Source organism: Ruegeria sp. B10, assembly GCF_056539825.1.
In genome coordinates this window covers 1-56806 of the sequence record NZ_JBQFVP010000005.1, presented here as the reverse complement: position 1 = coordinate 56806, position 56806 = coordinate 1, and the positions used below count along the sequence as shown (strand labels likewise).

The 56806-nt window shown below is 59.2% G+C and carries 52 protein-coding genes (1 of these 52 cut by a window edge); 27 read left to right on the top strand and 25 right to left on the bottom strand.

Annotated features, from left to right (window positions below; all coding sequences use genetic code 11):
• From ACR0J4_RS08230 to ACR0J4_RS08215, 4 genes are all read right to left on the bottom strand, one after another.
• Nucleotides 1-1175, bottom strand: partial view of a pyruvate dehydrogenase complex E1 component subunit beta gene (locus ACR0J4_RS08230; RefSeq protein WP_170640758.1) — the 5' portion only. 199 nt of this gene lie to the left of the window's left edge; 1175 of the gene's 1374 nt are visible here — the first part of the coding sequence; it begins with the start codon at nt 1173-1175; its stop codon lies beyond the left edge, outside the window.
• Nucleotides 1176-1190: 15 nt separating this feature from the next.
• Nucleotides 1191-2180 carry a pyruvate dehydrogenase (acetyl-transferring) E1 component subunit alpha gene (pdhA, locus tag ACR0J4_RS08225; protein WP_170640756.1) on the bottom strand — a complete coding sequence of 330 codons (990 nt, stop codon included), beginning with the start codon at nt 2178-2180 and terminating at the stop codon, nt 1191-1193.
• A gap of 129 nt (nt 2181-2309) precedes the next feature.
• Nucleotides 2310-2609 carry a septum formation initiator family protein gene (locus tag ACR0J4_RS08220; RefSeq protein WP_170640755.1) on the bottom strand — a complete coding sequence of 100 codons (300 nt, stop codon included), beginning with the start codon at nt 2607-2609 and terminating at the stop codon, nt 2310-2312.
• A gap of 159 nt (nt 2610-2768) precedes the next feature.
• Entirely contained in the window at nt 2769-3959 is a 1191-nt protein-coding gene (locus ACR0J4_RS08215; protein ID WP_170640754.1) for a phosphoglycerate kinase, read from the bottom strand.
• 132 nt (nt 3960-4091) lie between these two features.
• Here ACR0J4_RS08215 and ACR0J4_RS08210 point away from each other — a divergent pair, with 132 nt between their 5' ends.
• Both ACR0J4_RS08210 and ACR0J4_RS08205 read left to right on the top strand, forming a co-directional pair.
• Entirely contained in the window at nt 4092-4598 is a 507-nt protein-coding gene (locus tag ACR0J4_RS08210; protein ID WP_170374004.1) for a peptidylprolyl isomerase, read from the top strand.
• Nucleotides 4591-5145, top strand: a complete 555-nt coding sequence (locus ACR0J4_RS08205) for a peptidylprolyl isomerase (RefSeq protein ID WP_170553153.1) — start codon at nt 4591-4593, stop codon at nt 5143-5145. The genes ACR0J4_RS08210 and ACR0J4_RS08205 overlap by 8 nt, the downstream gene beginning before the upstream one ends.
• Before the next feature lie 57 nt (nt 5146-5202).
• Here the strand turns inward: ACR0J4_RS08205 and aqpZ are convergent, their stop codons facing one another.
• The 6 genes from aqpZ to ACR0J4_RS08175 form a co-directional block, all read right to left on the bottom strand.
• The gene (aqpZ, locus tag ACR0J4_RS08200) at nt 5203-5889 is read right to left on the bottom strand and encodes an aquaporin Z (RefSeq protein ID WP_170458789.1); all 687 of its coding nucleotides are present in this window, start codon (nt 5887-5889) and stop codon (nt 5203-5205) included.
• Between the two features lie 92 nt (nt 5890-5981).
• Complete coding sequence (locus tag ACR0J4_RS08195) at nt 5982-6797, bottom strand: M90 family metallopeptidase (RefSeq protein ID WP_480668361.1); 816 nt, start codon at nt 6795-6797, stop codon at nt 5982-5984.
• Nucleotides 6798-6922: 125 nt separating this feature from the next.
• Nucleotides 6923-7423: a bactofilin family protein gene (locus tag ACR0J4_RS08190; RefSeq protein ID WP_170374000.1), complete on the bottom strand. Its 501-nt coding sequence runs from the start codon at nt 7421-7423 to the stop codon at nt 6923-6925.
• Nucleotides 7413-8744, bottom strand: a complete 1332-nt coding sequence (locus ACR0J4_RS08185) for a DUF5930 domain-containing protein (RefSeq protein WP_170640752.1) — start codon at nt 8742-8744, stop codon at nt 7413-7415. The genes ACR0J4_RS08190 and ACR0J4_RS08185 overlap by 11 nt, the downstream gene beginning before the upstream one ends.
• Nucleotides 8745-8918: 174 nt before the next feature.
• Complete coding sequence (locus ACR0J4_RS08180; RefSeq protein ID WP_170641365.1) at nt 8919-9737, bottom strand: ferritin-like domain-containing protein; 819 nt, start codon at nt 9735-9737, stop codon at nt 8919-8921.
• Nucleotides 9738-9822: 85 nt separating this feature from the next.
• Nucleotides 9823-10284 carry a peroxiredoxin gene (locus ACR0J4_RS08175; RefSeq protein WP_170373998.1) on the bottom strand — a complete coding sequence of 154 codons (462 nt, stop codon included), beginning with the start codon at nt 10282-10284 and terminating at the stop codon, nt 9823-9825.
• 68 nt (nt 10285-10352) lie between these two features.
• Here ACR0J4_RS08175 and ACR0J4_RS08170 point away from each other — a divergent pair, with 68 nt between their 5' ends.
• From ACR0J4_RS08170 to ACR0J4_RS08155, 4 genes are all read left to right on the top strand, one after another.
• Nucleotides 10353-13736 carry a YhdP family protein gene (locus ACR0J4_RS08170; protein WP_480668360.1) on the top strand — a complete coding sequence of 1128 codons (3384 nt, stop codon included), beginning with the start codon at nt 10353-10355 and terminating at the stop codon, nt 13734-13736.
• A 41-nt stretch (nt 13737-13777) separates the two neighbouring features.
• Nucleotides 13778-14824 (top strand): tRNA preQ1(34) S-adenosylmethionine ribosyltransferase-isomerase QueA, encoded by a 1047-nt coding sequence (gene queA / locus ACR0J4_RS08165; RefSeq protein WP_170641363.1) that lies wholly within the window; start codon nt 13778-13780, stop codon nt 14822-14824.
• A 112-nt stretch (nt 14825-14936) separates the two neighbouring features.
• A complete protein-coding gene (locus ACR0J4_RS08160) occupies nt 14937-16217 on the top strand; it encodes an MFS transporter (protein ID WP_170466251.1) in 1281 nt (426 codons plus the stop codon).
• A 100-nt stretch (nt 16218-16317) separates the two neighbouring features.
• Nucleotides 16318-16896 (top strand): DUF924 family protein, encoded by a 579-nt coding sequence (locus tag ACR0J4_RS08155; protein ID WP_170373995.1) that lies wholly within the window; start codon nt 16318-16320, stop codon nt 16894-16896.
• Here ACR0J4_RS08155 and ACR0J4_RS08150 read toward each other — a convergent pair.
• On the bottom strand, nt 16893-17327 hold the full coding sequence (locus ACR0J4_RS08150; RefSeq protein WP_170640748.1) for a hypothetical protein: 435 nt from the start codon (nt 17325-17327) through the stop codon (nt 16893-16895). The two genes, ACR0J4_RS08155 and ACR0J4_RS08150, sit on opposite strands and share 4 nt — an antisense overlap.
• A 216-nt stretch (nt 17328-17543) precedes the next feature.
• On the opposite strand from ACR0J4_RS08150, the gene lpdA reads away from it, so the two are divergent.
• Nucleotides 17544-18938, top strand: coding sequence for a dihydrolipoyl dehydrogenase (lpdA, locus tag ACR0J4_RS08145; protein ID WP_170640746.1), 1395 nt, complete (start codon nt 17544-17546; stop codon nt 18936-18938).
• A 134-nt stretch (nt 18939-19072) separates the two neighbouring features.
• Here lpdA and ACR0J4_RS08140 read toward each other — a convergent pair whose 3' ends face one another.
• A complete protein-coding gene (locus tag ACR0J4_RS08140; RefSeq protein ID WP_170640744.1) occupies nt 19073-20458 on the bottom strand; it encodes a dipeptidase in 1386 nt (461 codons plus the stop codon).
• Nucleotides 20459-20786: 328 nt separating this feature from the next.
• On the opposite strand from ACR0J4_RS08140, the gene hemA reads away from it, so the two are divergent.
• The 4 genes from hemA to ACR0J4_RS08120 all read left to right on the top strand — a co-directional run bounded on the left by hemA (nt 20787) and on the right by ACR0J4_RS08120 (nt 25188).
• Nucleotides 20787-22010, top strand: a complete 1224-nt coding sequence (gene hemA / locus ACR0J4_RS08135; RefSeq protein ID WP_170747371.1) for a 5-aminolevulinate synthase — start codon at nt 20787-20789, stop codon at nt 22008-22010.
• Nucleotides 22011-22139: 129 nt separating this feature from the next.
• Nucleotides 22140-23336 (top strand): helix-turn-helix domain-containing protein, encoded by a 1197-nt coding sequence (locus ACR0J4_RS08130; protein WP_170640741.1) that lies wholly within the window; start codon nt 22140-22142, stop codon nt 23334-23336.
• Nucleotides 23337-23406: 70 nt separating this feature from the next.
• A complete protein-coding gene (gene ispG, locus ACR0J4_RS08125; RefSeq protein WP_170640739.1) occupies nt 23407-24528 on the top strand; it encodes a flavodoxin-dependent (E)-4-hydroxy-3-methylbut-2-enyl-diphosphate synthase in 1122 nt (373 codons plus the stop codon).
• 282 nt (nt 24529-24810) lie between these two features.
• Nucleotides 24811-25188: a hypothetical protein gene (locus ACR0J4_RS08120; protein ID WP_170640737.1), complete on the top strand. Its 378-nt coding sequence runs from the start codon at nt 24811-24813 to the stop codon at nt 25186-25188.
• A gap of 36 nt (nt 25189-25224) precedes the next feature.
• Here the strand turns inward: ACR0J4_RS08120 and ACR0J4_RS08115 are convergent, their stop codons facing one another.
• Together ACR0J4_RS08115 and ACR0J4_RS08110 are read right to left on the bottom strand one after the other, a co-directional pair.
• Complete coding sequence (locus tag ACR0J4_RS08115; RefSeq protein WP_170373987.1) at nt 25225-25983, bottom strand: DsbA family protein; 759 nt, start codon at nt 25981-25983, stop codon at nt 25225-25227.
• Nucleotides 25980-27362: a M48 family metalloprotease gene (locus ACR0J4_RS08110; RefSeq protein ID WP_170553192.1), complete on the bottom strand. Its 1383-nt coding sequence runs from the start codon at nt 27360-27362 to the stop codon at nt 25980-25982. Before ACR0J4_RS08110 ends, ACR0J4_RS08115 begins: the two co-directional genes overlap by 4 nt.
• Between ACR0J4_RS08110 and ACR0J4_RS08105 the strand changes: the two genes are divergently transcribed.
• The 6 genes from ACR0J4_RS08105 (at nt 27361) to ACR0J4_RS08080 (ending at nt 36017) form a co-directional block, all read left to right on the top strand.
• On the top strand, nt 27361-28521 hold the full coding sequence (locus ACR0J4_RS08105; protein WP_170553195.1) for an aminotransferase class I/II-fold pyridoxal phosphate-dependent enzyme: 1161 nt from the start codon (nt 27361-27363) through the stop codon (nt 28519-28521). The genes ACR0J4_RS08110 and ACR0J4_RS08105 overlap by 2 nt on opposite strands.
• Before the next feature lie 66 nt (nt 28522-28587).
• Nucleotides 28588-29808 (top strand): N-acetylmuramoyl-L-alanine amidase, encoded by a 1221-nt coding sequence (locus ACR0J4_RS08100; RefSeq protein WP_170640735.1) that lies wholly within the window; start codon nt 28588-28590, stop codon nt 29806-29808.
• 94 nt (nt 29809-29902) lie between these two features.
• The gene (locus ACR0J4_RS08095; protein WP_170640733.1) at nt 29903-32392 is read left to right on the top strand and encodes a PBP1A family penicillin-binding protein; all 2490 of its coding nucleotides are present in this window, start codon (nt 29903-29905) and stop codon (nt 32390-32392) included.
• Between the two features lie 112 nt (nt 32393-32504).
• Entirely contained in the window at nt 32505-33629 is a 1125-nt protein-coding gene (gene prfB / locus ACR0J4_RS08090) for a peptide chain release factor 2 (RefSeq protein ID WP_170640731.1), read from the top strand.
• A 190-nt stretch (nt 33630-33819) separates the two neighbouring features.
• Nucleotides 33820-35220 carry an amidase gene (locus ACR0J4_RS08085; protein ID WP_170640729.1) on the top strand — a complete coding sequence of 467 codons (1401 nt, stop codon included), beginning with the start codon at nt 33820-33822 and terminating at the stop codon, nt 35218-35220.
• Between the two features lie 23 nt (nt 35221-35243).
• Entirely contained in the window at nt 35244-36017 is a 774-nt protein-coding gene (locus ACR0J4_RS08080) for a DUF2189 domain-containing protein (RefSeq protein ID WP_170640727.1), read from the top strand.
• Here ACR0J4_RS08080 and ACR0J4_RS08075 read toward each other — a convergent pair.
• The 3 genes from ACR0J4_RS08075 to ACR0J4_RS08065 form a co-directional block, all read right to left on the bottom strand.
• Complete coding sequence (locus ACR0J4_RS08075) at nt 36014-36715, bottom strand: helix-turn-helix domain-containing protein (RefSeq protein ID WP_170640725.1); 702 nt, start codon at nt 36713-36715, stop codon at nt 36014-36016. The genes ACR0J4_RS08080 and ACR0J4_RS08075 overlap by 4 nt on opposite strands.
• Before the next feature lie 284 nt (nt 36716-36999).
• Nucleotides 37000-37560: an acetolactate synthase small subunit gene (gene ilvN / locus ACR0J4_RS08070; RefSeq protein ID WP_170373979.1), complete on the bottom strand. Its 561-nt coding sequence runs from the start codon at nt 37558-37560 to the stop codon at nt 37000-37002.
• Nucleotides 37561-37626: 66 nt separating this feature from the next.
• On the bottom strand, nt 37627-39378 hold the full coding sequence (locus ACR0J4_RS08065; RefSeq protein WP_170640723.1) for an acetolactate synthase 3 large subunit: 1752 nt from the start codon (nt 39376-39378) through the stop codon (nt 37627-37629).
• Between the two features lie 425 nt (nt 39379-39803).
• Here ACR0J4_RS08065 and ACR0J4_RS08060 point away from each other — a divergent pair, with 425 nt between their 5' ends.
• Nucleotides 39804-40649 carry a HalD/BesD family halogenase gene (locus ACR0J4_RS08060; protein WP_170640721.1) on the top strand — a complete coding sequence of 282 codons (846 nt, stop codon included), beginning with the start codon at nt 39804-39806 and terminating at the stop codon, nt 40647-40649.
• Between the two features lie 46 nt (nt 40650-40695).
• Nucleotides 40696-41079, top strand: a complete 384-nt coding sequence (locus tag ACR0J4_RS08055) for a bleomycin resistance protein (protein ID WP_170640719.1) — start codon at nt 40696-40698, stop codon at nt 41077-41079.
• Nucleotides 41080-41158: 79 nt separating this feature from the next.
• On the opposite strand, the gene ACR0J4_RS08050 is transcribed toward ACR0J4_RS08055, so the two are convergent.
• Both ACR0J4_RS08050 and ACR0J4_RS08045 read right to left on the bottom strand, forming a co-directional pair.
• The gene (locus ACR0J4_RS08050; RefSeq protein WP_170640717.1) at nt 41159-41797 is read right to left on the bottom strand and encodes a response regulator transcription factor; all 639 of its coding nucleotides are present in this window, start codon (nt 41795-41797) and stop codon (nt 41159-41161) included.
• Complete coding sequence (locus ACR0J4_RS08045; protein WP_170553236.1) at nt 41794-43227, bottom strand: cache domain-containing protein; 1434 nt, start codon at nt 43225-43227, stop codon at nt 41794-41796. Before ACR0J4_RS08045 ends, ACR0J4_RS08050 begins: the two co-directional genes overlap by 4 nt.
• A 248-nt stretch (nt 43228-43475) precedes the next feature.
• On the opposite strand from ACR0J4_RS08045, the gene ACR0J4_RS08040 reads away from it, so the two are divergent.
• From ACR0J4_RS08040 to ACR0J4_RS08030, 3 genes are all read left to right on the top strand, one after another.
• Nucleotides 43476-44558 carry a TRAP transporter substrate-binding protein gene (locus ACR0J4_RS08040; RefSeq protein ID WP_170373973.1) on the top strand — a complete coding sequence of 361 codons (1083 nt, stop codon included), beginning with the start codon at nt 43476-43478 and terminating at the stop codon, nt 44556-44558.
• Between the two features lie 120 nt (nt 44559-44678).
• Nucleotides 44679-45605, top strand: coding sequence for a TRAP transporter small permease subunit (locus tag ACR0J4_RS08035; protein ID WP_170466343.1), 927 nt, complete (start codon nt 44679-44681; stop codon nt 45603-45605).
• Between the two features lie 17 nt (nt 45606-45622).
• Nucleotides 45623-47977: a TRAP transporter large permease gene (locus ACR0J4_RS08030; protein WP_170640715.1), complete on the top strand. Its 2355-nt coding sequence runs from the start codon at nt 45623-45625 to the stop codon at nt 47975-47977.
• Nucleotides 47978-48101: 124 nt separating this feature from the next.
• Here ACR0J4_RS08030 and ACR0J4_RS08025 read toward each other — a convergent pair whose 3' ends face one another.
• The 4 genes from ACR0J4_RS08025 to ACR0J4_RS08010 form a co-directional block, all read right to left on the bottom strand.
• Nucleotides 48102-48491: a VOC family protein gene (locus ACR0J4_RS08025; RefSeq protein ID WP_170640713.1), complete on the bottom strand. Its 390-nt coding sequence runs from the start codon at nt 48489-48491 to the stop codon at nt 48102-48104.
• 7 nt (nt 48492-48498) lie between these two features.
• A complete protein-coding gene (locus tag ACR0J4_RS08020; RefSeq protein ID WP_170373969.1) occupies nt 48499-49323 on the bottom strand; it encodes an arginyltransferase in 825 nt (274 codons plus the stop codon).
• Nucleotides 49324-49398: 75 nt separating this feature from the next.
• A complete protein-coding gene (locus ACR0J4_RS08015; protein ID WP_170482976.1) occupies nt 49399-49830 on the bottom strand; it encodes an RDD family protein in 432 nt (143 codons plus the stop codon).
• Between the two features lie 66 nt (nt 49831-49896).
• On the bottom strand, nt 49897-50319 hold the full coding sequence (locus ACR0J4_RS08010; RefSeq protein WP_170373967.1) for a DUF2852 domain-containing protein: 423 nt from the start codon (nt 50317-50319) through the stop codon (nt 49897-49899).
• Between the two features lie 143 nt (nt 50320-50462).
• Here ACR0J4_RS08010 and ACR0J4_RS08005 point away from each other — a divergent pair, with 143 nt between their 5' ends.
• From ACR0J4_RS08005 to ACR0J4_RS07985, 5 genes are read left to right on the top strand one after another with little or no spacing between them, the layout of a single operon-like run.
• Complete coding sequence (locus ACR0J4_RS08005) at nt 50463-50849, top strand: nuclear transport factor 2 family protein (protein ID WP_170553246.1); 387 nt, start codon at nt 50463-50465, stop codon at nt 50847-50849.
• A 49-nt stretch (nt 50850-50898) separates the two neighbouring features.
• Nucleotides 50899-53694 (top strand): [protein-PII] uridylyltransferase family protein, encoded by a 2796-nt coding sequence (locus ACR0J4_RS08000; protein WP_170640711.1) that lies wholly within the window; start codon nt 50899-50901, stop codon nt 53692-53694.
• Nucleotides 53678-53950: a hypothetical protein gene (locus ACR0J4_RS07995; RefSeq protein ID WP_170553251.1), complete on the top strand. Its 273-nt coding sequence runs from the start codon at nt 53678-53680 to the stop codon at nt 53948-53950. Before ACR0J4_RS08000 ends, ACR0J4_RS07995 begins: the two co-directional genes overlap by 17 nt.
• 39 nt (nt 53951-53989) lie before the next feature.
• Entirely contained in the window at nt 53990-55192 is a 1203-nt protein-coding gene (locus tag ACR0J4_RS07990) for an RSP_2647 family RNA methyltransferase (protein ID WP_170640709.1), read from the top strand.
• The gene (locus ACR0J4_RS07985) at nt 55189-55731 is read left to right on the top strand and encodes an RSP_2648 family PIN domain-containing protein (protein WP_170640707.1); all 543 of its coding nucleotides are present in this window, start codon (nt 55189-55191) and stop codon (nt 55729-55731) included. Before ACR0J4_RS07990 ends, ACR0J4_RS07985 begins: the two co-directional genes overlap by 4 nt.
• Nucleotides 55732-55801: 70 nt before the next feature.
• Here the strand turns inward: ACR0J4_RS07985 and ACR0J4_RS07980 are convergent, their stop codons facing one another.
• The gene (locus ACR0J4_RS07980; protein WP_170482987.1) at nt 55802-56488 is read right to left on the bottom strand and encodes a M48 family metallopeptidase; all 687 of its coding nucleotides are present in this window, start codon (nt 56486-56488) and stop codon (nt 55802-55804) included.
• A gap of 85 nt (nt 56489-56573) precedes the next feature.
• The coding region (locus tag ACR0J4_RS07975) for a hypothetical protein (protein ID WP_480668359.1) at nt 56574-56806 on the bottom strand (233 nt) is incomplete at its 5' end.

Here is a 56806-nt window from a genome sequence, read left to right as displayed (position 1 = left end):
TCGACTGTCACGAGACGGTTGGTCTTCATCACCGAGTTGATGATCGCGCCAGTGTCCATCGGACGGATGGTGCGCAGGTCGATGACCTCGGCGCTGATGCCCTCTTCGGCAAGTTTGTCGGCGGCTTCTAGGGCATATTGCATGCCGATGCCGAAGCTGACGATGGTAACGTCCGAGCCTTCGCGCCAGATGCGGGCCTTGCCCAGAGGAATGGACAGGTCATCCACTTGCGGCACGTCGAATGTGCGTCCGTAGAGGATTTCGTTTTCCAAGAAGATCACCGGGTTGGGGTCGCGGATCGCCGATTTCAGCAGGCCTTTGGCATCAGCGGCCGAGTATGGCATCACGACTTTCAAACCAGGGATCTGCATGTACCATGCGGCGTAGTCCTGAGAGTGCTGCGCGGCCACGCGGGCGGCGGCACCGTTGGGGCCACGGAACACGATGGGGCAGCCCATCTGACCGCCGGACATATAGAGCGTTTTGGCGGCGGAGTTGATGATCTGGTCGATCGCCTGCATGGCGAAATTGAAGGTCATGAATTCGACGATGGGCTTCAGGCCACCGAAGGCTGAACCAACCGCGATACCTGCAAAGCCATGCTCGGTGATCGGGGTATCGATCACGCGTTTGGGGCCGAATTCGTCCAGCAGACCTTGGCTGATTTTATAGGCGCCCTGATATTCGGCGACTTCTTCGCCCATTAGATAGACATCTTCGTCGCCGCGCATTTCTTCGGCCATCGCGTCGCGAAGCGCTTCACGGACGGTCTCGGTTTTCATTTCCGCGTCGGCTGGCCAATCGGGCGACAGGTCCACAACCGGAGCGGCCGGGGCGGCAGCTGCAGGAGCGGGGGCCTCAACCGCCGCTGGGGCGGCCTCGGTCACCGCTGCGGCTGCGGGGGCAGCCGCGGGCAGGGCGGAGGCGTCTTCGCCTTCTTCCACAAGGATCGCGATGGGGGTGTTGACCTTGACCCCTTCGGTGCCCTCGCTGATCAGGATTTTGCCGACGATACCTTCGTCAACGGCCTCGAACTCCATCGTGGCCTTGTCGGTTTCGATCTCGGCCATGATGTCGCCGGAAGATACGGTGTCGCCTTCCTTGACCAGCCATTTGGCCAGCGTGCCCTCTTCCATTGTGGGCGAAAGGGCGGGCATGAGAATTTCGGTTGCCATGTCTTATTCGTCCTCTCAGGCGTAGATATCTGTCCAGAGCTCTTCGACGGAGGGCTCGGGGCTTTCTTTCGAGAATTCGGCGGCCTGGTTGACGACCTCTTTGATCTCTTTGTCGATCGCCTTCAGGTCATCCTCGGTCGCGTGTTTGCCGGTCAGCAGCAGCTCGCGCACATGTTCGATCGGGTCGCTTTGCTCGCGGACCTTCTGAACCTCTTCGCGGGTACGGTACTTGGCCGGGTCGGACATCGAGTGGCCACGGTAGCGGTAGGTTTTGACCTCGAGGATGTAAGGCCCTCTACCTGCGCGGCAGTGGGCGACGGCCTTTTCGCCGGCGGCTTTGACAGCCAGCACATCCATGCCGTTGACCATTTCGCCTGGGATACCGAAGGCCTGACCACGGTGATAGATATCCGCCGAAGAGGTCGAGCGCGCCTGGGCGGTGCCCATAGCGTATTGGTTGTTCTCGATCACGAAAACCACTGGCAGTTCCCAAAGGGCGGCCATGTTGAATGTCTCGTAGACCTGACCCTGGTTGGCCGCGCCGTCACCGAAATAGGTGAAGGTCACGCCACCGTTTTCCTTGTATTTATCAGCGAAGGCCAGACCCGCGCCCAGCGGGACCTGAGCGCCAACGATACCGTGGCCGCCGTAGAAATGCTTCTCTTTCGAGAACATATGCATCGAGCCGCCTTTGCCCTTAGACAGGCCGCCCTCACGCCCGGTCAGTTCGGCCATGACGCCGCCCGGATCCATGCCGCAGGCCAGCATGTGACCGTGGTCGCGATAGGATGTGATGCGTTTGTCGCCTTCTTTTGCTGCAGCCTCAAGGCCGACAACAACCGCTTCCTGTCCGATGTAGAGGTGGCAGAAACCACCAATCAGACCCATACCGTAGAGTTGCCCCGCCTTTTCTTCGAATCGACGGATCAACAGCATTTCGCGGTAGTAGGTTTTCAGCTCTTCCGCAGAAACGTTTGGTTTCTTTGTGGTTTTTCGCGCAGCCATTGTGGCGATCTCCCCCTTTCGGACAGATAGTTTAGCGTTAAACTATCTTTTAGAGCATTTCTTGCGATCTGGCGAGCGTAAATATGACGCAGCGTAGCTTTGCCCAATTCATGCAGGGGGAGAAGGGGGTTAGCGGATGACGATTTCATCCGCGCGGATCATGCCCAGTACGGATCGGGCCTGTTGATCCAGCAGGTCGAGATCAAGGTAATTGTCCGAGAGGCGACGGGTGAGGTTTTCCATCTCGGAAATCTCAGATTTGAGCGCCGCGAGGTCGCGTGACAGGGCGTCCCGTTCCGCCGAAATCTCGACCCGTCGGAACAGGCCATAGTCTCCCTGGACGGCGGCGAAGGTGAAATATACACCCAGCATAAAAGCCACCGAGAAGAAAAAAACTGCGCCCAAACCGGGCCGATGGGAACGGGACACTCTGTTGACCGCCGTATGAAGTCTGCCTCAATAGCGGGCCCTTTGTGGGCCTCTGATTGCACTATGTCACAGGTGATTCGGGATGTGAATCCCCTGATTCGCAAAAATTGCGCGGTTGAGTCAGATTGTCTCGCGGCCCGGATTTGAGCGCCGCGATGATCATTGCTCCAACGCTGCGACGCCGGGTAGGGTCTTGCCCTCCATCCATTCCAGGAAAGCTCCGCCTGCGGTCGAGATATACGAAAAGTCCTTGGCCGCGCCCGAAGCATTCAGGGCGGCAACGGTATCCCCTCCACCAGCAACCGAGATCAACTGACCGGCTCGTGTCAGCGCAGCGGCTTTCAGGGCGGCGGCGTTGGTGGCGGCGTCAAACGGCTCCAACTCGAACGCGCCGAGCGGGCCGTTCCAGATCAGGGTCTGGCTTTTGCCGAAGATCTCGGTAATGACGGCGACGCTTTCAGGGCCTGCGTCTAGGATCATGCTGTCTGCGGGGCATTGATCGGCGGGCAACACCTGATGCGGCGCGTTTGCTTCGAATTTCTCGGCGACCACCACATCAACGGGCAGCACGATGCTGCAGCCGGATGTTTCGGCCTTGGCCAGAATCTCTGCGGCAGTGTCTTTCATCGCGGTTTCGGCCAGCGATTTTCCGACATCAACGCCCTTGGCGACAAGGAACGTGTTCGCCATACCGCCGCCGATGACCAGATAGTCGACCTTGTCGATCAGGTTGCCCAGCAGCTCCAGCTTGGTGGATACTTTCGCACCGCCGACAACAGCAGTCACCGGACGCTTGGGCGCGCCCAGAGCGCCCTCCAGCGCTTCAAGCTCGGCCTGCATCAGGCGGCCGGCGCAGGCGGGTAGCAAACGGGCCAGCGCCTCGGTCGAGCTATGGGCGCGGTGCGCCGCCGAGAACGCGTCATTGCAGTAGATATCGCCCAGACGGGCCATGCCAGCGGCCAGATCGGGATCGTTCTTGGTTTCAGTCGCGTGAAAGCGGGTGTTTTCCAGCAGCAGAACCTCACCGGGCTGCAATGCGTCGGCGGCCAGTTCAGCCTCAGTGCCCACGCAATCGGCGGCGAACAGGACCTTCGCTCCGAAAGCAGACTCCAAGGTCGGGACAAGTTGGTTCAGCGACAGGCTTTCACGTCGCTCACCGCCGGGACGCCCGAAATGGGCCAGCAGGATGGGTTTGCCGCCATATACCAGGATGTGCTGCACCGTGGGAACAATACGTTGAATACGGGTGGCGTCAGTCACGACACCGTCAACGACCGGCACGTTGATATCCACACGCACCAGCACGCGTTTGCCGTTCAGGTCCATATCGTCCAGTGTTTTCCAGCCCATCGCGCAATCCTCGTGCTTTGATACCCTTTGGGCGGTTCTTTTCCTGCATTTTGCCCTCAGGTCAATGCGTCACTTGGCATTCAGGCGCTTGGCGCATAGGTATTTGCGCAAGACAAACGACAGGAGAGCCAGATGGCCGAGATCAAGGATCCCGAAAACACAATCATCATTGAGCTGAAAGACGGCAATGTCGTCATTGAGCTGCTGCCCGACGTGGCACCTCTGCACAGCGCCCGGATGAAGGAACTGGCCCGTGGGGGCGAGTATGACAACGTGGCCTTCCACCGTGTTATTGACGGCTTCATGGCCCAGACCGGCGACGTTCAGCACGGCGACATGGAAGACGGATTCAACATCCGCATGGCGGGCACAGGCGGGTCGTCTCTGCCGAACGTTCCGGCGGAATTCTCGAAACTGCCGCATGACCGTGGAACTCTGGGCGCTGCGCGCTCGCAGAACCCGGATTCGGCAAACTCGCAGTTTTTCATCAACTTCAAAGATAACCACTTCCTGAACGGTCAGTACACGGTCTATGGCCGCGTGATCGACGGGATGGAGCATGTAGACGCTATTGTACGGGGCGAGCCGCCTGCGAGCCCGGACCGCATGATCAGCGTCAAGGTAGCGGCAGATGCATAAGCTTGCCGCCGCTTTTGTCCTTTTGGCCAGCCCCGCGCTGGCCACTGGGCTGCAGATCGAGGTTGAGGGTGAGGCCAATGGCACTATCACCGTCGACCTATTTGAAGATGTCGCACCCAAGCACGTGGAACAGATCACCGCGCTCGCCAACGCAGGTAAGTATGACGGGGTCGTCTTCCACCGCGTGATCGAGGGGTTCATGGCCCAGACCGGAGACGTTCAGTTCGGCAACCAGACCAAGGACAGCTTCAATGCTGCCAACGCAGGTCGTGGTGGCTCGGACCGTCCTGATCTGCCGGCCGAGTTCTCGGATATCACCTTTGATCGCGGTGTGGTTGGCATGGCGCGGTCTCAGAACCCCAACAGCGCGAACTCGCAATTCTTCATCATGTTCGAGCCGGGACCGTTTCTGGACGGCCAATACACCGTTGTCGGTAAGGTCACGGACGGGATGGACGTGGTCGACGCGATCAAGCGCGGTGCGGGTCAGAACGGCGCTGTTGTCGGCCAGCCTGACGCGATGAAAAAGGTCACAGTGACCGAGTGACGAAAAACCCCGGCGCAAGTCATGCGCCGGGGTTTTCTTTTGGGCTAGGGACCTGGATCAGTCGTCGCCCATTGCTTTCCAGATCAACGCACCAATTGCACCCCCGATCAGAGGGGCGACCCAGAACAGCCACAGCTGTGCAAGGGCAGGGCCATCAGCAAACAGGGCCACGCCCGTGGACCGTGCCGGATTGACCGACGTGTTGGTGACAGGGATTGAGATCAGGTGGATCAAGGTCAACGCCAGGCCGATGGCAATCGGGGCAAAGCCCGCAGGCGCTCCGCTTGAGGTCGCGCCCAGAATGATGACGATGAAGAACGCAGTCAGTACGATCTCGATCACCAGCGCGGACATCATGGAATACCCTTCGGGTGACGCTTCGCCATATCCGTTTGAGGCGAACCCGCCCACGCCTTCAAAACCAGGCGCGCCACTAACGATCACATACAGCACCACCGCTGCCGCAATTGCACCCAGCACCTGAGCGACCCAATAAGGCAATAGGTCTTTGGCGGGAAAGCGCCCTCCGATCATCAGGCCGAGGCTCACCGCGGGGTTGAAATGCCCGCCCGAGATATGGCCCACGGTATAAGCCATTGTCAAAACGGTCAGGCCGAAGGCGAAGGATACACCAAGCCATCCTATGCCGACATCAGCGACCCCTGCCGCCAGAACTGCGCTGCCGCAGCCGCCCAGAACCAGCCAGAACGTGCCGAAGAATTCGGCCATGAGTTTTGATGACATGAATAGTCCTCCATTAATCAATGAGAACCAGAGTAATTCAAAAACTGTGATTTGTGAAACTTGCGTTTGGGGGAATTTTCACGGCCAGCGCGTCAGTTAGGCCTTTCGCCCCATGTCGCGGGATCGAGATTGAACAGCGCGGCAAGCTGTTTGTAGACCTCAGGCACTGCCTTTTGCAGGGCGTGAGGGCGCTCAAAAAACACCTCGACCGAGACGGCAAAAAACTCCTCATGGCCTTCGGCACCGTAGGGGTCGATGACGGTGCGATGCCCGGCCTCTACTGCTGCGACATGGTCGGAATAGGCCGTCAAGAAGACACGTTCCCACTCGGCATAGCTCTGTCCTTTTGCAAGAACCGGAACTCCGTTGGTGCCACCTGACAGGTCGTCGATCTGATGCGCAAACTCGTGGAACACCACGTTGTGCCCGTCATGGTCATTCATCGCGCCCTGTTTGCTATGCGCCCATGACAGGATCACCGGCCCACGGTCCCAGCTTTCGCCGGTTCGGATGATCTCTTTCTCAGTCACGACATAGCCGCTGCGCCTCTGCTGCCGAGACTTGAAGGCGTTGGGGTAGATCAGAACGGTCGTCAGATTGTCGTACCAGGTGTCGGTGTTCACCACGAGCAGGCAGGCTTGCGCCGCTATGGACAATTGCATCTCATCGGTGACTTCCAGCCCGTCGCAGCCATAAAAGCTCACTTGCTCGAGAAACAAGTTGATCTTGCCATCCAATTTCTCACGTAGGTCGGATGGGACGCGTTGGAGGATGGGGACTTGTGCTGCGATGATGCGCCGGTCGTCTTCGCTCAATGCCTCAGCCAGAAGCGCAGCGCGCGCTTTTTTCTTGGACCAGGACCAGTACAGAAACGCGCCTGCGACGGCTGCGACAAGAGCAAAAAACATCCACATGGGCAGAGTTTAGCCGTATCAGTTCAAGCTTGGAACTGGATTCAGAGGAACGCCTGGAGTTGAATCGAAAACGCCGCAGGATGGCCTGCGGCGTTTCAAAAATCCGGGTTGGATTTGCTTTACTGTTTGACTTCCGCAGCCGGGTTGGCACCCGGTTTGGCGCCGCGGCCAGGGTTAAGGGGGTCGTCCTGACGCTGAACCGAGCCTTCGAAATGCGCGCCGCTTTCGATAGCGATTGTCTTGTGGATGATGTCGCCTTCAACCCGTGCTGTCGACGTTAGGCGGACTTTCAGGCCACGCACGCGACCCACGATGCGGCCGTTGACCACGACGTCGTCTGCAGTGACTTCGCCTTTGATGGTCGCGGTTTCGCCGATGGTCAGCAGATGCGCGCGGATGTCGCCTTCGACCGTGCCTTCAACCTGAATGTCACCGGTTGTCTTGATGTTGCCGGTGATGTGCAGGTCCGAAGACAGGACCGATGCGGGTGGCTTCGGCTTAGGCGCCGTGCTGGCCTTGGGTTCGGAAGGTGCAGGGGCCGCCGGAGTCGCCGGAGCAGCAGGTTTTGCCGCCTCAGAATCCTTGGATGCGGGTTCGTTGATTTTGCTCTTAGAAAACATTTCTCGCAGCCTTGATGTAAGTCATTGGGTTTACAGGTTTTCCGTTCACGCGCACCTCATAGTGCAAATGCGTGCCGGTGGACCGTCCGGTGCTACCCATATCAGCAATATGATCCCCGCGCGAGACCCTTTGGCCGACCTTCACACGGATCTTGGTGTTATGAGCGTAAAGTGTCTCAATCCCGAAGGCGTGTTTGATCCTCACAAGTCGTCCAAAACCGGACTGCCAGCCGGCATGTGTGACCACGCCATCTGCGGTTGCAAAGATATCGGTGCCTTGGGGACCCGCGAAATCGACACCGTTATGCATCCGGCGTCCGCCCGTTTTGGGGTCGCGGCGAGAGCCGTAGCCGCTGGTAAACCGCACAGCGGAATGAACCGGGTTCGCAAAGGGAGCTTTTTCGGCCGCCAGACGATACAGGTTCAACTGATCCATTTGTTGTAGAAGCTGGTTTGCGCGCACCTCGTCGGCGGAGATGTCACTCTCCTCGCCGCGGGTGCTCAGGGATAAAGGGGTCAGCGGACCGCCCATACCGCTATATCCGCGCCGCACCTCTTCGATGATGCGGTCCGTGGGCATACCCGCCTGGCGGAACATCTTGTCCAGAGGCTCGACCGAGATCACCATCGCCTCTTCCAACTGGCGGAAAATCTCGTCACTGCGTTCCTGCATCAGCCGGATTTCCAGCTCCAGATCATCGCGCTGGTCCAGCGCATCACGCGCGTCGGCTGCGATCTGATCCCGTTCTTCCGCAGTGCGGGTCAAAGCGTCGGTCATGAATTCCATCTGCGCCGGGGCCGATGCGGCCACGACATAGGCGTCCGTTGTATCCGCATCCTGTTGCAGCTTCGCCAGTTCGCCACGGGCCTCTTCTCGTTGCTTCATCGTTGCGCGCAGCGTGGTCTGGATCACCTCAATCCCGGTCTCCAACTCGCGCCGACGGTTTTCCGAGGCCAAAAGCTCGGACTGCATCGCCGAGACTTGCGCCAGTGCAGCGTTGAACCGGTCCTGCGCGGCCAAGGCTTCCTGCGCGCGGGCGTCACGCTCGGCGGACAGGATGTTGAGACGTTCTTGATAGGTGGCCTGATCGCGTTTGGCTTGCTCGCGGAAGTTGCCAGATCCGATGCTGTCCATCAGCAGAATCGCAGTGGCGACGGCGGTCCAGCCAACCATGACTGCAACACCGGCCACCGCAGCGATCTGCGTTTCTGAGCTGAGTCGGATGTACCGTGTGTCTTTGTCAGATTTCAGAAAAACCCGGCGTTCCGGGAAGTGCCGTTCGAGCAGCGAGTGAAATCTAATTGCCAGACGTGTTCTCACGCGTCTTACCTCTCATCCCCAAGATCGGGACCGGTCGTGGTGCAATAGCCGTCCCTTGGACGGGATGCTTAATAGGGTCTCAGCATTCGGGCAAGTTTGTTGACCAATTTGTCTTCGAAGCTGCAGATTTCCCCCTACGGATCGGCGAAAACCTGCCGAAATTAACCTTTAACCTCAGTCTGAGACCTGACCCGGCGCGGGCATGTCCTCAGCTAGCGGCCAGTAGAAGTCCGGCGGCAATCCTGCCTCGGCGCGCTTTTCTTCGTTAAAGGGCGGTTTCAAGGCACCGTGGAAATAGCGCCGAACCAATTGGTGGAAGAAGTCCTTGGGGTCGGCGTTTTCGCGCCCACAAAGAAAATGGAACCACTTGGAACCATAGGCGACGTGGCCGACCTCTTCCGCATAGATCACCTCGAGTGCAGCGATGGTCTGTTCCGCCTTTGCCTTGCGAAAGATATCGATCATGCCGGGTGTGACGTCCAGCCCGCGTGCCTCTAGCACCATGGGAACCACAGCAAGGCGGCCCATCAAATCCTCAGCGGTGTCTTCGGCGGCGCGCCACATGCCCGCATGGGCGGGCAGGGCTCCGTAAAAGCTGCCCATCTGTTCAAGACAATCACAGACCATCTCGAAATGGCGCGATTCTTCTTCGGCGCATTTGACCCAGTCATCGTAAAAACCGATCGGCATGGGCACGTGACCGAAGCGGGCAATGATGTCCCAATGCAAATCCACCGCGTTCAGCTCGATATGCGCAACGGCGTGCAAAAGCGCGATGCGTCCGGCCTCGGACCCCGGTTTGCGTTTTGGCACTTCGCGGGGTGAGAGCAGCTCGGGCTTTTGAGGGCGTGCAGGGTTCAAAGGCGGGGTGGCGGTGCCGATTTGAATCGCGTCACCTTCGCCCTTACGCGATGCGAACCAAGCGGCGGCATGGCGTTTGGACAGGGCGGTTTTCTCCCGCCCGTCTGCTGTTGTCAGAACCTCGGTTGCCATCTGGGTCAGTGTTCTGGGCACTGGTACGCTCCGCCTTGTCGTGTTGAGGCCGGGATAGACCGGATGGCGCGCGGCGTCGAGGGGGCTACATCGCCTTTACGGCCTCAAGCACCGCATCCACGTGGCCCGGCACTTTGACCTTGCGCCAGACCTGCGCGATGCGGCCCTCGGCGTCTATCAGGAAGGTCGATCGCTCGATGCCCATGGATTTGCGGCCGTACATGTTTTTTTCGACCCAGACGCCGTAATCCTCGCAGACGGTCGAGTTTTCATCCGACAGCAAAGGCGTGGTCAGGTCGTGTTTGGCGACGAACTTGTCATGTTTGGCGACGCTGTCGCGCGAGATGCCGAAGACCTGAGCGCCCGCATCGGCAAAGGCCTGAAGCTGTTCCGAAAAACCGATGGATTCCTTGGTGCAGCCCGGCGTATCATCGCGGGGATAAAAGAATAAAACGACGGCACTGCCGCGCAGATCCGCGAGGGATACCTCACCACCGCCGTCTCGGGGAAGGGTGAAATCAGGGGCCATGTCTGAAACGTCGGGCATTGGAAACTCCGCTAAAGGTTTTTAAACGCTGTCCGATATCATAGGGCAACGCGGACGGGTTGAAAGGCGTGGAACGCAAATTGGTGCAGCAGGATCAGGACAATAGCGAAGAGGCGGGTCAACCGAAACGCCGCCGCTCGCGCCGTCGGACGGCGGGCATCTGGACGTTGCGCGGCGTTGTTTTGCTGGTCGTTCTGGCTGTGGTCACGGGTTTCATGGTTCTGGGCCAGCGTATGCACGCCCCGGCCTGGCTACGCAGTCACGTTGAGGCGCGGTTGGAGGAGAATCTGGGTGGCCTCCAGATCCGCTTTGGCGATGTCAGCTTTATCATTCACGAAGGCTGGCGGCCCCGTTTACGTCTGACGGATGTGTCCATCAGCGATCAGGCCGGACAACAGATCGCCCAAGTGTCGGATATGCGGGCCAGTCTGGCGATGCGGCCCTTGCTGCGCGGTCATGTGCGGCCCAAGCGGATCATACTCAGCGGGGCGCAGATCGCCCTGACCCGAGGTGAGGACGGTGCGCTGACGCTGACAGTGGGCACTGGCAGCGCGCCCGTGCAAAGCGCGTCGAACCTGGCCGAATTGATCGAGGCCGGGGATGAGGTGTTCCTGTCTCCGGCCCTGTCTGCGCTGACCTCAGTGCAGTTGGATGCGATCACGCTGGACTATCGCGATCTGCGGTTGGGGCGGTCCTGGATACTAGACGGCGGCCATATTCAGCTGACCCGCAATGACGATGACATGCGGCTGGCGACCGGATTCTCGGTCCTGTCCGGGCGCGATTTCGCCAGCCGGATTGAGGCGAATTACACCAGTATTCTAGGTACGCCCGAAGCACGTTTTGGCGTGACGATCACCGATCTTCCAGCCGAGGATATATACGGCCAAAGCCCGGCATTGGCGTGGTTGCAGGTTCTGAAAACGCCGATCTCAGGCGCGGTGCGGGGCAGTGTCGATGGCTCAGGAGCTTTCGGCCCTGTTTTCGCGACGCTCAATCTAGGCGCCGGGGCGGTGCAGCCGAATCCAGAGACACGCGCCATCCCGTTCGACTCCGCGCGCACCTACTTCACCTATGATCCCAACCGGCAGGAGTTGGACTTCAACGAGGTCTCGATCGATTCCGCCTGGGGATCGGTGCAGGCCGCGGGCAAAGCCTATCTGCAAGGGGTGGAAAACGGGACGCTCGACAGTCTGGATGGGCAGTGGAGCCTGACGGGGATCAACGTCAACCCGGCCAACCTGTTCCCCGAGCCGCTGAACCTGAAAAGGGCGGATCTGGACGTTCAGATGAAATTTGCCCCGTTCCGGCTGCGCGTTGGTCAGATGACAATTGAGGATGGTGGCCACCGCGTGCGGGCCTCGGGTCTGCTAGTCGGTCTGGCGGACGGCTGGTCGGCCGATCTGGACGCGCATCTGAACCATATGGACTCTGAAGAAGTCCTAAATTATTGGCCCGAGCGTTTGGCGCCGAAGCCGCGGGAATGGGTGACCAAAAACCTTTCCAAGGGCGCCTTGTCGGATATGGATTTCGCGCTGCGTCTGCGGCCCGACAACAAACCCGATATCTATCTGGATTTCGGGTTCGAGGATGCCACCATCCGTTTTGCCAAGACCCTGCCTCCGGTCGAAGGCGCGCAGGGGCAGGCCAGTCTGATTGTCGACCGCTTTACCGCAACCGCGCAGCAGGGTGTGGTGATGGCCGATCAGGGCGGGGCCGTGGATGCATCGGGAACGTCCTTCATCATTCCCGATACCGAAATCAAAAAAAATACGCCGGGTATTGCACGGATAAGTGCGACGGGGGGTGTCACTGCCGCGCTATCCCTACTGGATCGCCCGCCCCTCAGCCTGCTCAGCAAGGCAGGACTGCCGGTCGATATGGCCGAGGGAAATGTGGCAATTACGGGCACGTTGTCCTTGCCGCTGATCAAGGGCCTAAAGTTTCAGGACACGCAATTTCACTTTGCGGGCAAGCTGGGAGACCTGAGCAGCGACCGTCTGGTACCGGGATTTTCCGTCAGTGCACCGATGCTGGAGTTGTCCGGAGACCAGACTGGAGTGCAAATCGAAGGGCAGGGCCTGTTCGGCGATGTGCCCGCGCAGGCCAAATGGCAACAGCCGATTGATGGCGAAACGGCGCAGCGCAGCACTGTGACGGGGCAGATTGAGCTGTCTCAGCGTCTGATGTCCGAATTGAAGGCCGGGTTGCCACAAAGCTTCCTCAGCGGGTCTGGCACGGCTGATTTTACGCTCGGTATCGGTGCAGGCGCACCGCCGCAACTGTCGGCCTCATCCGATCTGGTTGGCGTCACGCTGGCTATCCCCGAGCTGGGATGGCGCAAGCCCGCGTCGACCAGCGGCACGCTGACTGCTGATGCAACACTGGGCGATGGGTTGAAGGTTGATGCCCTGAACCTACAGGCGGCGGGGTTGCGGACCGCAGCGTCTATCACCTTTCGGGACGGCGATTTTGACCGAGTTTCCTTCAGTTCCTTCGATCTGGGCAACTGGCTGGCTGTTCCGGCCGAACTGATCGGACGGGGCAACGCCGCACCCGACATTCGCGTTCTCGGCGGGGTGCTGAACCTGGGCCGCGCCACATTCGGCGGGTCCGAGGGTGGCGGCAGCGGGTCGGGCGCTGGCCCGAATCTCGACGTAACGCTTGACCGCCTCCAAGTCACTGAGGGCGTGGCGCTGACCGGCTTCAAGGGCACGTTTCAAACGACCGGAGGGGTCAACGGCACCTTCAACGCCCGTGTCAACGGAGGGGCTGCCATGCAAGGCCGCCTAACCCCGCGGGGCGCGCGGAGCGCGGTAGAGCTGACCTCGAACGATGCCGGCGCCGTCTTGCGCTCGGCGGGTTTGCTGACGCAAGCAAGGGGCGGAACGTTGGACGTACAGTTGGAACCGGTAGCGGCGGCTGGTAGCTATGACGTGATCCTGAGTATCGTCAGCACCCGTATTCAGGATGCGCCTGCGATGGCTGCGCTGCTGAACGCAATCAGTCTGGTCGGGTTGCTGGATGAGATGGCTGGCCAGGGCATTTTCTTCTCGTCCATCGACAGCCGGATGCGGATCACCCCGACAGAGGTCAAGATCCTCAGTGGAAGTGCTGTTGGCCCGTCCATGGGCCTGTCTTTTGATGGAACAGTGAATACGGTGGCCGGGACGCTGAACCTGCGGGGCGCCATTTCCCCGATCTACCTGCTAAATGCGGTCGGCAGCGTCTTTACCAAAAAGGGCGAGGGGGTCATCGGGTTCAATTATTCCCTTACGGGGCCTTTGGCAGACCCGAAGGTCTCGGTGAACCCTCTATCGGGCCTTGCGCCGTTGTTCCTGCGCAACCTTCTGCGTCCTCCCGCCCCGACGGTTTCAGATGGGCCGAATGCCCAACCGCGCAAACCTGACGAACCCAAGCGTACTTACGGAGCCCCAAAAAGCGACCGTTAGGGGATATGGCCGAATCTCTCGTGGCCTTGTATGGCGCGGCCATGAAACTCAGCGATTTTGATTTCCACCTGCCCGAAGACCTAATTGCGACCCGGCCCGCCAACCCGCGCTCGTCAGCGCGCTTGCTGGTGGCTGAATGCGAGGCGATCTCGGACAGCCATGTGTTCGATCTCCCCAACTGGCTTCGCCCCGGAGACCGGCTTGTGTTGAACGATACGCGCGTGATCCCGGCAAGGCTCAGCGGGCGGCGGCATCGCGAAAGCGCGCAGGGGCCGGTTTCCGCCGCGATCGAAGCGACGTTGCTGGAGCCTCAGGCGGATGGGTCCTGGAGCGCGCTGATCAAGCCGTTGAAAAAGGTCAAACCGGGCGAAGAGATCGTGTTCTCCGACGATCTCAGTGCGACTCTGGACCGGGTCGAGGACGGGCAAGCCTATCTCCAGTTTAACCTCAGGGGTGAGGATTTCGACGCCGCCCTTGAACAGGCCGGTGCTATGCCTTTGCCACCGTACATCGCCGCCAAACGTCCAGCGGATGAGCAGGACAAGACGGATTACCAAACCATCTGGGCGCGCAACTCGGGCGCGGTGGCCGCACCAACCGCGTCGCTGCATTTTGACGATGCGCTGATGGCGGCACTGGCCGAGCGCGGGGTGGAGTTCAGCCACGTGACCCTGCATGTGGGCGCGGGCACGTTTCTGCCGGTGAAGGTCGAGGATGTGACAACCCACAAGATGCATGCCGAATGGGGCCGGGTCAGCCAGCAGGCCGCTGATGAGATCCGCGCCACCAAGACGGCAGGCGGCCGGGTGGTCCCGGTCGGCACCACAGCGCTGCGCCTGATCGAAAGCGCCGCGCGCAGTGGGCGGATTGCACCTTGGGAAGGGGAAACCGACATCTTCATTTATCCGGGCTTTCAGTTCCACGTGTCGGACGCACTGATGACCAACTTCCACCTGCCCAAATCGACCCTGCTGATGCTGGTTTCGGCCCTGATGGGGCAAGAGCGTATGCGTTCCGTCTATGCCCATGCGATTGAACAGAAATATCGCTTCTTCTCGTATGGGGATTCATCCCTTCTGGTCCCCTAAAACCCTCAGCCGCGACACTGTCAGACAGGGAATGTCGTAGACAGGCGCGATCTGCATTTGTTTTGATCACATAACGACTCGCAATTCAACTTGGCACATCCCGGAGGCCCAAATGATTCAGGTTCTGTCCACCGCTTGGGCGCTTCTTCTCGGTATGGGATTGCTGATGGTCGGCAACGGCCTGCAAGGTACGATTCTGGGTGTTCGCGGTGAAATCGAAGGTTTCTCGACCCTCGAAATGTCTTTTGTGATGTCGGCCTATTTCATGGGATTTCTGGGCGGATCGCGCCTCGCGCCTGAGATGATCCGCAGGGTTGGCCATGTGCGTGTCTTCGCAGCCCTGGCCTCGTTCATTTCCGCGGTCATGATCATGTATCCGATGCTGACCGACCCGATCGCGTGGTTCCTGGGGCGTGCCGTGATCGGCTTCTGTTTCTCGGGCGTGTACGTGACCGCTGAAAGCTGGCTCAACAACGCGGCCAGTAATGAGAACCGGGGGCAGGCGCTGTCGCTCTATATGATTGTGCAGATGCTGGGGATCATTTCGGCTCAGGGGTTGGTTCTGCTGGGCGATCCCGCAGGGTATGAAACGTTTGTGATCGCGTCGATCCTCGTTTCTGTCTCGTTCGCGCCGATCCTTTTATCGATTTCTCCAACCCCTGCATTCGACACCACCAAACCCATGACCCTGCGCGAGTTGATGGGCAAATCCCCCTTGGGCTGTGTCGGTATGTTCCTGTTGGGTGGCGTGTTTTCGGCACAGTTCGGTATGGCGGCGGTCTATGGCGCGCGCGCCGGGCTGAGCCTGATCGAGATTTCGACCTTCGTGGCCGCCTTCTACATCGGCGCTATCGTGCTGCAATACCCGCTGGGATGGTTCTCGGACCGGATGGATCGGCGTTTCCTGATCCTACTGGCGGCAGCCATAGGCGGTGCCAGTGCCGTAGCTGGCATGCTATTCGGGGTGAATTTCCCGATCCTTCTGGTTACCGCTTTCTTTATTGGTGGTATGTCAAACCCGCTCTATTCCCTGCTGATCGCCCATACGAACGATTTTCTGGATCGTGAGGACATGGCCGCTGCATCTGGTGGTTTGCTTTTCATCAACGGTTTGGGCGCGATTGCTGGCCCGCTGATTACAGGGTGGTTGATGGGGGACGGGATCTTTGGACCTCCGGGCTTTTTCCTGTTCATCGCGGCGTTGCTGTTCGCGATGGCCGGCTACGCAATGTATCGCATGACGCAGCGCGCGGCGATCCCAGTCGACGAAACCGGCACCATGTCGCCTCTGTACCCGTCCGCATCCCCCGTTGCGCTTGAGGTGGCCCAGGAAGTGGCCATCGAAGCCGCCGAGGCCGAGGAAGACGCACAAGATGTTTCCGCTAACGCCTAAATATGTCCGAAATGTAGTAATATTTTACTGTTACAAATCTGTAAAACAGCCTTAAATGACCTTACGTCCCTGGGGAGGGCAACACACGGAGTTAAGGGCAATGGTTGGTCCTGAAGACGTATTGAGTTTTTGGTTGGATGAGGTCGGCCCCAAGGGGTGGTACATGCAGGACGACGCGCTGGATCAGCAGATCCGCGACCGTTTCCTGACCACTTGGGAAGCCGCGGCAGAGGGCAAGTTTTCGCTCTGGCTGACATATCCCAGCGGGTCGCTGGCCTATATCATCCTAACAGACCAATTCCCGCGCAACATGTTCCGCGGCGAGGCACGGGCTTTTTCGTCGGATCGGGCGGCTCTGGCCGCAGCGAAATGTGCGGTGGACAAGGGCTGGGATATGAAAATCGACGAACCCGCGCGGCAGTTCTTTTATCTGCCGATGATGCATTCCGAGAACCTGTGTGATCAGGAACGCTGTGTGCGTCTGATTTGCCAGAACCTCAGCAGCGAAGATTCCAGCAACCTGCTGCACGCGCGCGCGCATCGTGAGGTAATCCGAAAATTCGGACGCTTCCCCTATCGGAATGAGGCCCTGTCACGTACCCCAACCGTGCATGAGACCGCCTATGTCGACATGGGCGGCTATGGCGCCACTGTGCGCGAGTTGCAAGCAGCCGGTTAACTTTCGGGCCCGCATCCGCGGATAGCAATGATCCGGTCGGCTACCACGTCGGCCGAGGTCTCAATTGCATGGTCAATTAATTGGTCAGGTGATTCCGCCAACTCTGCAAACCGGGTCTGAACGGTATGCAGCTTGGTTTCTATCGTTTCCAGCTTGTCCAGCGTATTGGACATTCGCAGAGAAACGACGGTGTTGCTCACCAGACCGTCCTCTTGAATGCGGGCCAAATCACTGCGCAGTCCGGAAAGCTGCTCGCGAATACCCTGCGCCTCGTCCCGCAACGGGGTGACAACTTGCAGTTTTTCCGACAGGCCCGAGGTGACATCCTCGACGGTCGAGGCCAGTTTCCACCCTAAAAACAGGCAAAGCGCGACAAGGATCAGCGTTGCATTCAGAAGTGCAAGGAGAAGGTCTTTGAGGGTCTTGGCCATGATAAGTCTTTCGAATGCTTTGTGAATATAAGACGGGCGGAGGCCCTGGCTGTTCTTTTCTAGCCTTTGAAAAAGCTTGGGTATAGGCTGAAAACTGCACGTATCGACCATTACATACCGACGTCGCTTTTGTCGCGGTATGTCTATATTGATGCGCTGTGAAAAATAGTTTAATGCTAAACTAAATTTCAAACCGACCTGGGCCGAGAGGGACACATGGCTGAAAAATCTTTTGATCTGATCGTAATCGGTGCTGGTCCGGGCGGCTATGTGGCCGCAATCCGCGCGGCACAACTGGGCCTCAAGACCGTCGTGGTCGAGCGAGAGCATCTGGGCGGCATCTGCCTGAATTGGGGCTGCATTCCCACCAAGGCTATGCTGCGGTCTTCGGAGGTCTTCCACCTGATGGAGCGCGCAAAGGACTTTGGTCTGACGGCGGACAAGTTCGGTTACGATCTGGACGCGGTGGTCAAACGCTCACGTAGCGTTGCCGGCCAGTTGTCGGGTGGGATCGGCCACTTGCTCAAGAAGAACAAAGTCAGTGTCGTGATGGGCGAGGCGACGATTACCGCAAAAGGCAAAGTCTCAGTCAAAACCGAGAAGGGCACCGAAGAGCTGACCGCCAAGAACATCGTCCTCGCCACCGGCGCACGTGCGCGTGAGCTTCCAGGGTTGGAAGCAGATGGCGATCTGGTCTGGACCTACAAACACGCACTGCAGCCGCCGCGGATGCCGAAGAAACTGCTTGTCATCGGCTCGGGCGCCATCGGGATCGAATTCGCCAGCTTCTACAACACGCTGGGCGCGGATACGACCGTGGTTGAGGTGATGGACCGCGTGCTTCCGGTTGAAGACGCCGAAATCAGCGCCTTCGCGAAGAAAGCCTTCACCAAGCAAGGCATGACCATCATGGAAAAAGCGATGGTCAAGCAGCTTGATCGCGGCAAGGGTAAGGTTACCGCGCATATCGAGGTCAAAGGTAAGGTCGAGAAGCACGAGTTCGATACGGTAATCTCGGCCGTTGGCATTGTCGGCAATGTCGAGAATCTGGGACTGGAAGCACTCGGCGTGAAAATCGACCGTACTCATGTTGTGACGGATGAGTTCTGCCGCACCGGCGTTGATGGTCTCTATGCGATTGGCGATATCGCCGGCGCGCCTTGGTTGGCTCATAAAGCCAGCCACGAAGGCGTCATGGTAGCAGACCTGATCGCAGGCAAACACGCGCATCCGGTCAAACCCGAGAGCATCGCAGGTTGCACCTATTGTCACCCACAAGTGGCCTCGGTCGGCTATACCGAAGCCAAAGCTAAAGAGCTTGGCTACGACATCAAGGTCGGCCGCTTCCCCTTCATCGGGAACGGTAAGGCGATTGCGCTAGGAGAACCTGAGGGCATGATCAAAACGATCTTCGACGCCAAGACTGGTGAGCTGTTGGGTGCGCATATGATCGGCGCGGAAGTGACCGAGATGATTCAGGGCTATGTTGTCGGTCGCCAGTTGGAGACGACGGAAGAAGACCTGATGAACACCGTCTTCCCGCATCCTACACTGTCAGAAATGATGCATGAAAGCGTTCTGGATGCGTATGATCGCGTGATCCATATGTAAGGGGTCGGAGGCGCAGCCCCCGCCGCGGCAAGCCGCGTCCCCCCGGGATGTTTATAGCCAGATGAAGCATGGGATCCGCCCTTCATCTGGCCGAAAATACCTCGGAGCGCGAGGCAGAGCCTCGCAAAAGACTTCTACGAGTTCAAAGCATCGAGAATGCGGGCCCATGAGCGAATGCCCTTGTGGAAGCTTTTGACATCGTATTTCTCGTTCGGAGAGTGGATGGCATCGTCGTCATTGGCGTAACCCACCAGCATCGAATCCAAGCCCAGAACGGTGTCGAAGTAACCAACGACCGGGATTGAGCCGCCCATTCCGGTGAACACAGCCTCGCGGCCCCATTCGTCAGATAGCGCAGCGCGGGCTGCTTCGAATTCAGGGCGATCGAGATTCATGACAGAGGCTGGGGACCCTTCGAGGTCATTGTCCCAGACAACTTTGGCATCCGGGGACAGGCGCTCCTCTACATGTTTACGGATTTTGTTGCGCAAGGCGTCAGGGTCCATGTCACCGACTAGGCGGCAGGTGATTTTGCAATGGGCCTCTGACGGGATCACCGTTTTTGATCCGGCACCGTTATAGCCTCCCCAAAGACCGTTGACCTCAAGCGTGGGGCGTGCCCATTGCTGTTCCAGCGTGGAATAGCCTTTTTCGCCATGCGGTTGGCTATATCCCACCGAGTTCAGGTATTCGGCTTCGTCGAAGCCGCAGTTTTCCCACTGGCGCAGCTGATCTGCCGGGACCTCGTGAACGCCCTCGTAGAAACCTCCAACAGCGACCCGTCCGGTCTCATCGTCATAGAAAGAGGCTACGATCTTGGACAATTCGCGCAGCGGGTTCAGGCCGGGGCCACCGTAGTGGCCGGAATGCAGGTCGATGCGGGGGCCTACGATAGTGAACTCATCCTTCAGCATTCCGCGCAGTTGCGACGCGATGGAAGGCACTCCGCGTGACACCATTGAGGTGTCGCAAACAAGGGCCAGATCGGCCTGCAATTCGTCTTTATTCGCTTCGAGGAACGGAACCAGCGAGGGCGAGCCTGATTCCTCTTCACCTTCGAAGAAAAAGGTGATGCGGCAGGGCAGGGTGCCGTGGACTGCTTTCCAGGCGCGGCAGGCTTCGACAAAGGTCATCAGCTGGCCCTTGTCGTCGGACGATCCACGGCCGCGGATGACGGGTCCGTTTTCGGTCTCCTCGATGGCGGGGTCGAACGGATCGCGGTTCCACAGGTTCAGCGGATCGACGGGTTGCACATCATAGTGCCCATAGAACAGCACATGTGGGCCTTCGCTGCCCTCACCCACATGACCCACGACCATAGGGTGACCGGGTGTTTCGCGCTTTTCTGCTGCAATACCAATGCTCTGCAAGTCCGAGACCAGCCAGTCGGCAGCCTTGTCGACATCCGCCTTGTAAGCGGGATCGGTTGAGATCGACTGGATGCGCAACAGCTCCATCAGGCGGTCGATCGAGGTTTGCAGATCAGAGTCGATCCGGCTCAGCACGGCGTCTAGCGACATAACAGGGCTCCTGCTTGGGAATGATTTGCGCGAACCCTATCAGTGTTGGCGCTGCCGTCCAGAGCAGAGTGCGCAGCACGAGCCCCGTAGTGAGTGGCCGAAGTTAAGCTTCTTTACCTGCGTCGTTTCCCCGCGTCTTTTAGACGTAAGTTTACTTGCTGCGCGGCTATGAAGCTTATATTTGATGCAAATCAAAGTTGGGTTCTGACGAACGGCTTTAGACTGGCCGAACGTGCGAACACAAAGCTGCTTTAGGGGCGATGTCCTGTAATGTAGCGGAATACTGCTTTGGGTGAGGGGTTTGCCCGAGGCGATCAAGGAGGGTCCGTTGGACTATACTGCTCAGCTCGATTCAGCGATTGCCAGGCTGCATGACGAAGGACGTTACCGGACCTTCATCGATATCGAACGCCGCAACGGGCACTTCCCGCATGCCGTTCGGACCCGTCCCGATGGAACGCAACAGAACATTACCGTGTGGTGCGGCAATGACTATCTTGGCATGGGCCAGCACCCGGTTGTCCTGAACGCAATGCACGAAGCCGTCGATGCGGCCGGTGCCGGTTCGGGCGGGACGCGCAACATCTCGGGCACGACTGTATATCACAAGCGTCTTGAGGCTGAGCTGGCCGATTTGCATGGCAAAGAATCCGCTCTGCTGTTCACCAGCGCCTATATCGCCAATGACGCGACGCTTTCGACCTTGCCGAAACTGTTCCCGGGTCTAATCATCTATTCAGATGAGCTGAACCATGCCTCGATGATCGAAGGCGTGCGGCGCAATGGCGGCGCCAAGCGCATCTTCCGCCACAATGACGTCGCCCACCTGCGCGAACTGCTTGAGGCAGACGACCCCAAAGCCCCCAAGCTGATCGCTTTCGAGTCGGTCTACTCCATGGACGGTGACTTTGGTCCGATCGAAGAGATTTGCGATCTGGCTGATGAATTCGGTGCCTTGACGTATATTGACGAAGTCCATGCGGTTGGCATGTACGGCCCGCGCGGTGGTGGTGTGACGGAACGTGATCGTCTGGCGCATCGCATCGACATCATCAATGGCACTCTGGCGAAAGCCTATGGCGTGATGGGGGGCTATATCGCCGCCAGCGAAAAGATGTGTGACGCCGTGCGTTCCTACGCGCCGGGGTTCATCTTTACCACCTCTCTGCCGCCTGCTGTTGCGGCTGGTGCGGCGGCCTCGGTCGCGCATCTGAAAGTGACGCCGGAACTGCGTGAGCAACATCAGACTCAGGCCAAAATCCTGAAACTGCGCCTGAAAGGCTTGGGCCTGCCGTTGTTCGACCATGGCAGCCACATCGTGCCTGTTATCGTCGGTAACCCAGTCCATACCAAAATCCTGAGCGACCGCTTGCTGGACGATCACGGTATCTATGTGCAACCGATCAACTTCCCCACGGTTCCGCGTGGTACAGAACGCCTGCGCTTCACCCCATCTCCGGTCCATGGACCCGGTGAGATGAAGCGTCTGGTTCAGGCGATGGACGAACTTTGGTCACATTGTGCGCTAAATCGCGCCGAACTTGCCGGTTAACCTCACGCTAAAGTGTGCAACGTGTTTGCCGCGTGTTAAGCTTACGCTAACAAAATAAGTGGACGAATCGTTATGGGGATGATTCGCCATGAGCGTGAAACACGCGACAGGCAAAATGGGGCGGCAGGAATGATTGGGCGCAGATCACAGCGCGATTCCGAAGAAGGTTTAGAAGTCAGACCAAAGGGTTTTGACGACTACGAAGTACGGCTTGGTGATCAGATGCGCGGCGAACGCGCCACCATGGGCAAATCCCTTCTGGATGTTCAGCGCGAACTGCGGATCAAAGCCAACTACATCGCTGCAATAGAAAACGCCGATCCTGATGCGTTCGATACACCCGGCTTCATCGCCGGGTATGTGCGTTCTTACGCCCGGTATCTGGGCATGAACCCGGATGAGACCTTTGCCGCCTTCTGCAAGGAGAGCGGATTTGAGGTCGCGCATGGCATGTCCGCCGAGGCATCGGTCGTGCGCAAACCGACCGGAGATCTTCCGGCCCGCGGCCCGATGGGGCGAGATCCGTTTGTGTCTCCGAACACGCCTTATATTCCAGGCAAAGAGTCGTTCGTCAGTCAGGTTGAACCGCGCGCGATTGGCTCGTCCCTGGTCTTGCTGGCCGTTATCGGCGGTATTGGCTATGGCGGCTGGGCCGTGCTGAACAAGATCCAGCAGGTGCAGGTCAGCCCGGTTGAGCAAGCCCCCGTGGTTCTGTCGGATCTCGACCCCCTTGATGCGGCGCGTAGCACTGAGATCGTCGAGACCGCCTCGACCGAAGCACTGGATCGCCTCTATCGTCCGCAAGCCTTGGATGTTCCGGTGATGGTCGCGCGGGATGCTCCGATTTCCACGCTTGACCCACGGACCGTCGGCACATTCCGTCCGCCGGAACTGCCCGAGGTTCAGGTCGCCGAATTGCACACGGTTGAACGCCCGGCTTTGCCGCAGGTGGTCGAGCAGTTGGATACGACTTTGAAAATTGTCGCCGTGAACCCTGCTTGGATGCGCGTCACCGCCGCCGATGGCAGCGTGATCTTCGAAGGTACGCTCGGCACGGTAGAACAGGGCAGCGTGTTCGAAGTGCCCCTGACCGAAGAACCTCCTCTGTTGCGGGCCGGCGCATCGGGTTCGGTGTTCTTTTCGATGAATGGTGAACATTTCGGACCGGTCGGTGCGCCGGGTACCGTGGCGAAAGGCGTCGTCCTGTCCAAGGACGCAGTGGCTGAGACCTATGCCGTCGCCGATCTTGAGGCTGAACAGAACAGTGCCCTCAAGCAACTGGTTGCCGAGCTTCAGACGCAAGCAGCGGACGAGCCTGCCGAATAGTCTTGCCATTGCTCAACTGCGGTTGCCGAACTATCTATGAGGCAACCTAGGCAGATGCGGACCTCTCTTCATGTCGCTCAACCACGTACGTCCCTGGCGCGATATCTACCGCCGCAAATCCCGTCAGATCATGGTCGGCAACGTGCCGGTCGGAGGCGATGCTCCCATTGCTGTTCAGACCATGACCAACACCCTGACCACTGATGTGGCAGCAACGGTCGCGCAGGTTCAGGCGGCGGCTGAGGCCGGGGCCGATATCGTGCGGGTTTCCGTTCCGGATGAGGACTCGGCCAAGGCGCTGAGGGAGGTCGTGCGTGAAAGCCCGGTTCCCATCGTGGCCGACATTCACTTTCATTATCGCCGTGGCATCGAAGCGGCAGAGGCCGGCGCGGCCTGTCTGCGGATCAATCCGGGCAATATCGGCAACGAACACCGCGTGAAAGAGGTCATCAAGGCCGCAAGGGACCACAACTGCTCGATCCGGATCGGAGTGAATGCAGGCTCGTTAGAGCGGCACCTGCTTGAGAAATATGGCGAACCCTGTCCCGAAGCGATGGTCGAGAGCGGGTTGGAACATATCCGCATTCTGCAGGACAATGATTTCCACGAATTCAAGATCAGCGTGAAGGCCAGCGATGTTTTCCTGTCGGCTGCAGCCTATCAGGGCATTGCTGAGGCCACGGATGCCCCCATACACCTTGGCATCACCGAGGCCGGAGGGTTGGTCAGCGGCACCATCAAATCCGCCATCGGGCTAGGTAACCTGCTGTGGATGGGGATCGGAGATACGATCCGCGTCAGCCTGTCCGCCGACCCGGTCGAAGAGGTCAAGGTTGGCTTTGAAATCCTGAAATCCCTGGGCCTGCGCCATCGCGGCGTCAACATCATCTCATGCCCCTCCTGCGCGCGACAGGGATTCGACGTTATCAAAACCGTCGAGGCGCTGGAGCACCGCCTGGAACACATCAAAACGCCGATGTCCCTGTCGATCATCGGTTGCGTGGTCAACGGCCCGGGCGAGGCGCTGATGACCGACGTCGGCTTTACCGGCGGCGGAGCAGGGTCGGGCATGGTCTATCTCGCAGGTAAGGCTAGCCACAAGATGTCGAACGACCAGATGATCGATCACATCGTGAAAGAGGTGGAGAAGAAGGCAGCCGAATTAGATGCAACGGCTGAGGCCGCCGAGTAGTTATCTGAGATTCATAGCATCATGCCATGTTCTGGCCTGATTTGCCGTTACTAGTAGCAGCAAAGGAATGAATTTCAGGAGCAGTGAGTATTGAAACTCAAAGCGATTTGCGCGGGGCTTTTGGCCACCGCTTTGACTGCATGTAGCAGCCCTTCAAGCGACTATAACAAGCGGCCGGGCGCCTTTCATGTCCCGGTTCCGCCAACGCAGGGAACTCAGCTCGGGTACTTGTCCGTCAACGTATCAGGGTTCAATGAGAATGGAACCACGACGCGCGCCGACGTGCGTATCAGCCCAGGCGGGAGGGGCAAACCAAAGGACAGCCTCACGCCGGTCATTACAGTTGATCCGCAGCTGACGTCTCGGGTTGCTTTGTCGTTGCGCGATGGTCGCGATGCCAAAGCGGCGTTTACGTTTGCGCAACAGATTGCTTGGGGCACCTATTGCCCGTCTGGGCCGATCACTGAAAATATCGGAATCCGCAAATACACCGATCCGCAGGACTTGCAGGCAATCCTGACAGAAAGCCAAAGGCAGGGACGTGATGTTATTCCCGCCGGTATTAAGGGTGAAGCAGTTCCGGCGACTGATTTCAGGTCGAACGGCACGCCGACATGGATCGTGTCCATGAAATGCGACGCGCCATTTCCCTTCGATTAGAATAGAGAAAGGGGCGGTATGACCGCCCCGTGCAAGTTACCCTTGTTCAGCCCGCACTCCGTCTGCGATCTGTTGCATCTGATCCGCTGGTAGGAAGCCGCGCAGCATTTCGGTGCCTAGAACAAAGGACGGCGTGCCGGTGATCTGCATCCGTTGTGCCAGCTCTCGGGTGCGAGTGATCTCTTCGGTGACCTGGTTGCTGTCCATCGCGGCGATGATGGCGTCGCTGTCTAGCCCAAGCCCGTCCGAGATGCGGCGCAGGGTCACTTCGCTGGGTTCTCCGCTGAATTCCATAAGGGCGTCGTGGACCTGTTTATAGGCGTCATCCCCGGCGACATGTTTAGTCGCCACGGCAAAACGCGAGGACAGAACCGAGGCATCGCCAAGAATCGGGAACTCTTTGATCACAAGACGGATATTGCCGTCTTCGGCCAACAGGCTGGCCACCTCGGGCACGGCGCGGCGGCAATAGCCGCAACGGTAGTCCATGAACTCGACCAGGGTGATGTCGCCATCCGGATTGCCGCCCACCCAGCTATAGCCGTCATTGAACAGCTCATCCGCGTTCGAAGCGACCAGATCGCGGTCGGCTTGTTCCTGGGTCGCTGCGTTGCGCTCCTCCAGAATGGTGATCGCCTCGATGATCACTTCGGGGTTCTCCAGCAGATACTCGCGCACCTGTGCTCCGAACTCGGCCTTTTCGGCATCGCTGAGCGCATTGAGGTCCAGCGCCTGCGCCGAAGTCGATATCAGGGAAAGTCCCAAAAGGGCGGGGGCTGCATGTTTCAGGATCATTTGCGTTTCCTTTTCGCTTTCTCTGCGCGTTTCGAGGCAATCAACACATCTTGTGCCCTTTGCCAACCCGGTGAGCCTTCGGGAAGTTGCCCGATGGCCCGTCTTGCGTGAATGCCTGCATCGGCCAACCGGCCCTGCAAGGCGTATCGTTCTGCGGTGACGGTCGAAGCCATCCCGTTATTGCCAACCTTGGAATAGGCAACTCCCAGATCACGCATAAGCCGCGCGTTGCGGTAGTCGCGGGCGCGGGCTTTCTCAAGCGCTTCCAACGCCGTGTCGGTCTGGCCTTGTAGCAGCAGCGCCCGTCCGTATCCGGCAAGGATCAGCGCGTCGTGCGGCGCCATTTCAACCGCTTGGGCATATGCATTAACAGCCTCCGATAATTGCCTGTTTTCCAGAAGGATTTGGCCTTTCAGTTCGTAGTAAAAGGGATCCTCGGGCCGAATTTTCAAGGCTTCATCTATCGCCGCGCGCGCACGGGCCAGATCGCGATTCTGGTGATGGGCCGACGCCTCGCGCATCATTCTGATGTCGTACGCCGTTTCCTCTTTCGCGCGGCGCATTGTCCAGCTCGGGGAGCGCAGGAAGGCCGAGAGCTTACCTTTGACCCGTGCAAACCAATAGTCGGCGGTTTCATTGGGTTGGGCCTGATCGCCGAACTCGTCCAGAAACGCCTCAGCCGCGCGCAGGCGATCCCGGCTGGTGGGGTGCGAGCGCATATAGGGGTCCTGATTGGCCGTGCTCAGCAATTCTTGCCCTGCGAATTTGCGGTGGATCGCGACCATCCCCTTGGGTGAGATTCCAGCCCACCGAAGATAGCTGGCCGCGCTGCGATCGGCTGAGGCTTCCTCGGCCCGTGTGTGCCCCAAAAAGCCGCGAATGGCCGCGCCTTGCGTCCCGGCTGCAATCCCGGCGGCGGCTTCCCCTCCGCCCGCCGCGGCTGCGATCAGAGCAAGCGCCGTGCCTAGGCTTGCCTTGCGCTGTGCGTCTTGTAGGTTTTGGTGACGGCGGGCCAGATGACCGTTGGCGATATGGGCGGCCTCGTGGGCGATGACGGCTTGCAGCATTTCGGGGCTGTCGACCGACAGGATCAGGCCGTAGTTCAGGTAGATCGCGTTGTAGTCGATCACGAAGGCGTTGAAGGTGTTGTCGTTGACTACAAGAATACGCACCTGATTGGTGCTTAGCCCGGCGGCACGCAGCACCGGAAAGGCCAGTTCGCGCAGGCCGAATTCGATATCGGGGTCGCGGATCAGGCTTTGGGCGTGGCTCTGCGCTGCCGCCGTCAGCCAGAGGACAGCCGCTAGTATCAGGGCTGGGATTGACGCCAGCCGGGATACGCGTTCAAAAGCCATGGCTGCAACATGGGAGATGGGCATGAGAAACTCAACCCGGTCCGGGGTCGATCCGTTTATTGTGATGGACGTGATGGAGGCCGCGCGCAAAGCCGAAGAGGCCGGACGCCAAATCATTCATATGGAGGTCGGCCAGCCCGGAACCGGCGCCCCGAAAGGTGCGACCGAAGCCCTCGCCAAGGCAATGGAGCAAGGCCCGTTGGGCTATACCGTCGCGCTTGGGCTGCCCGCCTTGCGCCAGCGGATCGCGCAGATGTATGGCGAGTGGTACAATGTCGATCTGAACCCCGAACGGGTCGTAGTAACGCCGGGGTCTTCCGGCGGGTTCTTGCTGGCCTTTACCGCGTTGTTCGACAGCGGGGATCGCGTGGGGATCGGTGCGCCGGGCTATCCGTCCTACCGTCAGATCCTCAAAGCGCTTGGGTTGGTGCCCGTCGACCTGCCGACCTTGCCCGAGAATCGGCTGCAACCGGCGCCTTCAGATTTCGCCGGGCTTGATCTTCAGGGCCTGATGGTTGCGTCCCCAGCCAACCCGACCGGCACCATGTTGGATCATGCCTCGATGGGCGCGTTGATCGATGCCGCGCAGGGGCAAGGTGCCTCGTTCATCAGTGACGAAATCTACCACGGGCTGGAATATGAGGCCAAAGCCGTCACCGCGCTGGAGCTGACGGATGAGTGCTATGTGATCAACTCGTTCTCGAAATATTTCTCGATGACCGGTTGGCGCGTCGGTTGGATGGTCGTTCCCGAGGATCAGGTCCGAGTGGTTGAGCGGATCGCCCAGAACATGTTCATTTGCGCGCCCCATGCCAGCCAAGTCGCCGCCTTGGCCGCGATGGATTGCGATGAGGAGCTGCAGGCCAATCTCGATGTTTACCGCCGCAACCGCGAGCTGATGCTCGTAGGGCTGCCAAAAGCCGGTTTCACGAATATCGCGCCACCTGACGGGGCATTCTACGTCTATGCCGATGTCTCTGACCTGACAGATGACAGCCGCGCCTTTGCAGCCGAGATTCTGGAAAAGGCCGGTGTCGCCGTCACGCCAGGTTTGGACTTCGATCCTGAGCGCGGACATACGACCCTGCGATTCTCCTACGCAAGGGCCACTGCCGATATTCAGGACGGGTTAGAGCGTCTGCGCAGCTTCATGGCCGAACGCGGCGCGTTGCAGCCGGTGTAAAGCGTTCACAAGAGGGGGCGGATGCGCTAGGGTCACGCTCAAACGATCTCGGGAAAACTTGAGGCCATGAGCAGGATTTTCTATTGCATCGCGCTGATCTGGGCGCTGTCCGGTGCCGCATTGGCGCAGGACTTCACTGCGTTGGCGCGCGTGCAGCCGGACCAAAGCCGCATCATCGATTCCGGTCGCACGGCGGTTCAGGTCGACCTTGGCGTCAGTCAGGGGGTGCCTTACCGCATTTTCACGCTGCGCGATCCCTACCGCATGGTTCTCGACTTTCAGGAGGTCGACTGGACCGGCCTCAACGCCGAAGAATTTCTGCAAACCGACCGGATAAGCGGCGTGCAGTTCGGGGCCTATGTCCCCGGCTGGTCCCGTATGGTGCTGGAACTGGGCGCACCGATGGCGGTGGACACGGCCGAGTTGCGTTTGGATGAGGCCTCGGGCGCGGCGCTGTTGACCCTTCAATTGGTCGGTACCGATTTTGACACGTTCAACGCGTCCGCTGGCGTGCCGCAGAACCACGGCTGGGATCTTCCAGAACCCGCCGTCACCACGTCCGAGTTCCCGCGCAATGTGGCGCAGGTCATGCGGGTGATGCTGGACCCCGGCCATGGCGGTATCGACCCGGGCGCCGAATTCGGTGGCATTGACGAGAAAACCATGATGCTGACCTTCGCGCGTGAGCTACGTGAATTACTATTAAGGTCAGGTGGTTACGAGGTGGTGCTGACGCGGGTCGAGGATCAGTTCGTCTCACTAGAGCGTCGTATCGCTTTGGCACACAGGGCGGGTGCAGATGTGTTCATCTCGCTGCATGCCGATTCCCTCTCTGACGGGCAGGCCCACGGCGCGGCGGTCTATACCTTGTCCGAGGATGCCTCGGACGTGGCCAGCGTCAAACTGGCCGAGCGCCACGATCGGGGCGATCTTTTGTCCGGGGTCGATCTGAACGGGGCAGATGATCAGGTCGCCGATGTGCTGCTGGATATGGCGCGGCAGGAGACCAAACCCCGCACAACATCGCTTGCAGGCGCGATTGCCAATGGGATGGCGCAACAGGGCGGGCCGATGAATCGCAAACCGCTGCGCACAGCCTCATTCTCGGTGCTGAAGGCGGCGGATATCCCGTCTGTTCTGGTCGAGCTCGGGTTTCTTTCCAGCCCCAGAGACCTGAAAAACATCAAAAATCCCGAATGGCGCGCCAAAATGGCGCTGGGAATCTATCAGGGGCTCGAGGACTGGCGGCAGCAAGATGTGATCAGACGGTCCATGATTGGACAGTGACCTGACGACGCAAAACGGCTAGAATGCGCTTGTGGTTTTGACCCTCGGGCTTGGCATCCCTATATAGGCGGCAGCGCGAAAAAAAGGCAGTGACGTGATCCGGTTCATTCTATCGATTTTCGGGGCAGTTTTCAGCCTCGTGACTTTGGGTATCTTCATGGTTGCGCTGGTGATCGGCGCGGTCTTCTGGATGTATGGCCGCGACCTGCCCAGCCACGAGTCGCTGGCCCAATATAAGCCGCCCACGATCAGCCGGATCTATTCCGGCGAGGGGCAGTTGATCGACGAATTCGCTCAGGAGCGCCGTCTGTTCACCCCGTCCGAGGAAATCCCCGATCTGGTGAAACAGGCCTTCATTTCTGCGGAAGACAAGAATTTCTACACCCATCAAGGCTATGACCCGCGCGGCATCATCGCTGCCGGTGTTGAAGCTGTGCGCACCAAGGGAGAGACCGTGCGCGGGGCCTCAACCATCACCCAGCAGGTGATGAAGAACTTCCTGTTGTCAGGCGACCGCCGGGCCGAGCGTAAGATCAAGGAAATCATCCTCGCCACTCGGCTTGAGGATACGCTCGACAAGGAACAGATCCTCGAGCTTTACATGAACGAGATCTTTCTGGGTCAGAACTCCTATGGTGTGACCGCCGCGGCGCAGACCTATTTCAACAAGACCCTGCAGGAACTGGCCCCGCATGAGGCCGCGATGCTGGCCGCGATGCCCAAGGCACCGTCGGACTATCACCCGGTCCGTCAAAAGGAACGCCTGCTGGCCCGCCGCAACTATGTTCTGCGCGAGATGAACCAGAACGGTTACATTGATCAGGCGACCTATGAAACCGAGGTAGAGATGCCTTTGCGTTCGGTCCAAAACGGGGATTTCGAAAGCTTCCGCACTGCCTTGCCGCCGCGCGATTACTTCACCGATGAAATCCGCCGTCAGCTGAGCGAAGACTTTGGTGAGGGTGAGTTCTTTACGGGCGGCTTCACCGTACGCGCTTCGGTCGACGAGGAAATGCAGGTCGAAGCGGCCCGCGCGCTACGTGAGGCGTTGCAGAAATACGACCTGTCCCGCGGCAGATGGCGTGGCACGGGAGAGGTGATCGCCGAAGAACAGCTGGCGGATGAAGCCCAGTGGCGCGATGCGCTGGCGCAGATGGAGATTCCCCGTGACGTTGTACTGCCGACCCAATGGTATCCCGCCGTTGTGCTGGACGTGGCCGAGCAACAATTGACGGTGGGCATCGAGGATGGCCCCTCCGACGGCACTATTCCTCGCTCTGACATCAAGTGGATGCAGGGCAACTTCTTCGATAATTTCAAACGCGGCGATGTGATCCTAGTCATGGCCGGGGAAGAGGGCCAATGGTCCGCCCGTCAGGTGCCCGAAGTGCAGGGTGGCTTTGTCGCGATGGACGTGAACTCGGGCCGCGTTCTGGCGATGCAGGGTGGGTTCTCGTATCAAGATACCGTGTTCAACCGCGCCACGCAGGCGCAGCGTCAGCCAGGGTCCTCGTTCAAGCCGTTCGTTTACGCGGCTGCGCTGGACAGTGGCTATAGCCCCGCAACAATCGTTGTGGACGCTCCGATTGAGGTGAATACTCCTCAGGGCCTGTGGCGCCCTAAAAACTCGTCGAACAAATTCTACGGCCCGACGCCACTGCGCACCGGGATCGAACAGTCTCGGAACCTGATGACCATCCGTCTGGCCCAAGAGGTCACAATGCCGGTGGTCGCAGGCTATGCGGAACGGTTCGGCGTCTATGACCGGATGGGTGCGTTTCTAGCCAACTCGCTCGGGTCCGAAGAAACCACGCTGTATAAAATGGTTGCGGCTTACGCGATGTTCGCAAATGGGGGTGAGCGGGTCGAGCCTACTCTGGTCGACCGGATTCAGGACCGCTTTGGTAAGACGATCTATCGCCATGACGATCGCCAGTGCCTCGATTGCAACTCGACCTGGCTGGAGCCAAACGAGTCGCCGACCATTGAGACCAACCGCTCTCAGGTCATGGATGCGATAACCGCGTATCAGCTGACTTCGATGATGAAGGGTGTTGTGGATCGCGGGACGGCGTCGCGCTATGTCAAACTGCCGGTGCCGACGGCAGGCAAGACCGGAACCACCAACGAATCCAAGGATGCGTGGTTCATTGGCTTCACCTCGAACATCGTTGCCGGTTGCTATATCGGCTATGACCGTCCGCGTCCGATGGGCCGGGGGGCTTATGGCGGCACCATGTGCGGGCCGGTCTTCCAGAGCTTCATGGAAAAAGCCGTTGAGAAATACGGCGGTGGTCCGTTCGAAGTGCCCGAGGGCGGTCACTTCATCAAGATCGACCGTTTCAGTGGCGCGCGCCTGCCTGATGACGCATCCGGCGAATATGTCGTGGCCGAGTTCTTCCGGGATGGTGTGGATGGGTTTATCGACCGCGTTTATGACGGCGGCTTTGCCATCGGATCGGACCTTCCGCTGTTCGAAGAGGCGCAACGCGCAGGCGTTCAGGTCCAGACCTCGACAGGTAGCACCGTCACTGTTGGCCCCAAAGCCTCGCAAGGGGATTTGAGTACCGGCGGCCTTTACTGATCGCTTTGCAAAATCTCTGACGGCCAGACGTGCAATCCCGTCTGGCCCGTCTTGTGGTGGCCTTCTGCTCTTGCTATCACGCAGTCCTGTTTGACCAAGTTGGGGCAAGACCATGCGCGCCGAAACCCAGAATATCGTGGCGGAAATCGAAAAGTCGCTAGAGCTGCTGGCACAGCGCATGGACTACGAAACCGCGCCCCATCGGCTTGAGGAGTTCAATGCGCGAGTCGAGGATCCGAACCTATGGGACAGCCCCGAGAACGCACAGAAACTGATGCGCGAACGGCAGATGCTGGTCGACGCGATCGAGACCTACGAGTCCATCAAAACCGATCTCAGCGACAATATCGAGCTGATCGAGCTGGGCGAGTTGGAAGAGGATGAAGAGGTTGTTCAGGACGCCGAAGCCTCGATCAAGTCTCTGAAGGACAAAGCCGCTAAGAAAGAGCTGGAGGCTCTGCTCGATGGCGAGGCTGACAGCAACGATACCTTCCTCGAGATCAACTCGGGCGCGGGCGGGACCGAGAGCTGCGACTGGGCCTCGATGCTGGCGCGGATGTATGTGCGTTGGGCGGAGAAGAAGGGCTATACGGTCGAGCTGCAATCTGAGACCGCGGGCGAAGAAGCCGGGATCAAGTCGGCGGCCTACAAGATTTCCGGTCACAATGCCTATGGTTGGCTGAAATCGGAAAGCGGCGTGCATCGTCTGGTACGAATCTCGCCTTATGACTCGGCGGCCAAGCGGCATACCTCGTTCAGCTCGGTCTGGGTTTACCCCGTAGTCGACGACAATATCGAGATTGAGGTGAACCCAGCCGATATTCGGATTGATACCTATCGGTCCTCGGGCGCGGGTGGTCAGCACGTGAACACCACGGACTCGGCGGTGCGGATCACGCACATCCCGACCGGGATCGTAGTGACCTCATCCGAAAAGTCGCAGCACCAGAACCGCGATATCGCCATGAAGGCGCTGAAATCACGCCTTTACCAGCAAGAGCTGGACCGTCGGAACGCCGATATCAACGCGGCGCATGAGGCCAAGGGTGATGCGGGCTGGGGCAACCAGATCCGGTCTTACGTCTTGCAGCCTTATCAGATGGTGAAGGATCTGCGGACCAATCATGAGACTTCGGATACCAAAGGTGTTTTGGACGGAGATCTGGATGGGTTCATGGCGGCGACGCTGGCGTTGAACGTGGCGGGCAAAAGCCGGTCCGAGGCGCAGGGCGACTAAGTCTGGGCAGGGGGCGCTGCCCCCGCCGCGGCAAGCCGCGAGTCCCCTGAGATATTTTTAGCCAGATGAAGGGGATCCGGGTGGTGCTTAGCCATTCGGGAAAAGATGTATTTAAACAATGGGTTTTATTGGTCGGGGTGCGCGGCTAGGCTGGATTTGAACCAAACAGATCGAGGTGATTGAAACCCGGATGGATATCACTCAGCTTTCCGCAAAGGCGCTGGTCGATCAGCTGTCATCTGGTGCTGTTTCATCGGTCGAGGTGATGGCTGCGACGCTGGAGCGTATTGGGGCTGTAAATGGAGCGGTCAATGCGATTGTGGCTCTGCGCGACGCGGATGATCTGATGGCCGAGGCGGCGGCACTGGATGCGGGTCCGAAGCGGGGACCACTGCACGGGTTGCCGATTGCGGTGAAGGATCTGGTTAATGTCGCCGGGATAGTGTCATCGCAGGGATCGCCGCTGTTTCGCGATTTTGTACCCGAACAGGACGATCTGATTGCGGCGCGGATGCGCGCGGCGGGGGCGATCTTGATTGGCAAGACCAACTCACCCGAGTTCGGGCTTGGGTCGCACACGTTCAATCCGGTTTATGGCGCGACCCGGAACCCCTATGATGGTGGGCGCACATGTGGCGGGTCATCCGGTGGCGCGGCGGTTGCGTTGGCGACCGGGATGGTCGCATTGGCCGATGGTTCGGATATGATGGGAAGCCTGCGCAACCCGGCCGCGTGGAATAACGTCTATGGATTTCGCCCAAGTTGGGGGCGGGTACCTTCGGAGCCCGTTGGAGATGGGTTTCTGCATCAGTTGTCGACTCTGGGGCCAATGGCGCGCAGCCCCGAGGATCTGGGGTTATTGCTCGACGTGATCTCAGGCTCTGATCCTCGGTCTCCTTTGGTCGCGGATGCCGGGCACGTGAGTCCCGTTCAAGCCGCTGATCTGCGCGGGGCGCGGATTGGGTGGTTGGGAGATTGGGGCGGCGCATTTCCGGTTGAGGATGGCATTCTGGACCTTTGCCGCGATGCCCTACGCGTTTTCGAAGACCAAGGCGCAGTGGTCGAGGATGTGTCTCCGCCCTTCGATGCGGAAAAGATGTGGAACAGTTGGGTTACCCTGCGGTCCTGGGCCGTGGCGGCGGGACTGCAACCGTTGCAGGGCAATTCAGAGGCCTTGAAGGACAGCGCGCAGTGGGAGTTGGAGCGGGGCTTGGCGCTATCCGCGATGCAGGTGCATGAGGCCAGCGTTACCCGGTCGGAGTGGTTCCGGCGGGCGGCAGAGCTGTTTCAGGACTACGATGCTTTGGTTCTGCCGGCCGCACAGGTCTGGCCCTTCGATATCGAGACGCCGTATCCGCGTAAGATCGTGGGGCGGGCGATGGATACCTATCATCGCTGGATGCAGGTAACAGTGCCGGTCAGCCTGATTGGTTTGCCCTGTCTGGCTGTGCCTGCGGGGTTCGGAGCGGACGGCCTGCCAATGGGCTTTCAGCTATTTGGGCCCAAAGGGTCGGATGCGCGGCTGCTGTCCATGGGTGAGGTGTATCACGAGGCGACGACATGGCCGCAGAAAAGGCCCGCGATGAGATAGGGTCAGACGGGGAGGAGAAACAGATGGAAAGACCTTTCGGAGCGCCTCAGATGCGCCCTGTTGACAGTGGGATGCTGAAACAGGCGATGCGGCGGGCGTGGGTTGACCTTCGCAGGGCGCCACTGTTCGGCTTGATTTTTGCGGGATTCTATGTGCTGGCGGGCTGGGCCATCGCATGGGTAACTATCCAGTCGGGAACAAGCTATTGGCTGGTCCTCGCCGCAATCGGGTTTCCTCTAATCGGGCCATTTGCGGCGGTCGGGCTCTATGAGGTGTCGCGTCGCCTGGAGGCGGGGCAGGAGCTTGATTTCAAGGCGATATTCGGGGTCGTTTTGCAACAGAGCCGTCGCCAGTTGCCCTCAATCTGCGCGATCATCGTAGTGATGTTTCTGTTCTGGTTCTTTCTGGGCCATATGATCTTTGCCCTGTTTATGGGGCTGTCGACGCTGACGAACGTATCCTCTTCGCTCGAGGTATATCTGACGGCAAACGGGTTGATGATGCTGGCCGTAGGGTCGGCCGTCGGGGCGGTCTTTGCCACCATCCTCTATATGATCACCGTGCTGTCCATCCCGATGCTGCTGGACCGCGAGCTGGATTTTGTGACGGCAATGATCGAAAGTTTCTCCTACGTGAGGGACAACTTTCCGGTCATGATCGGGTGGGGCATTTTCATTGCCCTGCTGACGTTTGTCGCGATGGTGCCATGGTTCTTGGGACTGCTGCTGGTGCTGCCGCTTTTAGGCCATGCAAGCTGGCACCTGTACCGCCTGATCTGCGAGGATGACCCGAGTTAGCGCCGTTCGTCGGGCCTGTGGGCCCGCATCAGCTTGCGCGCGACACCAAGCGCATCTGCTGCATCCTGCCCCAACCGGGTCAGGGTCACGGGGCGCGCGTCGTCTTTGTCCGGGCGGGTGTAGCTTGTGCCTTGCCAGAGGGTATCTTTCTTGCTGACCACATAGACCCGGCTGTTCTGGCCGTTACGACCGGAAATCAGCATGTAGACATAGTCGCCGGAACAGCTTGCTATGCCGCGCACCTCTCGGGCCATGGATGGGCTGCCGGGCATGGCGCTGCGCGGTGTGAAGCCGCGGATCAACGTGCATTGCGGCAGCCGTTTGGCGTGCAAAACGATGGACGTTCGGGTGTCCGTCGCCGCATAAAACCCCGGGGAAAAGGTGCAGTCGTGGGTGGCCTGAGCGCCCGAGCCGAGGAATTGCGTCAGAGTGGCGTTCACATGATGCGTATTGGCATCCGGGATGTCGTCAAGCGGGGTGAGAACGATACGGGCATCCACATCAAAGAAGCGACACATCCGGTCCAGAACATCCGCGCGCGGAAAGCTCTCGCCCGCAAGATATCTGTTGAATTGAGTTCGGTTGATGCCCAGTTCGCGGCACAATGCTGAAATCGAAGGGTAGTCTCGTGCTAAGCGTCTTAGGTTTGCACCGAACACGGCGCGAAGTTCGTCCGGGCTGCGCGTATCCTCTGGCATCCGTTCCCCCTGCATCGGCGGTTTCAGTCGTGAAAACAGCGGTGCAGATCGGCAGACCGGATGTGTGACCGAAATCGTAAAGATGACCCCAAAGCAACGTTTCCCCACGCCGCGTTGCATCTAGGATGCTAATCCGACGTTGGATAAAGGCAATAGGTTTTTGTCTGCTCGGGGTAATCTATACGATTAATTTGCAGGCTTTTTTGCGCAAAGCATCAAATAGATACTTCGCAATGCAGAAAAGCGAAAGGTCCCGACGATGCCCTGCCGGGACCAGGTTGCTGTCAGTCGCCGCGCAACAGCGCGGCAACACCAGTTCTGGCAATTTCGACCAGACCCAGAGGGCGCATCAGGTCAGCAAATGCGTCGATTTTGTCGGGGGCACCCGTGATCTCGAAAATGAACGAGTTCAACGTGCTGTCGACCACATTGGCGCGGAAGATATCGGCCAGACGCAGTGCCTCGACCCGTTTGTCACCTTCGCCAACGACCTTAATTATCGCCAGTTCCCGCTCGACCGAGGGGCCTTCGACCGTCAGATCATGGACTTCGTGAACCGGCACGATACGGCCCAATTGGGTCTTGATCTGTTCAATCACCTGCGGGGTACCGGTGGTTACGATGGTGATGCGGCTGAGGTGTCCTGTATGGTCGACCTCGGCCACGGTCAGGCTTTCGATGTTGTAGCCACGGCCCGAGAACAGGCCGATCACGCGGGCCAGAACGCCCGGCTCGTTCTCGACCAGCACCGCGATCGTATGGCGTTCCTGCACGTCCGAAAAGGTCGGGCGTAGGTTATAGGCCGAATGGCGCGTAGAGCCTTTTTTGATATGTAGGGCAGACATTTACGTCCCTTTCATCATCTTGCGAAAACCGGGCGTCGGGCGCCCGGTCAATTCCGACGAATGTTGTTAAACCAGAACCGAACCTTTGGAATCGATCACGCCTTGCGTCTCGGCCTCGCCCAGAAGCATCTCGTTATGGGCTTTGCCCGACGGGATCATGGGGAAGCAGTTCTCATGCTTTTCAACAAGGCAGTCAAAGATTACCGGACCGTCGTAGTTGATCATCTCCATGATCGCGTCGTCCAGATCGGCTGGGTCGGAACACAGGATACCCTTGGCCCCGAAGGCCTCGGCGAGTTTGACGAAATCGGGCAGGGCCTCGGACCACGAATGGGAGTAGCGCTCACCATGCAGCAGCTCTTGCCACTGGCGAACCATGCCGAGGCGTTCGTTGTTCAGGATGAACTGTTTGACCGGCAGGCGGTACTGAACGGCGGTGCCCATTTCCTGCATGTTCATCAGCCATGAGGCCTCACCCGCCACGTTGATCACCAGCGCGTCGGGATGCGCCATCTGCACACCGATCGAAGCCGGAGTGCCGTAGCCCATCGTGCCCAGCCCGCCTGATGTCATCCAGCGGTTGGGATCCTCAAACCCAAGGTATTGCGCGGCCCACATCTGGTGCTGACCAACCTCGGTCGTGATGTAGCGATCGTGGTTTTTCGTCAGTTCTTCAAGGCGTTGCAACGCGTATTGCGGTTTGATGGTCTTCTCGCTGTTGGTGTAGGCAAGGCAGTTGACCTTGCGCCAGTCAGCAATCTGCTCCTGCCACTTGGCGACTGAGGCCGCATCGGTCTTGCGACCGCGCGATTTCCAGACCTTCAAAATATCTTCCAGCACATGCGCAACGTCGCCGACGATCGGGATGTCGACGCGGATCACCTTGTTGATCGACGAAGGATCGATGTCGATATGCGCCTTTTTCGAGTTCGGCGAGAACGCGTCGATACGGCCGGTAATCCGGTCGTCGAACCGCGCGCCGATGTTGATCATCAGGTCGCAATCATGCATCGCTAGGTTGGCCTCGTAGAGACCATGCATCCCCAGCATGCCCAGCCAGTTCTCACCCGAGGCCGGGTAAGCGCCAAGGCCCATCAGGGTCGAAGTGATCGGGAAACCAGTGGCATCCACCAGTTCACGCAGCAATTGGCTGGCTGCGGGGCCCGAGTTGATGACGCCGCCGCCGGTGTAGAAAACGGGTTTCTTGGCGGTCTCCATCGCGGCGACCAGTTCGGTGATCTCTTCCAGATCGCCCTTCAGAACAGGCTGATAGCGAGAGGTCGAGGTCTTTGGGCCGGTATAGTCACCCGATGCAAACTGAACGTCCTTGGGGATGTCGATCAGCACCGGACCCGGGCGGCCCGAGGTGGCGACGTGGAACGCCTCGTGCATGGTTTCGGCCAGCGAATCCGTGTCCTTCACCAGCCAGTTATGCTTGGTGCAGGGGCGGGTGATGCCCACCGTGTCGGCCTCTTGGAACGCATCCGAGCCGATCATGAAGGTCGGCACCTGACCGGTCAGAACAACAATGGGGATCGAGTCGAGCAGCGCATCCGTCAAACCGGTGACCGCGTTGGTCGCGCCGGGGCCGGATGTCACCAGCGCAACGCCGGGTTTGCCCGTCGAGCGGGCATAGCCTTCGGCCGCGTGGACCGCGCCTTGCTCATGCCGCACCAGGACGTGGCGAATGTCGTTTTGCAGAAAGATCTCGTCATAGATCGGTAGGACGGCGCCACCGGGATATCCGAATACTGTGTCCACGCCCTGATCCTTGAGGGCCTGAACCACCATCTTTGCGCCGGTCATCTCACGTGTCATCTGCTTTGCTCCGTTCGCGACATGTGTCTTGCGTTTGCCAAAAAAAAGCCCCCGAGTTTTTCGGAGGCGCATGGGTTCGATTGTGGTTTTCCGTTACCGGCCCATACGCGTGTTTCCTACGATTACGACTAGCGTGTTCATCGCCAGAGGCTCCTTATCAGCTTGCAGGGGACATTATGTTCGGCACGACGGAGCGTCAACAGTCAATCGTATGAATTTCATGACCGGATTGATGAATTTTGCGACATTTTGTTGCGCAAAATGACGCATGTTGGGAATTTCCGGTAAAATCATAGGGTGCACGCGGTGTTTTGACGGATTTCCGACTTGTCCAAAACCGCCAACACGATGTCTGAAATGAACCAGAAGCGCGCCATGTGCTGCGGCAGGCTACCTTGTATGAGGTGCAAAAAGGGAGGTTGGCCTTGCTGCAGGAACTCGTGGATTTGGGGCGCTATCCGATTGATCGTCCGGGCTCGAGCGCGTACCGCCAGTTGATCGGTGATCTGCGCCGAGAGCTTGAGCATGACGGTTGTGCGGTTCTGCCGGGCTTTGTGCACGAGGCCGGTTTGGAGCAGTTACTGGCCGAGGCTGATGCCGTCGCGCCCAAGGCTCATCGGTCCTTCAACCGTACGAATGTCTATTTCACCAAGGACGACCCAAGCTACGGGATCGGGCATCCGGTGCGCCGGTTCTATGACCGGTCAAATGCGTTTGTGCCCGCGGACAATTTCCCCGGATCAGGACCTTTGAGGCGCATCTACGAGTTCGACGGCTTTCTGCCCTTCATTCGCGATGCGCTGGATGAGCCTGAGGATCGATTCTTTCGCTATGATGATCCGTTGGCGGATGTCATCATCAATGTCGTGGAAGAGGGGCAGGGGTTTCCCTGGCATTTCGACACCAACAATTACACGGTGACTTTGGCCATTCAGAATGCCGAGACAGGCGGCGCGTTTGAATATGCCCCGGATCTGCGCAGTTCTGATGACGAGAATTTTTCGGCGGTAAGAAGAGTTCTGGATGGCGATATGCAGGCCGTTCATCGGATCGACCTGCAGCCTGGTGATCTGCAGATATTCAAGGGTCGCTATGCCCTGCACCGAGTTGCGCCGGTTGAAGGCGCGCGCAAGCGCTATGTTGGCATCTTCTCGTTTGTGGACACCGAAGGCATGTGTGGCGGGGTTGAGAGGACGCGGCAGCTCTATGGCCGGGTTCTGCCGCATCACTACGCGCGGGAGGGCCGTCGGGCCGACGAGCTGTTGGACTGAGTTGCCGACACAGGTAGGCTAGGGCCCATTCAGGGAGGGCTTTGGCATGGCAAGTATATTGCAACTCACTCCGTTTGTTTTGTGTTCGTCGTTGCAGAACCAGATTGATTTCTATTGCGACCGTTTGGGATTCAGCTGCGGGTTTCGGCAGGACAATTATGCGTTTCTCTCACGCGGGCCGGTGGCCATTCGGTTGCTGGAATGCCCGCCGCGAGACGATGGAAAGCTGCTGGGGGAAGAGCAGTCCTTTTACATAGATGTCGAGGGGATTGATGCGCTGTATGACAGCCTCAAACCGGGTTTGGAAGATCTGCCCGACGGACGTGTGCGCCCTCCGTTTGATCAGCCCTATCAGCAACGCGAGTTTCACGTCATTGCCGAGGATGGGACATTGATCTTTTTCGGTGAGGATATCAGGCCGCGCGGATAACCCTCCCGCCCATCGTCAAAGCGCCTGCGGCGCGCCTCCTCTGGTTGGGCCGGGCAGCGCGTGCCGCGCTGCGGGTGGCTCAGAAGCCGACGCCGGTACCCTGTAACACGCCATGTTCCAGCGCATAGCGGGTCAGGCCCGCTGTTGAGGAGATGCCCAGTTTGCGTTTGATGTTTTTGCGGTGGGTTTCGACCGTCCGGACCGAGATATCGAGCGCCTGAGCGACTTCCTTATTGGATTTGCCCTGCGCCAGTTCCAGAAGGATGGTCTGTTCGCGCCCGGTAAGGGCTTCGCGGGCGCTGTCGCCTTTGGGCTTCAAGGACCCGCTGGCGCCGGTGCATAGATATTGCTCGCCCTTCATCACGGCATCGATCGCCTCTTTGATCTCATCCGTGGGGACGTCTTTCAGCACATACCCTTTGGCTCCGTGGCTGAGCGCAGTTGAGATGTATTCGGGGCTGTCATGCATCGACAGGATCAGGATGCGGGTTTCGGGCAGGCGTTCGAGGATCAGTTCGGTCGCGCTCAGGCCGCCGAGGCCGGGCATGTTGAGGTCCATGAGGATTACGTCGGGGGCCAACTCGGCCGCGTGATCAACGGCGGCCTGACCGCTGCCCAGAGTGCCGACGACCTCAATCTCATCATAGCTTTCGAGGATCGACTGGATGCCCTCGGCCACCATGGGGTGATCGTCGACGATGAGGACTCGGATGGTCATGTCCCGGCCTTTCGGTTCGGTGTTGCGTCTTCCTGCGGCGGCAGCAGGTGGCTGAGAGGCAGGCTGACTTCGATCACCGTGCCCCCGTGCGGGCCGCGTGATGACAGAATACGCAGCGTGCCGTCAAGCTGTTCGATCCGTTCCTGCATGTTCCGCAACCCGATGCCGGTGCCGCTCTGATCTGGTTCAGAGCGCAGCCCGCGCCCGTCATCGGTGATCCGCATGGTCGCGCCTTTTTTGTGCCCGCGCAGGTCGATTGTAACATGCGAGGCGTCTGCGTGGCGCTCAATATTGGTCAAAGCTTCTTGAGCGATGCGGTAGAGTGCGATCTTGCTGTCCTGATCCAGCCGGTTGCGGAAGACGACGGTCGAAAACTCGGTTTCGATCCCGGTGCGTTCGCGGAAGTCATCGGTCAACGCCTTGAGGGCCGGGCCGAGGCCCAGATCATCCAGCACGCCGGGGCGCAGGTCGCGGCTGATGCGGCGCACTTCGGTGATCGCCGTGCCAAGGTGATCAATGCCCTTGTCCAATGGGGCCTGCGCGCCCGCGTCGTCGCCTCGAGACAAGCGCCTTCGCGCATTGTCTAGCGCATAGCGGACACCGACAAGAATCTGGCTGATCCCGTCATGCAGCTCGCGCGCGACCCGGCCGCGTTCTTCTTCCTGAGCGTCGAACACTCGCTGGGTCAGCTCTTTCAGCTTTGCATCGGCCAGCCGCCGCTCGCGTATGTTCAGCAACATGCCCGAGGCAAAGACGATCAGGACTGAGGCCACAACGATGGCGCCAATATACATGAAGGTGCGCTGGACCCGGTCTTCGACCTCCGCGCGGGCATTGGCAACGGTGGCCAATATGTCGTCGATGAAGACACCGGTGCCCACGGCCCAACGCCAATCCTGCAGGCCCACGACATAGGCGATCATCTGCGCCTCTTCCCCGGTCGAGGGCTTTTCCCACATGAAACTGTGCCAGCCCGCACCTTGGCGTGCCAGCCGGATGAACTCGTCCACGACCGGAGTACCGTCGCTGTCGGTCAGACCGTCCCAATTGCGGTTGATGAACTGGGTCTGGCGGGGGCTTACCAGGTTCGTACCGTCATAGTCATAGACAAAGAAGAACCCGTCCTGTCCGTAAATCATCGCCGAAAGGATCTGCGTGACCAGCGTTTTTGCGACATCATCGTCAGGTTCCGCACGCCCGTAGATATAGGCGAACCCATTGCGCGCCTGTGTGACGTAGTTCTTCAGTTCTTCCTTCTTGGCCTCGATCAGGCGCAGCTCCAGCGCCTGTATTTCTCGCTCGGATGTTGCACGGGCCTGAAAGGCGACCAGAAAGGCAATGGCCGCGACGGCAACGACCAGAGGGATGGCCGCAACCAAAGACAGTTTCTGCGCATAAGTCAGCGAAACCAGATGTCGGAGTCTTTGCATGGTCGAATCGATACGCAAGCGGCGGCGAAAATGCAAAAAGATTGAGCGTTTCTGGGGGCAAATGCCCTCGGGAACGTGGGATGGCTGGCTTTTTTGCCGATTTTATCTGCGAAAAACGGGCAGAAATTCGGGTTTCTACGCAGTAGTAGGTATTCCCTTTCATATCGCTGCCTCTAGGCTCCGATCCATTGAAAGCGACAGGCCCGGACACCTCCGGGTGATGACTTATGAAGGGGAGGAACACTCATATGGATCGTCGTTCATTTCTGAAGAAATCTGCTCTGGGCGGCTCGGCTGCTGCGGCAACCGCACTGGCGGCACCGGCTTATGCGCAGGGTCAGCGGACCCTGACCATGGTGACCTCGTGGGGTCGTGGTCTGGCCGGCGTGTTCGACAGCGCGCAGCGCTGCGCCGACAGCATCAACGCGATGTCCGATGGCAGCCTGAACGTAGAAATCAAGGCCGCAGGCGAGCTGGTTGGCGCGTTTGAAGTGTTTGACGCGGTATCTTCGGGTCAGGCCGACATGTACCACGCGGCTGACTACTACTTTGTGGGTCAGCACCCCGGCTATGCCTTCTTCACCGCTGTTCCGTTTGGCATGACCGCGCAGGAACTGGTGAACTGGTACTACCACGATGGCGGCATGGAGCTGCATGACGAGCTGGGCTCGATCTTCGGCCTGAAGTCCTTCCTGGCGGGTAACACCGGCGCGCAGGCAGGTGGCTGGTACTCGAAAGAGATCAACGGCCCCGAGGATTTCCAGGGTCTGAAGTTCCGCATGCCGGGTCTGGGTGGCCAGGCGCTGGGTAAACTGGGCGCATCGGTTCAGAACATTCCGGGTTCCGAAGTGTATCAGGCGCTGTCTTCGGGTGCGATTGACGGCACCGAGTGGATCGGCCCCTGGGCGGACGAAAAAGCGGGCTTCCAGGAAATCACCAAGACCTACTACACCGCGGGCTTCCACGAGCCGGGCGCAGGTCTGTCGCTGGCCACCAACCGCGACGTGTTCGACGAACTGACACCGGCCCAGCAGAAGATCATCGAGATCGCAGCGGCCGAAGCGCACCAGTGGAACCTGGCGCAGTTCCTGGCCAACAACGGCGCAGCTCTACAGCGTCTGCAGTCGGGTGGCGTGAAGGTCATGGAATTCCCAGACAGCGTGTGGGACGCATTCGGTCAGGCCTCGCAAGAGGTTCTGGACGAGAACATGGGCGACGAGCTGTTCAAGAAGATCCACGACAGCGCAATGGCGTCGATGGCATCGTCCTCGGGCTGGCTGAACCTGTCGTCGGGTGCTTACACCGCTCAGCGCGACCGCGTTCGCGGCTAATCCCAAGTGAACTGACCAAACGGTTTCCCCGCAATCGCGGGGGAGCCTTTCTTGTTGCATATGCGCGGACCCATCATGCCGCTATAATTTGCAGTGCAACTGACGTGACCCGGGGACAACATGCAGGACGATAACGGTATCTCGTTTTTCGGCGCCCTGTGGAATGGACTGATCTGGTTCATTCAGAACATTGCCGAAGCCTTCTATAATTTTGGATATGCAATCACGCATCCGCAGCTGTGGCTGGATTGGTCCGACAAAGAATCCATCATGCGCTTTGTCTACTACGGAGGCTCGGTCGAGTTCTTCTTCGTGGTTTTCACGCTGTTTCTGGTGCTAACGGCCATCGGCCTCTACTACCGAAACGTGATGTGGGGCATGGTGCGCGGGCTCGAGGCCTTCGCCAACACGACCGGGCGGTTCTTTGCCTGGGCGGGTTTGCTGATGGTGATCCAGCAGATCGTTATCGTGTTTATGCAGCGTGTCTTTGCCCGGCCTGATATGTCTTTTGGTCTGGGTATCCCCTTCAATCAGGACATCAGCTGGTTTGCCGAAGAGCTGAAGCTCTATAACGCGATGGTCGTTTGTCTGTGCTGCACATACACCTTCGTGCAGGGCGGGCATGTGCGGGTTGACCTGATATATGCCGGTATCAGCCACCGCGCCAAACGAGTGGTCGATATGTGCGGCGCGGTGTTGTTCATGATGCCGATGGCCGTGCTGACCTGGATGTATGGCTGGTACTTCATGTGGCGGCACCTGATCGTACCGAAACCCTCGGCCAGTGACACGCTGGACAGGCTGGTGGCCAAGTCGCGCGCCCTGCGCTGGAACGTGGAAACCATCGGCTTCAGCCCGAACGGGTTCAACGCGTATTTCCTGTTCAAAATCCTGCTCGTGATCTTTGCGGGCATGGTGTTCCTGCACGCGGTTGCCTTCCTGTGGCGGTCGTATCTGGAATACGTGGAAGGGCCGGAAAGCGCCGGAAAATACCTCGACAAGGATAGCCTTGGTGAGGGTGAAGAAGCCTACGAAGGCGCACATTAAGGACGGAGACCAAGACAATGCTATTCGGACTTGATGGCGTCGAGATAGGCCTCATTATCGTATTCTTTTGCCTTTTCGGAGGCATCCTCTCAGGCTTCCCGGTGGCCTTCGCCATCGGTGGGGCAGGTGTGATCTCCTTCGGGATCATCGCCGCGCTGGACAGCGCTGGACTGCTTATCCACCAGGCGATTGACACTGGCTCACAAGCTTACCGAGACCTGGTGAATTCCGGGGTGAAACCCGATACGGTCTCGGTTTTCCGATACCCGGACCTACCAAGGATAGGCGAGCCGGTCTTCCCCTCAGGTTGGGAAACCGCGCTGGACCGGAATGTTTCCTTCATCGTGAACCGCATGAACGAACGGGTTCTGGCCGGTCAGTCGATTGAAACCCTTCTGGCCGTGTTGATGTTCGTTCTGATGGGAATCACGCTGGAGCGTTCCAAGATCGCCAATGACCTGCTGACAACGATGGCGCGTGTCTTTGGACCGCTGCCCGGTGGTCTGGCCGTGTCGATTGTTGTCGTGGGTGCGTTTCTGGCCGCCTCGACCGGGATTGTTGGTGCGACCGTGGTGACCATGGGCCTTTTGGCGCTGCCGACTATGTTGCGAAACAACTACTCGCCCGAGTTGGCGACAGGTGTGATCGCGGCCTCGGGGACACTTGGGCAAATCATCCCACCCTCGATCGTGATTGTTCTTCTGGGTACGCTGGCGGGTGACCTTTATTCGACGGCACAGGAAGAGCGTGCGGTCGAGGCGGGCTGTACCGATGCGCTGACCTTTTTGGGGGAACCTGCGGTGGTCTCGGTTGGAACCTTGTTCCAAGCGGCTTTGTTGCCGGGGATCATGCTGGCGCTGCTCTACGCGCTTTATGCCTTCGGTTATGCACTGCTGAACCCGGACAAAGCTCCGGCGGTTGAGCTGTCGGGTGGCTCTGGTGAGACGATCACCCGCTCTGAGGGTCTGACCTGGCTGCTGGGTGCGCCGGTTGCGATCATCGTGGGTGCGGTGCTTTTGGGCAGCGCGGGTGTGATCGGTAGCCAGAACATCTCGGTCTCGGCCTTCTCGGATGTGGGGCAGGGTGCGTCTTTGCGCACGAATGTCTCGGCTGAGTGTCAGGCCTCGATGATCGATCTGCATGGCCAATCCGCCTGGGATCAGGCCGTGGCCGAGCAAGAGGCAATCGACGCCGCCGGTGGTGTTGCCAGCGCCGAGCGCCTGAGCGAGGAAGAACTCGCCGCCGCCCGTGACGCCAAGATCGCAAATGCGGCTCCGATCGGAACTGGCGTTTCGATTGTGGTGGTGCTGCTGGCGCTGACCTTGGTTCTGGGTCGTGGCATCGCGCCGTCGCGCTCGCCGCAACCTCTGATCGTTGGGGCGATTGGCCTGTTGTTGATGCTGTTGGTGGATATTCTCTTCATCCAGCCAACAACCTCATCCGGGGCGACATTCGTGTTGCTGGCGATTCCCTTCGCCATCGCGATCTACGGCTGTAAGGAGGCTGCCGCGCGTTGTGCCACCAACGATCTGATCCGAGTTGTGTTCCCGCCGCTGGTTCTGATCATCGCGGTGCTGGGTTCGATCCTTGGCGGTGTTACCAATCCGACACCTGCTGCGGCACTGGGTGCCGGTGGTGCGATCATGTTGGCTGCGTACCGCAAGCTTCAGGATCAGGGCCGGTCCGGGAGTGTGATCATCTGGTCGACCTTTGCAGTCATCATCTGTTTGCTGATGGGGGTGAATTTCGATCTGCGTATCAATCAGGGCAATGTCCCGGTTGAGACCTGGATCGCCTTCATTCTGGCTTATGCGACGTATCTCTACGCGTTGTTCGGTCTGTTGTTCGGCTGCTGGGTCCTTTTCTCCAGCGGGGTTCTGACGCCCGTGGTGCGCGAGACGGCGAAGGTGACCTCGATGGTGTTTACCATCCTGATCGGGTCGCAGTTGCTGAACCTTGTGGTGATCTCCTTCGGGGGTGAGCATTACATCCAGCAGTTCCTGCGCAGCTTCGACAACGAGTTCACGGTCTTCCTGATCGTGATGCTGGTGCTGTTCATTCTGGGCTTTGTGCTGGACTTCCTTGAGATCATCTACATCGTGATCCCGATTGTTGGGCCTGTGATCTATGGCGGGTCGTTCGATCCGAAATGGGTGACCATCATGGTGGCGGTGAACCTGCAGACCTCGTTCCTGACGCCGCCCTTCGGGTTCGCCTTGTTCTACCTGCGAGGGGTCGCCCCGAAAGAGGTGACGACGGGCCATATCTATCGTGGCGTCGTACCGTTCGTGATCATTCAGGTCGTCGGTATTGCGATCCTATGGTTCTTCCCGACCATTGTGACCATCGTGCCGGATCTGATTCCGAACTGATCACTGAGTGTAGTCCAAATGAAAATGGGGGCCTGGAAGGCCCCCTTTTACTCTCTTATTTTAGGTTTAAGGCGAAGAGCTTGCGCGGACTTTAAAAGAGTTATCTTCAGCCGGATGAACGGGATCATGCGAACTGGATGAGGTCCCAACGATTTCCGAAAGGGTCCTGCCATACCGCGACTGTGCCATAGGGTTCAACACGGGGCTCTTCTTCGAAATGGACACCCTTTGCCCGCATTGCTGTGTGATCGCGTTGGAAGTCATCTGTTTGCAGAAAGAACCCAACACGCCCCCCGGTTTGGTTGCCGATAGCAGTTTCTTGTTCAAGACCGTCGGCTTTGGCCAGCAGTAAGGAGGCCTCTCCTAAACCCGGCGGCGTGACGAGGACCCAGCGTTTTCCGCCTCCCAGATCAATATCTTTGGAAAGAGTGAAGTCTAGCTTTTCGGTGTAGAAATTGATCGCAGCATCGTAGTCAGGCACCACAAGGGTGACAGCGTGCAGGCTCTGTTTCATGAAAGGATCAGCCTTTGGTGGGGTGGCGGTCGGGCAGTTGGATGTTTGCCACTTGCTCAGCTATCGGGGCCGAGGCGAGAGGGTGGTGCGAGGCATCTGCGAAAGCCTCGGGGTTGGAGATTTTCTCCCAGCGTCCCTGAACATAGGCCTCCAGCCCCGAAAACTTGGCTTTGTAGCCCATTTTCGGACTGCCGGGGACCCAATAGCCCAAGTAGATATAGGGCAGGCCAGCCTCACGCGCGATCTCGATATGGTCGAGGATCATGTAGGTGCCCAAGGAGTTCTGCGGCTGGTTTGGATCGTAGAAGGAATAAACCATGCTGAGGCCGTCATCCAGAACATCGGTCAGACTGACGGCGATCAGGTTTCCGGTTTCAGGGTCGGCATACTCCACGACACGGCTGCGGATCGGAGTTTCCTCGATCATCGCGGCGAATTCGAAAACGTCCATATCGGCCATGCCGCCATCGGCGTGGCGGGTATCGAGGTAGCGACGGAACAGCTCGTACTGATCATCGGTGGCCCAGGGCGAGGTTGCGCGGCGCTCTAGGTATCCATTGCGTTTGGCGGCGCGCTTCTGGCTTTTGGTCGGGCGGAAGGCCGACACGTCAATCCGGGCGGAAAGGCAAGCTGCGCAATCAGTGCAGGATGGTCTATAGAGGACGTTCTGCGACCTGCGAAACCCTTGTTGGGACAGTGAATTGTTCAACTGATCCGCGCCTGCGCCTTGCAGAGCGGTGAAGAGTTTGCGCTCCATCCTGCCCTCAAGGTAAGGGCAGGGCTGGGGGGCCGTCACATAGAATTGTGGCGCAATTGGCAGCGTGTGTCGCATGAAGGTCCCATGTAGCCTCGGACCGGATGATAGCAACGGATTTTCAAGCCGCCAAGTGATTCAAGTGTGTTGCGTTCAGGCCCGCTGATTGATCATGACTGTACCAAGGAAGGCATCCGTCAGACCCTGGCAGCGCGCGCTGGTCAGCATCATGATGACAGATACGATCTGAACCACGAAGAACGCCATGCTGATGAAGTATCCAGCCGTATGGGCCACGGCCTTGCCCATATCCATACGTTCGCCGAACGCGTCGCGCAGCTCGATCCCCATGAACCGCATGCCAAGCGTGGCAGACCCGTTCGAGATCGTGATGACCCGGTAGACAAAGCTGATCACGGCGTAGATCAGCGGCAGGAAGAACAGCCCGGCCCCAAGTGTCAGGAAGACGGGGACGATGCACAGAAGTGAGATAAAGGCGATGTCGAACAACCATGCGACAAAGCGCTTGGTTGCAACGGACTGGTAGAACTCGGGTTGAGTATCGGGATCGGGCAGGTGGTTCATGATCAAGTTTCCGAAAGGGAGGGTCGTGACACCCTGTCCCGAATGGTCGGGACAGGGCAAGTCAATTTAGGCCGGTTCGCCTTTGCCGTCGTCTTCGTGGTTTTCACGGGCGCGTTCATCCATGAACTGGTCGAACTCGGCTTTGTCCTTGGCTTCGCGCAGGCGGCGCAGGAAGGCTTCGAAATCCTGCTGTTCACGCTCCAGACGGGCCAGGGTGTCGGCCTTGTAGGCGTCGAAGGCGCTGTTGCCTGATGGCTTCATTGCACTCATGTGACTGTGCCAGGATTTGCGGCGGCTGCAAGACTTGCTGAACATGCGTTTGCTCCAGATCATATAGGCCAGAAGGGCGAGGCCCACGGGCCAGAAGAAGATGAACCCAAGAACCATGGCGGCGATCCAGGCGCCTTTGCCTTTATCGTCCATCCAAGCCTCGGCACGATAGAGCCACCCCGGATTTGCGGGTGCGGCGGGTTCGGACAATGCGGTCATTTCGTCTCTCCTGGGGTTGATGTAAATTCCTTTCACATGATCTAGATGGGGAGCGCTTGCGGGGTTGCAAGGGGTCGATGTGAAAAAGATTTACATTTTCAGATTTGGTTGACGGCGCAGGTCTCGGTCAGCAGGGTGCGGACATGATGAATGAGAACACAAATGCGCCAACGCTTGCAGAGATCTTGGAGTTAGAAAAACAGGTATGGTCTGCTTTGGTAGCTGGCGATGCCCACGCTGACAGGGCGCTTCTGAGCGCTGATTTCTTGGGTGTCTACCCCTCGGGTTTTGCAAATCGGGACGACCATGTCGGGCAGTTCGCTGAGGCTCCGACAATGGCGGAATTCAAGTTGAGCGAAGAGCGCTTGCGGATTTTGACCCCGGATATCGTGTTGCTGTCCTATCGGGCTGACTATGTGCGACCGGGTGCGGAGGATTGGGAAGCGATGCTCATATCCTCCCTTTGGGAACGTCGGGCGGGGACTTGGATCAACAGTTTCAGTCAGGACACTCCGGACGAACAGGAATAATGCGTTTGCCGCATTGACCTTGCCGCTCAGCGGTGCGCAGGGTCCGGGTATGAATGAGAGTTTAACCATCAACCGTCTGCCGCGTGCGTTCGACCAGTCTCTGGGCGATGAAACCCGCGCTTTGCTTGCCGATCTGACGACTGAGCAAGGCGATTTGATCGCCGGAACGGCAGGGTCCAGCCCATATCTGAAGGGCCTGATCGAGCAAGAAAGAGAGTGGCTGCCGCAGGCCTTGCACCAGCCGGACCACGCTTTGGCAGAGGTGATGGAGGCCGCGCGCGCCTTGGCACCAGATCAGCTCAAGCCTGGGTTAAGGCTGGCCAAGCGGCGGATGGCGGTACTGACCGCTTTGGCCGACATTGCAGGCGCTTGGCCGCTGGAAAAGGTCACGGCAGCGCTGACCGATTTTGGCGCTCTGGCGGCGGATGTGGCCGCAAAGGCCGAGATTGCCGCCCTGATCCGCCGCAAGAAGCTGCCCGGAATGACCGAGGATGATGTCGAAACCGCTGCCGGGATGGTCATTCTCGCGATGGGCAAGATGGGCGCGCATGAGCTGAACTACAGCTCGGATATTGACCTGATCGTTCTGTTTGATGAAACACGCTTTGACCCGGATGACTTCTACGAAGCCCGGCACGGGATGGTGCGGGCCACGCGCAATTTCTGCGCCACGCTCAGCGACAAGACAGCCGACGGGTATGTGTTCCGCACCGATCTGCGCCTGCGGCCCGACCCGGCGGTGACGCCGGTCTGCATGGCGATGGAGGCGGCAGAGCGGTACTATGAAAGCCTCGGCCGTACATGGGAGCGGGCCGCCTATATCAAAGCGCGCGCCAGCGCGGGGGATATTGCGGCTGGGGAGCGGTTTCTGGACACCCTGAAACCCTTTGTCTGGCGTCGCCATCTGGACTTTGCCGCCATTCAGGACGCCCATGACATGCGCCTGCGCATACGTGAGAACAAAGGAACGGGCGGCAGCCTCTCGATCCCCGGCCATGACATGAAACTGGGTCAGGGCGGCATTCGCGAGATCGAGTTTTTCACCCAGACCCGGCAGTTGATTGCAGGGGGGCGTGACTCCGATCTGCGCGTTCGCGGCACGGTGCCCGGGCTGGCGGCTCTGGCGCAAAAGGGCTGGGTGCCGGAAGAGGTTGCGGAAAAGCTGACCGATCACTATCGCTCGCATCGCGAGGCCGAACATCGCATTCAGATGATCCATGACGCTCAGACCCACAAGGTCCCTCAATCTGACGATGGGATCGAACGGGTCGCCTGTCTGATGGGGCTTAGCAGCGATGATCTGACTAGGGATCTGACCCGTCGCCTGACCGAGGTGCATGAGTTGACCGAAGGCTTCTTTGCACCGGGCGCAGGGCCTACGCCGACGCCCACGCCTGAGGTGACGTTCGACCAGAATATCCTCGCCCGCTGGGCCACATATCCGGCCCTGAGGTCCCAACGCGGGCGGCGCATCTTCGACCGGTTGAAGCCCGAGCTCCTCTCGCGCCTTGCCAAAACCGCGAAACCCGATGAGGCCCTTTTGGCGTTGGATGGCTTTCTCGCAGGCCTGCCTGCGGGTGTTCAGTTGTTCTCGCTCTTTGAGGCCAACCCACATCTGATCGACCTGCTAATCGACATCGTAGGCACCTCTCATGCGCTGGCGTCACACCTGTCGCGCAACGCTTCCGTTTTTGACGCGGTGATCGGCGGCAGTTTCTTCAGCGATTGGCCTGGTTTGGAGGCTTTGCAGGCCGAGTTGGCGGAAGCACTGGCGCAGGAAACAGACTATGAAACCCAACTCGATCTGGCGCGACGCTGGTGCAAGGAATGGCATTTCCGCATTGGCGTTCACCACCTGCGCGGCCTGATCGACGGGGCTCAGGCCGGCCGGCAATATGCAGAGCTGGCGCAAGCCGTTATCGCCGCGATCCTACCCTATGTGACGGAAACCTTCGCCCGCAAACATGGTCCTGCACCGGGGCGTGGAGCGGCCATTCTGGGCATGGGGTCGCTGGGGGCAGGGCGGATCAACTCGCAATCCGATCTGGATATGATCGTGATCTACGATCCGCTTGATCAGGATATGTCCGACGGGCCCCGCCCGCTGGCCACGCGCACCTATTACGCTCGGTTCACGCAGGCACTGATCACTGCGCTTTCGGCGCCGATGTCTCAGGGGCGGCTTTACGAGGTGGACATGCGCCTGCGCCCTTCGGGCAATCAGGGGCCGGTGGCCACCAGTTGGGCCAGCTTCACGCATTACCAGCAGGAAGAGGCCTGGGTGTGGGAACATCTCGCTCTGACCCGCGCCCATGTTGTCGCCGGAGACGCGGGCTTGGCTCAGGACATCAAAGCCTTCCGAACCGAGCTTTTATCGCGCCCTCGGGAGGCAGACAAAGTTCTGCGAGAAGTTGCCGAAATGCGGACGCGTCTGGCGGCGGCCAAGGCCCCGGCGGGCGTTTGGGATGCCAAGAACGGCCCGGGCCGGATGATGGATATCGAATTGATGGCCGAGACCGGAGCGCTGATGGCAGGCCTCTCAAACCGGGATGTGATGTCTGGCCTCGACGGGGCGGTCGCTGCCGGTTTGTTGGATGTCGCGCAGGCACAAACATTGAAGGACAGCTACGATCTATGCTGGTCGGTACAATGCGCGGCGCGGCTGCTTTCGGGCAAGGTGATTGAGGCGGACAAAATCGGCGAGGGCGGAGCGGCCTTCCTGTGCCGTGCCACCGGGTTCGAACAGGTCGAAGCGCTGCAATCCGCATTGCAGGACAGCTATTCCACCGCCGCCGAAATCATCGGCAGCGTAATCAAAGAGGATGAAGATGGCGCGCAGCACTGATCCAAAAGACCCCAAGGGCCTGATCCGCGAGGCGTATAACATCGAAGGCATCGCCATGCCCGAATGCCGCAGCATCTTTCTGGACTGGGCGCTTAGCCTGCCCGATGGCGTGGACCAGAAACAGGCTCTGGCCGAGTTGCATGCGGCCTATTCCGCTCAGGAGCCCGAACATCCCATGACGCAGGTGATGGCCGAAGGGCTGCAGGCCGCCCAAGCGCCCAAGCGGCGCGGCGGCTGGCGCTCTCGTCCGCGCTAGGGGGTTTTCCTTCGGGCTGTTCGCGACTATGAGGCGGTCATGACCCAAGCCGCTGACCGTCCCCGTATCCGCCTGAAACCCAAAGCCAATGCGCGCGGGCTGCGCCATGGTTTCCCGTGGGTCTATGCCAATGACATCGTCACTGACCGGCGCACGCGCAAAATCCCCGCCGGGGCGCTAGCCGTGCTTGAGGATGACAAACGCGCGCCGATCGCTCTGGTCGCGGTTAACCCCGAGTCGAAAATCATGTGTCGCGTTCTGGATCGCGATATTGAGGCCGATCTGAACGCGGACTGGTTCGAGACCCGCCTGCGCCGCGCGCTTGAGATGCGCGAACGCCTGTTCGACGCGCCATATTACCGTCTGATCCACGCCGAGGCCGATGGCTTTCCTGGTGTGATCATCGACCGTTTTGGTGACGCCTGCGTGATACAGCCCAACGCCGCCTGGGCCGAAGCGCATCTGGAGGCGCTAACTGACGCGCTGGTCAAGGTGACTGACGTGACGACGGTTCTGAAAAACGCCTCTGGCCGGACTCGCGGATTGGAGGGGTTGGACGACGTCAACAAAACCCTGCGCGGAACCGCGCCTTACGCGCCTCTGCCCGTTCCCATGAACGGCGCGACCTATATGGCCGACCTGACCGGCGGTCAGAAAACCGGCCTGTTCTACGATCAACGTCCCAACCACGCTTTTGCGGCGCGTTTGGTGCATCCCGAAGCTCAGGTGCTGGACGTGTTCAGCCACGTGGGCGGCTTCGGCCTCGCCATGCTGGCTGGAGGGGCGGCACAGGCACTATCCGTCGATGGCTCTGCCGCCGCTTTGGACCTAGCCACCAAAGGGGCCCAAGCAAGCGGATGTGCTGACAGGTTCCAAACCCGCCAAGGCGATGCCTTCGATGTGCTGACGCAACTGGGCGAAGAGGGCGCACAGTTCGACGTCGTCATCTGCGACCCGCCCGCCTTTGCGCCCTCAAAACAAGCCCTCGACGCTGGTCTGCGCGCCTATGAACGCATCGCCCGCCTCGCCGCCCCACTGGTCAAATCCGGCGGCTATCTGGGCCTCTGCTCCTGCTCTCATGCCGCAGATCTGGGCCGTTTCCGCGATGCCTCATCTCGCGGGATCGGACGGGCCGGGCGGCAGGCGCAATTGATCCACACGGGCTTTGCCGGACCCGATCATCCACAATTGCCGCAATTGGCTGAAAGCGGTTACCTCAAAGCCGTATTCTACCGGCTGTGAAGGCGGTTCTGGATACATGCGTCATCTACCCCACGGTGATGCGAGAGATGCTGCTGGGCGCGGCAAAACTGGGCCATTTCACCCCCATCTGGTCCGCGCGTATCCTAGAAGAATGGGCCCGCGCCGCCCGCAAACTCGGCCCCGAAGGCGAAGCACAGGCCCGCGCCGAGATCGCTCTGGCCCAAGCGCACTGGCCCAAAGCCGAACGCAAGGTCGCATCAGGTATCGAACAGCGTCTCTGGCTGCCCGACAAGGCCGATATCCACGTTCTGGCAACGGCCATTGAGGCCTCGGCAGATATCATCGTCACCGTCAACGCCAAGGACTTCCCCAGAAACATCCTGGCCGAAGAAAGCCTTGAGCGCCGCGACCCAGACAGCCTACTCCACAGCTTCTGGCAAACCGACCCCACAGGCATGGCCGAGACCGCCAACGCGGTTCTGTCCGAAGCCAACCGCCTGTCCGGCGATCAATGGAGCCTACGCGCGCTCATGAAAAAGGCCCGCCTGCCGCGCCTTGGCAAAGCCCTGACCACCTAGGCGGGATCCCTCTTCATCTGGCTAGAAATACCTCGGAGAGCGCGAGAGGCTGGCCTCTCGCTGCGCATCCTCAGCCACGCGCCCAACGCTGCTCCAAAGCCTCCAACGCGGCAATACGCTCATCCGTTTTCGGATGACTCATCAGCCACGCAGGTACCATCCCTGCGCGTTGCTGCGTCAGGTCTTCCAACTTGTGGAACAGAGATTTCTGCGGCGCGATCCCAATCCCGGCCTTCGTCAGCAAGGCAGCAGCATATTCATCCGCCTCATACTCATCCTGTCGGGACAAACGCGACGCCAACAGGGAGGTCAGCGCATTCGCAATCATGGCCCCGATGAAAGGAATGAACCGGTTCAACACCATGATCAACGCGGTCCGCATTGCGTTCTGGCCTGAGAAATCAATCATCCGCCGCTTCGCATGCCCTAAGGCCACATGGCCCAGCTCATGGGCAATCACGCTGGCCATTTCTTCGGCCGAGACCTCACCGTTGCGAAACTTGCGATAAAACCCGCGCGTGATGAATATCCGCCCGTCCGGAGCTGCCAACCCGTTCACCGGGTCAATCTCGTAGATATAGACCGGCACCCGCGCGATATTCAAAGCAGCGGCCAGCCTGTCCGTCATTCGTTTGAGGGCAGGATCAGCCAGTTCGGTCGACTTCTGATCCAACTCACGATGGGTGCGCCAGATGGAAATCCGGTACATCACAAGGCCATAGGCAATCGCCAGAAGGATCGGAGTTAAGCGAAGCATGACATAGATATGGGCGGCTCACCCAGTCTAGGCAAGCCGCAATTGCAGTTAAGTCCTAGGTCAAAACATGCCCCGAATGCTGAACCTACCTACCCGGCAGAGGAAGCTGCAAGTTCGAATGGAATTCAGAGAGAGACTGTTTCGTTAACGTGGCACCTTTTGAAGCCTCGAAAAAGGCATGTTCTGCCTCTTTCTGAGCGACCAATGCATCAACTCTCAAGTCTCTTACATCCGCGCGCAGGTCGTCACGTGCCTCTTCATAGGTTTCGGCGTCACGCAGTTCATCCTCAAGCGCGTTCAGGTCGTCTTGGTAGTTGG

Bases quoted from the DNA above. Each gene is read 5' to 3' on its own strand.
- pdhA (WP_170640756.1), bottom strand. From the start codon at position 2,180: ATGGCTGCGCGAAAAACCACAAAGAAACCAAACGTTTCTGCGGAAGAG.
- ACR0J4_RS08215 (WP_170640754.1), bottom strand. From the start codon at position 3,959: ATGGGCTGGAAAACACTGGACGATATGGACCTGAACGGCAAACGCGTG.
- ACR0J4_RS08210 (WP_170374004.1), top strand. From the start codon at position 4,092: ATGGCCGAGATCAAGGATCCCGAAAACACAATCATCATTGAGCTGAAA.
- ACR0J4_RS08205 (WP_170553153.1), top strand. From the start codon at position 4,591: ATGCATAAGCTTGCCGCCGCTTTTGTCCTTTTGGCCAGCCCCGCGCTG.
- aqpZ (WP_170458789.1), bottom strand. From the start codon at position 5,889: ATGTCATCAAAACTCATGGCCGAATTCTTCGGCACGTTCTGGCTGGTT.
- ACR0J4_RS08195 (WP_480668361.1), bottom strand. From the start codon at position 6,797: ATGTTTTTTGCTCTTGTCGCAGCCGTCGCAGGCGCGTTTCTGTACTGG.
- ACR0J4_RS08190 (WP_170374000.1), bottom strand. From the start codon at position 7,423: ATGTTTTCTAAGAGCAAAATCAACGAACCCGCATCCAAGGATTCTGAG.
- ACR0J4_RS08180 (WP_170641365.1), bottom strand. From the start codon at position 9,737: ATGGCAACCGAGGTTCTGACAACAGCAGACGGGCGGGAGAAAACCGCC.
- ACR0J4_RS08175 (WP_170373998.1), bottom strand. From the start codon at position 10,284: ATGCCCGACGTTTCAGACATGGCCCCTGATTTCACCCTTCCCCGAGAC.
- queA (WP_170641363.1), top strand. From the start codon at position 13,778: ATGAAACTCAGCGATTTTGATTTCCACCTGCCCGAAGACCTAATTGCG.
- ACR0J4_RS08160 (WP_170466251.1), top strand. From the start codon at position 14,937: ATGATTCAGGTTCTGTCCACCGCTTGGGCGCTTCTTCTCGGTATGGGA.
- ACR0J4_RS08155 (WP_170373995.1), top strand. From the start codon at position 16,318: ATGGTTGGTCCTGAAGACGTATTGAGTTTTTGGTTGGATGAGGTCGGC.
- ACR0J4_RS08150 (WP_170640748.1), bottom strand. From the start codon at position 17,327: ATGGCCAAGACCCTCAAAGACCTTCTCCTTGCACTTCTGAATGCAACG.
- lpdA (WP_170640746.1), top strand. From the start codon at position 17,544: ATGGCTGAAAAATCTTTTGATCTGATCGTAATCGGTGCTGGTCCGGGC.
- ACR0J4_RS08140 (WP_170640744.1), bottom strand. From the start codon at position 20,458: ATGTCGCTAGACGCCGTGCTGAGCCGGATCGACTCTGATCTGCAAACC.
- ACR0J4_RS08130 (WP_170640741.1), top strand. From the start codon at position 22,140: ATGATTGGGCGCAGATCACAGCGCGATTCCGAAGAAGGTTTAGAAGTC.
- ispG (WP_170640739.1), top strand. From the start codon at position 23,407: ATGTCGCTCAACCACGTACGTCCCTGGCGCGATATCTACCGCCGCAAA.
- ACR0J4_RS08115 (WP_170373987.1), bottom strand. From the start codon at position 25,983: ATGATCCTGAAACATGCAGCCCCCGCCCTTTTGGGACTTTCCCTGATA.
- ACR0J4_RS08105 (WP_170553195.1), top strand. From the start codon at position 27,361: ATGAGAAACTCAACCCGGTCCGGGGTCGATCCGTTTATTGTGATGGAC.
- ACR0J4_RS08110 (WP_170553192.1), bottom strand. From the start codon at position 27,362: ATGCCCATCTCCCATGTTGCAGCCATGGCTTTTGAACGCGTATCCCGG.
- ACR0J4_RS08100 (WP_170640735.1), top strand. From the start codon at position 28,588: ATGAGCAGGATTTTCTATTGCATCGCGCTGATCTGGGCGCTGTCCGGT.
- prfB (WP_170640731.1), top strand. From the start codon at position 32,505: ATGCGCGCCGAAACCCAGAATATCGTGGCGGAAATCGAAAAGTCGCTA.
- ACR0J4_RS08085 (WP_170640729.1), top strand. From the start codon at position 33,820: ATGGATATCACTCAGCTTTCCGCAAAGGCGCTGGTCGATCAGCTGTCA.
- ACR0J4_RS08080 (WP_170640727.1), top strand. From the start codon at position 35,244: ATGGAAAGACCTTTCGGAGCGCCTCAGATGCGCCCTGTTGACAGTGGG.
- ACR0J4_RS08075 (WP_170640725.1), bottom strand. From the start codon at position 36,715: ATGCCAGAGGATACGCGCAGCCCGGACGAACTTCGCGCCGTGTTCGGT.
- ilvN (WP_170373979.1), bottom strand. From the start codon at position 37,560: ATGTCTGCCCTACATATCAAAAAAGGCTCTACGCGCCATTCGGCCTAT.
- ACR0J4_RS08065 (WP_170640723.1), bottom strand. From the start codon at position 39,378: ATGACACGTGAGATGACCGGCGCAAAGATGGTGGTTCAGGCCCTCAAG.
- ACR0J4_RS08055 (WP_170640719.1), top strand. From the start codon at position 40,696: ATGGCAAGTATATTGCAACTCACTCCGTTTGTTTTGTGTTCGTCGTTG.
- ACR0J4_RS08050 (WP_170640717.1), bottom strand. From the start codon at position 41,797: ATGACCATCCGAGTCCTCATCGTCGACGATCACCCCATGGTGGCCGAG.
- ACR0J4_RS08045 (WP_170553236.1), bottom strand. From the start codon at position 43,227: ATGCAAAGACTCCGACATCTGGTTTCGCTGACTTATGCGCAGAAACTG.
- ACR0J4_RS08040 (WP_170373973.1), top strand. From the start codon at position 43,476: ATGGATCGTCGTTCATTTCTGAAGAAATCTGCTCTGGGCGGCTCGGCT.
- ACR0J4_RS08035 (WP_170466343.1), top strand. From the start codon at position 44,679: ATGCAGGACGATAACGGTATCTCGTTTTTCGGCGCCCTGTGGAATGGA.
- ACR0J4_RS08030 (WP_170640715.1), top strand. From the start codon at position 45,623: ATGCTATTCGGACTTGATGGCGTCGAGATAGGCCTCATTATCGTATTC.
- ACR0J4_RS08025 (WP_170640713.1), bottom strand. From the start codon at position 48,491: ATGAAACAGAGCCTGCACGCTGTCACCCTTGTGGTGCCTGACTACGAT.
- ACR0J4_RS08020 (WP_170373969.1), bottom strand. From the start codon at position 49,323: ATGCGACACACGCTGCCAATTGCGCCACAATTCTATGTGACGGCCCCC.
- ACR0J4_RS08015 (WP_170482976.1), bottom strand. From the start codon at position 49,830: ATGAACCACCTGCCCGATCCCGATACTCAACCCGAGTTCTACCAGTCC.
- ACR0J4_RS08010 (WP_170373967.1), bottom strand. From the start codon at position 50,319: ATGACCGCATTGTCCGAACCCGCCGCACCCGCAAATCCGGGGTGGCTC.
- ACR0J4_RS08005 (WP_170553246.1), top strand. From the start codon at position 50,463: ATGATGAATGAGAACACAAATGCGCCAACGCTTGCAGAGATCTTGGAG.
- ACR0J4_RS08000 (WP_170640711.1), top strand. From the start codon at position 50,899: ATGAATGAGAGTTTAACCATCAACCGTCTGCCGCGTGCGTTCGACCAG.
- ACR0J4_RS07995 (WP_170553251.1), top strand. From the start codon at position 53,678: ATGGCGCGCAGCACTGATCCAAAAGACCCCAAGGGCCTGATCCGCGAG.
- ACR0J4_RS07990 (WP_170640709.1), top strand. From the start codon at position 53,990: ATGACCCAAGCCGCTGACCGTCCCCGTATCCGCCTGAAACCCAAAGCC.
- ACR0J4_RS07980 (WP_170482987.1), bottom strand. From the start codon at position 56,488: ATGCTTCGCTTAACTCCGATCCTTCTGGCGATTGCCTATGGCCTTGTG.